Source organism: Flavobacterium sp. HJJ (genome assembly GCF_015351475.1).
Lineage (GTDB): Bacteria > Bacteroidota > Bacteroidia > Flavobacteriales > Flavobacteriaceae > Flavobacterium > Flavobacterium marginilacus.
In genome coordinates this window covers 57,672-115,342 of sequence record NZ_JADKPR010000005.1, presented here as the reverse complement: position 1 = coordinate 115,342, position 57,671 = coordinate 57,672, and the positions used below count along the sequence as shown (strand labels likewise).

The 57,671-nt window shown below is 34.0% G+C and carries 52 protein-coding genes, 1 tRNA gene and 1 other RNA gene (2 of these 54 cut by a window edge); 20 read left to right on the top strand and 34 right to left on the bottom strand.

Annotated elements, in window-relative coordinates; translation table 11 throughout:
• The 3 genes from IRZ80_RS05855 to IRZ80_RS05845 form a co-directional block, all read right to left on the bottom strand.
• Positions 1-73, bottom strand: partial view of a helix-turn-helix domain-containing protein gene (locus IRZ80_RS05855; RefSeq protein WP_194640625.1) — the beginning only. It extends 491 nt beyond the left edge of the window; the window shows 73 of its 564 coding nt (coding positions 1-73); it begins with the start codon at positions 71-73; its stop codon lies off the left edge, out of view.
• Between the two features lie 125 nt (positions 74-198).
• The gene (gene ygiD, locus IRZ80_RS05850) at positions 199-1,029 is read right to left on the bottom strand and encodes a 4,5-DOPA dioxygenase extradiol (RefSeq protein ID WP_194640624.1); all 831 of its coding nucleotides are present in this window, start codon (positions 1,027-1,029) and stop codon (positions 199-201) included.
• Positions 1,030-1,135: 106 nt separating this feature from the next.
• Positions 1,136-2,560, bottom strand: coding sequence for an ATP-dependent RecD-like DNA helicase (locus IRZ80_RS05845; RefSeq protein ID WP_194640623.1), 1,425 nt, complete (start codon positions 2,558-2,560; stop codon positions 1,136-1,138).
• Between the two features lie 581 nt (positions 2,561-3,141).
• On the opposite strand from IRZ80_RS05845, the gene IRZ80_RS05840 reads away from it, so the two are divergent.
• Entirely contained in the window at positions 3,142-3,954 is an 813-nt protein-coding gene (locus IRZ80_RS05840; RefSeq protein ID WP_194640622.1) for a DUF3822 family protein, read from the top strand.
• Positions 3,951-4,553 (top strand): RsmD family RNA methyltransferase, encoded by a 603-nt coding sequence (locus tag IRZ80_RS05835; RefSeq protein ID WP_194640621.1) that lies wholly within the window; start codon positions 3,951-3,953, stop codon positions 4,551-4,553. Before IRZ80_RS05840 ends, IRZ80_RS05835 begins: the two co-directional genes overlap by 4 nt.
• 38 nt (positions 4,554-4,591) lie before the next feature.
• Here the strand turns inward: IRZ80_RS05835 and IRZ80_RS05830 are convergent, their stop codons facing one another.
• The 3 genes from IRZ80_RS05830 to rnpB all read right to left on the bottom strand — a co-directional run bounded on the left by IRZ80_RS05830 (position 4,592) and on the right by rnpB (position 6,656).
• On the bottom strand, positions 4,592-5,275 hold the full coding sequence (locus IRZ80_RS05830) for a hypothetical protein (RefSeq protein WP_194640620.1): 684 nt from the start codon (positions 5,273-5,275) through the stop codon (positions 4,592-4,594).
• 6 nt (positions 5,276-5,281) lie between these two features.
• Positions 5,282-5,818, bottom strand: a complete 537-nt coding sequence (locus tag IRZ80_RS05825; RefSeq protein ID WP_194640619.1) for a hypothetical protein — start codon at positions 5,816-5,818, stop codon at positions 5,282-5,284.
• A 512-nt stretch (positions 5,819-6,330) separates the two neighbouring features.
• Positions 6,331-6,656: RNase P RNA component class A (gene rnpB / locus IRZ80_RS05820), an RNA gene on the bottom strand.
• A 186-nt stretch (positions 6,657-6,842) separates the two neighbouring features.
• Between rnpB and IRZ80_RS05815 the strand changes: the two genes are divergently transcribed.
• Positions 6,843-7,142 carry a hypothetical protein gene (locus tag IRZ80_RS05815; RefSeq protein ID WP_194640618.1) on the top strand — a complete coding sequence of 100 codons (300 nt, stop codon included), beginning with the start codon at positions 6,843-6,845 and terminating at the stop codon, positions 7,140-7,142.
• 102 nt (positions 7,143-7,244) lie between these two features.
• Positions 7,245-8,039, top strand: a complete 795-nt coding sequence (locus tag IRZ80_RS05810) for an RMD1 family protein (protein WP_194640617.1) — start codon at positions 7,245-7,247, stop codon at positions 8,037-8,039.
• A 159-nt stretch (positions 8,040-8,198) separates the two neighbouring features.
• Here the strand turns inward: IRZ80_RS05810 and IRZ80_RS05805 are convergent, their stop codons facing one another.
• The 6 genes from IRZ80_RS05805 to IRZ80_RS05780 form a co-directional block, all read right to left on the bottom strand.
• Positions 8,199-9,656, bottom strand: a complete 1,458-nt coding sequence (locus IRZ80_RS05805; protein WP_194640616.1) for an AAA family ATPase — start codon at positions 9,654-9,656, stop codon at positions 8,199-8,201.
• 45 nt (positions 9,657-9,701) lie between these two features.
• Positions 9,702-10,820 carry a vWA domain-containing protein gene (locus IRZ80_RS05800; protein WP_194640615.1) on the bottom strand — a complete coding sequence of 373 codons (1,119 nt, stop codon included), beginning with the start codon at positions 10,818-10,820 and terminating at the stop codon, positions 9,702-9,704.
• 84 nt (positions 10,821-10,904) lie between these two features.
• Positions 10,905-11,693 carry an META domain-containing protein gene (locus IRZ80_RS05795; protein WP_194640614.1) on the bottom strand — a complete coding sequence of 263 codons (789 nt, stop codon included), beginning with the start codon at positions 11,691-11,693 and terminating at the stop codon, positions 10,905-10,907.
• Positions 11,694-11,710: 17 nt separating this feature from the next.
• Positions 11,711-12,091: a YchJ family protein gene (locus IRZ80_RS05790; protein WP_194640613.1), complete on the bottom strand. Its 381-nt coding sequence runs from the start codon at positions 12,089-12,091 to the stop codon at positions 11,711-11,713.
• Between the two features lie 9 nt (positions 12,092-12,100).
• Positions 12,101-12,334 carry a hypothetical protein gene (locus tag IRZ80_RS05785; protein WP_194640612.1) on the bottom strand — a complete coding sequence of 78 codons (234 nt, stop codon included), beginning with the start codon at positions 12,332-12,334 and terminating at the stop codon, positions 12,101-12,103.
• Between the two features lie 6 nt (positions 12,335-12,340).
• On the bottom strand, positions 12,341-12,499 hold the full coding sequence (locus IRZ80_RS05780) for a hypothetical protein (protein ID WP_194640611.1): 159 nt from the start codon (positions 12,497-12,499) through the stop codon (positions 12,341-12,343).
• 320 nt (positions 12,500-12,819) lie between these two features.
• Between IRZ80_RS05780 and IRZ80_RS05775 the strand changes: the two genes are divergently transcribed.
• Together IRZ80_RS05775 and IRZ80_RS05770 are read left to right on the top strand one after the other, a co-directional pair.
• Positions 12,820-15,606, top strand: a complete 2,787-nt coding sequence (locus IRZ80_RS05775; RefSeq protein ID WP_194640610.1) for a PAS domain S-box protein — start codon at positions 12,820-12,822, stop codon at positions 15,604-15,606.
• Positions 15,603-15,998, top strand: coding sequence for a response regulator (locus tag IRZ80_RS05770; RefSeq protein ID WP_194640609.1), 396 nt, complete (start codon positions 15,603-15,605; stop codon positions 15,996-15,998). Before IRZ80_RS05775 ends, IRZ80_RS05770 begins: the two co-directional genes overlap by 4 nt.
• Here the strand turns inward: IRZ80_RS05770 and IRZ80_RS05765 are convergent.
• Positions 15,995-16,537 (bottom strand): hypothetical protein, encoded by a 543-nt coding sequence (locus IRZ80_RS05765; protein WP_194640608.1) that lies wholly within the window; start codon positions 16,535-16,537, stop codon positions 15,995-15,997. The genes IRZ80_RS05770 and IRZ80_RS05765 overlap by 4 nt on opposite strands.
• 286 nt (positions 16,538-16,823) lie before the next feature.
• Here IRZ80_RS05765 and IRZ80_RS05760 point away from each other — a divergent pair, with 286 nt between their 5' ends.
• The 7 genes from IRZ80_RS05760 (at position 16,824) to IRZ80_RS05730 (ending at position 20,762) form a co-directional block, all read left to right on the top strand.
• Positions 16,824-17,066: a hypothetical protein gene (locus IRZ80_RS05760; RefSeq protein WP_194640607.1), complete on the top strand. Its 243-nt coding sequence runs from the start codon at positions 16,824-16,826 to the stop codon at positions 17,064-17,066.
• Positions 17,067-17,235: 169 nt separating this feature from the next.
• Positions 17,236-17,676, top strand: a complete 441-nt coding sequence (locus IRZ80_RS05755) for a KTSC domain-containing protein (RefSeq protein ID WP_194640606.1) — start codon at positions 17,236-17,238, stop codon at positions 17,674-17,676.
• Between the two features lie 171 nt (positions 17,677-17,847).
• A complete protein-coding gene (locus IRZ80_RS05750; RefSeq protein WP_194640605.1) occupies positions 17,848-18,066 on the top strand; it encodes a hypothetical protein in 219 nt (72 codons plus the stop codon).
• Positions 18,067-18,442: 376 nt separating this feature from the next.
• Positions 18,443-19,198, top strand: coding sequence for a DUF4369 domain-containing protein (locus IRZ80_RS05745; protein ID WP_194640604.1), 756 nt, complete (start codon positions 18,443-18,445; stop codon positions 19,196-19,198).
• Positions 19,199-19,237: 39 nt separating this feature from the next.
• Entirely contained in the window at positions 19,238-19,603 is a 366-nt protein-coding gene (locus IRZ80_RS21245; RefSeq protein ID WP_194640711.1) for a TlpA disulfide reductase family protein, read from the top strand.
• 183 nt (positions 19,604-19,786) lie between these two features.
• Positions 19,787-19,867, top strand: a tRNA-Tyr gene (locus IRZ80_RS05735).
• A gap of 313 nt (positions 19,868-20,180) precedes the next feature.
• The gene (locus IRZ80_RS05730) at positions 20,181-20,762 is read left to right on the top strand and encodes a helix-turn-helix domain-containing protein (protein ID WP_194640603.1); all 582 of its coding nucleotides are present in this window, start codon (positions 20,181-20,183) and stop codon (positions 20,760-20,762) included.
• Positions 20,763-20,846: 84 nt separating this feature from the next.
• Here the strand turns inward: IRZ80_RS05730 and IRZ80_RS05725 are convergent, their stop codons facing one another.
• From IRZ80_RS05725 to IRZ80_RS05685, 9 genes are all read right to left on the bottom strand, one after another.
• Positions 20,847-21,530 carry a phosphonatase-like hydrolase gene (locus IRZ80_RS05725; protein WP_194640602.1) on the bottom strand — a complete coding sequence of 228 codons (684 nt, stop codon included), beginning with the start codon at positions 21,528-21,530 and terminating at the stop codon, positions 20,847-20,849.
• 97 nt (positions 21,531-21,627) lie between these two features.
• Positions 21,628-22,785 (bottom strand): TIGR03364 family FAD-dependent oxidoreductase, encoded by a 1,158-nt coding sequence (locus IRZ80_RS05720; RefSeq protein ID WP_194640601.1) that lies wholly within the window; start codon positions 22,783-22,785, stop codon positions 21,628-21,630.
• Complete coding sequence (locus IRZ80_RS05715; RefSeq protein ID WP_194640600.1) at positions 22,769-24,067, bottom strand: DUF5690 family protein; 1,299 nt, start codon at positions 24,065-24,067, stop codon at positions 22,769-22,771. Before IRZ80_RS05715 ends, IRZ80_RS05720 begins: the two co-directional genes overlap by 17 nt.
• Positions 24,068-24,072: 5 nt before the next feature.
• Complete coding sequence (locus IRZ80_RS05710; RefSeq protein ID WP_194640599.1) at positions 24,073-25,173, bottom strand: alkaline phosphatase family protein; 1,101 nt, start codon at positions 25,171-25,173, stop codon at positions 24,073-24,075.
• A 240-nt stretch (positions 25,174-25,413) separates the two neighbouring features.
• On the bottom strand, positions 25,414-26,757 hold the full coding sequence (locus IRZ80_RS05705; protein WP_194640598.1) for an aspartate aminotransferase family protein: 1,344 nt from the start codon (positions 26,755-26,757) through the stop codon (positions 25,414-25,416).
• Positions 26,758-28,407 carry an alkaline phosphatase family protein gene (locus IRZ80_RS05700; protein WP_194640597.1) on the bottom strand — a complete coding sequence of 550 codons (1,650 nt, stop codon included), beginning with the start codon at positions 28,405-28,407 and terminating at the stop codon, positions 26,758-26,760. It abuts the gene before it with no gap.
• 10 nt (positions 28,408-28,417) lie between these two features.
• The gene (locus IRZ80_RS05695) at positions 28,418-29,923 is read right to left on the bottom strand and encodes a SusD/RagB family nutrient-binding outer membrane lipoprotein (RefSeq protein ID WP_194640596.1); all 1,506 of its coding nucleotides are present in this window, start codon (positions 29,921-29,923) and stop codon (positions 28,418-28,420) included.
• A gap of 11 nt (positions 29,924-29,934) precedes the next feature.
• Positions 29,935-33,018, bottom strand: coding sequence for a SusC/RagA family TonB-linked outer membrane protein (locus IRZ80_RS05690; protein WP_194640595.1), 3,084 nt, complete (start codon positions 33,016-33,018; stop codon positions 29,935-29,937).
• A 414-nt stretch (positions 33,019-33,432) separates the two neighbouring features.
• Complete coding sequence (locus IRZ80_RS05685; RefSeq protein WP_194640594.1) at positions 33,433-35,817, bottom strand: outer membrane beta-barrel family protein; 2,385 nt, start codon at positions 35,815-35,817, stop codon at positions 33,433-33,435.
• A 181-nt stretch (positions 35,818-35,998) separates the two neighbouring features.
• Here IRZ80_RS05685 and IRZ80_RS21220 point away from each other — a divergent pair, with 181 nt between their 5' ends.
• Together IRZ80_RS21220 and IRZ80_RS05675 are read left to right on the top strand one after the other, a co-directional pair.
• Entirely contained in the window at positions 35,999-37,051 is a 1,053-nt protein-coding gene (locus IRZ80_RS21220) for a sensor histidine kinase (protein ID WP_194640593.1), read from the top strand.
• Entirely contained in the window at positions 37,048-37,773 is a 726-nt protein-coding gene (locus tag IRZ80_RS05675) for a LytR/AlgR family response regulator transcription factor (protein ID WP_194640592.1), read from the top strand. The genes IRZ80_RS21220 and IRZ80_RS05675 overlap by 4 nt, the downstream gene beginning before the upstream one ends.
• 156 nt (positions 37,774-37,929) lie before the next feature.
• On the opposite strand, the gene IRZ80_RS05670 is transcribed toward IRZ80_RS05675, so the two are convergent.
• The gene (locus tag IRZ80_RS05670) at positions 37,930-38,697 is read right to left on the bottom strand and encodes an XRE family transcriptional regulator (protein WP_194640591.1); all 768 of its coding nucleotides are present in this window, start codon (positions 38,695-38,697) and stop codon (positions 37,930-37,932) included.
• 127 nt (positions 38,698-38,824) lie between these two features.
• On the opposite strand from IRZ80_RS05670, the gene IRZ80_RS21215 reads away from it, so the two are divergent.
• The 4 genes from IRZ80_RS21215 to IRZ80_RS05660 are packed head-to-tail and all read left to right on the top strand — an operon-like array spanning position 38,825 to position 40,846.
• Positions 38,825-39,346, top strand: a complete 522-nt coding sequence (locus IRZ80_RS21215) for a 3'-5' exonuclease (protein ID WP_317174737.1) — start codon at positions 38,825-38,827, stop codon at positions 39,344-39,346.
• Positions 39,347-39,397: 51 nt separating this feature from the next.
• The gene (locus IRZ80_RS21210) at positions 39,398-39,961 is read left to right on the top strand and encodes a nucleotide excision repair endonuclease (RefSeq protein ID WP_317174736.1); all 564 of its coding nucleotides are present in this window, start codon (positions 39,398-39,400) and stop codon (positions 39,959-39,961) included.
• On the top strand, positions 39,955-40,194 hold the full coding sequence (locus IRZ80_RS21205) for a hypothetical protein (RefSeq protein WP_317174735.1): 240 nt from the start codon (positions 39,955-39,957) through the stop codon (positions 40,192-40,194). Before IRZ80_RS21210 ends, IRZ80_RS21205 begins: the two co-directional genes overlap by 7 nt.
• Complete coding sequence (locus tag IRZ80_RS05660; RefSeq protein ID WP_317174734.1) at positions 40,157-40,846, top strand: alpha-ketoglutarate-dependent dioxygenase AlkB family protein; 690 nt, start codon at positions 40,157-40,159, stop codon at positions 40,844-40,846. Before IRZ80_RS21205 ends, IRZ80_RS05660 begins: the two co-directional genes overlap by 38 nt.
• A gap of 69 nt (positions 40,847-40,915) precedes the next feature.
• Here IRZ80_RS05660 and IRZ80_RS05655 read toward each other — a convergent pair whose 3' ends face one another.
• The 11 genes from IRZ80_RS05655 to IRZ80_RS05605 form a co-directional block, all read right to left on the bottom strand.
• Complete coding sequence (locus tag IRZ80_RS05655) at positions 40,916-41,167, bottom strand: hypothetical protein (RefSeq protein ID WP_194640590.1); 252 nt, start codon at positions 41,165-41,167, stop codon at positions 40,916-40,918.
• A gap of 305 nt (positions 41,168-41,472) precedes the next feature.
• Positions 41,473-43,698 (bottom strand): multicopper oxidase family protein, encoded by a 2,226-nt coding sequence (locus tag IRZ80_RS05650; protein ID WP_194640589.1) that lies wholly within the window; start codon positions 43,696-43,698, stop codon positions 41,473-41,475.
• A gap of 14 nt (positions 43,699-43,712) precedes the next feature.
• Positions 43,713-44,534: a DUF3347 domain-containing protein gene (locus tag IRZ80_RS05645; RefSeq protein WP_194640588.1), complete on the bottom strand. Its 822-nt coding sequence runs from the start codon at positions 44,532-44,534 to the stop codon at positions 43,713-43,715.
• 148 nt (positions 44,535-44,682) lie between these two features.
• A complete protein-coding gene (locus tag IRZ80_RS05640) occupies positions 44,683-45,048 on the bottom strand; it encodes a hypothetical protein (protein ID WP_194640587.1) in 366 nt (121 codons plus the stop codon).
• A gap of 152 nt (positions 45,049-45,200) precedes the next feature.
• Positions 45,201-45,722: a DUF3347 domain-containing protein gene (locus IRZ80_RS05635; RefSeq protein WP_194640586.1), complete on the bottom strand. Its 522-nt coding sequence runs from the start codon at positions 45,720-45,722 to the stop codon at positions 45,201-45,203.
• Positions 45,719-48,157 (bottom strand): zinc-dependent metalloprotease, encoded by a 2,439-nt coding sequence (locus IRZ80_RS05630; protein WP_194640585.1) that lies wholly within the window; start codon positions 48,155-48,157, stop codon positions 45,719-45,721. The genes IRZ80_RS05635 and IRZ80_RS05630 overlap by 4 nt, the downstream gene beginning before the upstream one ends.
• Before the next feature lie 5 nt (positions 48,158-48,162).
• On the bottom strand, positions 48,163-49,587 hold the full coding sequence (locus IRZ80_RS05625; RefSeq protein ID WP_194640584.1) for a RagB/SusD family nutrient uptake outer membrane protein: 1,425 nt from the start codon (positions 49,585-49,587) through the stop codon (positions 48,163-48,165).
• 4 nt (positions 49,588-49,591) lie between these two features.
• On the bottom strand, positions 49,592-53,227 hold the full coding sequence (locus tag IRZ80_RS05620; protein WP_194640583.1) for a SusC/RagA family TonB-linked outer membrane protein: 3,636 nt from the start codon (positions 53,225-53,227) through the stop codon (positions 49,592-49,594).
• A gap of 134 nt (positions 53,228-53,361) precedes the next feature.
• Positions 53,362-54,501, bottom strand: a complete 1,140-nt coding sequence (locus IRZ80_RS05615; protein ID WP_194640582.1) for a FecR family protein — start codon at positions 54,499-54,501, stop codon at positions 53,362-53,364.
• Positions 54,502-54,694: 193 nt separating this feature from the next.
• On the bottom strand, positions 54,695-55,264 hold the full coding sequence (locus tag IRZ80_RS05610; RefSeq protein WP_194640581.1) for an RNA polymerase sigma factor: 570 nt from the start codon (positions 55,262-55,264) through the stop codon (positions 54,695-54,697).
• Between the two features lie 721 nt (positions 55,265-55,985).
• Positions 55,986-56,624 (bottom strand): rhomboid family intramembrane serine protease, encoded by a 639-nt coding sequence (locus tag IRZ80_RS05605; RefSeq protein ID WP_194640580.1) that lies wholly within the window; start codon positions 56,622-56,624, stop codon positions 55,986-55,988.
• A 196-nt stretch (positions 56,625-56,820) separates the two neighbouring features.
• Here IRZ80_RS05605 and IRZ80_RS05600 point away from each other — a divergent pair, with 196 nt between their 5' ends.
• On the top strand, positions 56,821-57,671 hold the 5' portion of the coding sequence (locus IRZ80_RS05600) for a lysophospholipid acyltransferase family protein (protein WP_194640579.1). Its footprint extends 19 nt past the window's final position; the window shows 851 of its 870 coding nt (coding positions 1-851); the start codon lies at positions 56,821-56,823; its stop codon lies beyond the right edge, outside the window.

Here is a 57,671-nt window from a genome sequence, read left to right as displayed (position 1 = left end):
ATTCTGCCAGTTCTTCCTGAGATAATCCTTTTTTCTTTCTTATTTCTTTAATTTTTTCTCCGATTTCGAGCATAAGTAATTTTGATTTATTGTTTCAGCAAAACTACTCATCAAACGTCTTATTTGGTAACGGTTTATTTGCGACATTTTAACGGCATTCTTGTCTGTCTATTGATTTTGTTCAGTTTCAAAACTGTATTACATAATTTTCACTGAAGTCATACTTAAAGAACCTCCTACCAATTTATCATTAAACAAACTCAATTCTTCCGATTTTCCTTTTAATCCCAAAGTATAAATTAAGGGCAAATAATGATCAGGTGTTGGGATGGAAAGTTGGAAAGCTTTGCTTTGTTTTTCAAAATCAATAAGCGGTTGGAAATCGCCATCGATTAAATGATTATTGATAACTTCCCTAGCTTCAAAAGCCCAATCGTAACCGTAATTGTCGGTATTTATGTTTCTGAAATCGACTAATCTTAAGTTGTGAATGATGTTTCCGCTGCCCACAATCAGAATACCTTTGGTGCGTAATTCACTTAATTTTTGCGCCAATTCAAAATGATACTGCCCCGATTTTGTATAATCGATACTCATCTGAATTACAGGAATATCAGCGTCGGGATATAAATGTTTAATTACACTCCAGGCTCCGTGATCCAATCCCCAATGATGATCTAATTCGACAGCTGTTGGAGATAATAATTCCTTAGTTGCGGTGGCCAGTTCGGGACTTCCTTTGGCGGGATATTGTACTTCAAATAATTCTTGCGGAAATCCTCCAAAATCGTGAATCGTGCGAGGCATTTCCATAGCGGTAACCTTTGTCCCGTTGGTAAACCAATGTGCCGAAATACACAAAATTGCGTTTGGTTTAGGCAAGGTTTTCGCCAAATTCCTAAAACCGGTCACAAATTGGTTTTCTTCGATGGCATTCATTGGACTTCCATGTCCCAAAAATAATACAGGCATTTTTTTGGTATTCGAAAATGATCCTGAAATTTTATGTAAATCGTTTAGCGTGTTCATGATAAAACCATTTATTATTTTTTTTAAACATTAAGAAATTAAGGCTATTAAGTTTTTATCATTGCAACTTAATGAATCCTTAATCTTAATGGTTAAATTTTTAAAATTATTCCACAAAACTATCGTCTTTAAATCCTATCAAATATAGCTTATTTTTGGCTCTTGTCATAGCGGTGTATAACCATCGGACATAATCCCTGTCGATGCCGTTTGGTAAATACGGTTGCTCAATAAAGACAGTATTCCACTGCCCTCCCTGGGATTTATGGCAGGTAATTGCATACGAGAATTTTACCTGTAAAGCATTAAAATATTCGTTTTCCTTTACTTTTTGGAACTTTTTATACTTTGTGGTTTCGCTTTCATAATCTTTCATTACTTCCTGATACAATCTGTTTGATTCTTCAAAAGTCAATGAAGGTGATTCACTTTTAATTGTATCCATTAAAAGTACGGTTTCAAAAGGCTTTTGGTCGGGATAATCAATCATTCGGATTTTAACTTTGGCAAATTTAAAACCATATAATTCTTTGATTCCAAACATTTCCAAAACTTCAATGATATCACCATTAGCAATAAATCCTGCTTCATCGGAGTCTTTTAGCCAAAAATAATTATTCTTCACCACCATCAGGAAATCGCCTGTGGACAATTCGCTCTCTTTATCAAGGATTTTTGACCGAATCTGCTCGTTGTATTGATTCGCCCTTTTATTGGAACGAACAATAAATGCAGTGTCTTCGATACTGTAATTACTGTAAGCAGAATGAATCGCATCCTGAATATCATAGCCATCAACCAAGCGCACAATATCTTTGAATTTCCTGATATTAAACTTGAATTCCGATATAAAACTATCCTTTAATAACTCTCTCAATTCGGTTGCGTTATGCAAAATGCCGGAGCTTTCTTCCTGACGCATTACTTCATCAAGTTCAATATGTTCTACTTCTTTATTGTAATGAATACTTAAGGTGCTAATATCCAAAGCTGGGCTTATGTCTAAATTTACAGGAGGCAACTGAGCTGTATCTCCCAAAAGGATCATTTTGCAATTCGTTCCCGAATATACATAGGAAATCAAATCATCAAGCAATGAGCCGTTTTCATATAATTTGGAATCCGAATTGGCGTCCGAAATCATCGAGGCTTCATCGACTATGAAAATCGTGTTTTTATGTTTATTGAGTTGTAAAGTAAAGGAAACTCCTCCGCCTGAATTTTTCTTTGGGAAATAGATTTTTTTATGGATTGTAAAAGCGGGTTTGTTCGAATAATTGGCAATTACCTTCGCCGCGCGTCCTGTTGGCGCCAACAAAACGGACTTTTGATTATTATCCAATAAGCTATTTACGATTGTCGAAATAACGGTAGTTTTTCCCGTTCCTGCATATCCTTTCAAGACAAAAATGGTGTCATTATAACTATCTGTCAGGAAAATGGCGATTTTCTGAAAAAAAATATCCTGATTATATGTCGGCTGAAAAGGAAATTTTTTCTGTAAATGGCTATAAAATGAGGAGGAATTCATCAGGAACATTTTATTGCAAAGTAAGGCTTTTTCAATGGCAATATCAATTGCAATGACAAAAATCAAATTCAATAGCAATATCAAAAGTAATAGCAATAGCAATGACAATGTCAAAATCAATTAAATGGCAATAGTAAAGTGTTTGAAAATTTAAGTCAAATAATATTCAATTGATTTTTACACAATCTTGTCATTCCGTAGGAATCGCACGTTTGTTATTTGCTTTGTGTAAAATTCCTTCGGAATGACAAACTTTACGGATAATTATGATATCTAATGACAAATCTTTATAGATATTTCTTTGTCGAAATCTCGTTATGAAAAACTAAACTTGTCGCTAGCCCAGATAGCAGTGGAAATCCTTGTATGCCGGGGTTCGGCATGCAAGATTGCAACGGATAGCTGGAGGATGCTTGAGAAAAAAACAAATGTTCTGCTCTAGAAAAAAATAAACATTAATTATTCTATAATCTTATTTAATTTTTGAATTTGTCATTGATATTGTGATTGTTATTGATTTTTGAAATTGCAATTGATATTGCCATTGAAATTCGTAAGTTTGCATTGTTGCTAAAAATACTATGAACATTAATATAACCGATAAAAAATACAAAAAGCTTTCCATTCAGGTTTCACTGACGGGACTTTCTTTTTGCTGTTTTGACACGCTTCATAACAGGATTACGTCGATAAACGAAATCCATTTTGATACTTTTCATAAATCGACCAAGATTGAGGAATTGTTTTCGAATGCTTTTCGGAATTATCCGGAATTGAATGACAGTTATGATGAAATTCTCGTGATTCATAATAACAATCTTTCAACCTTTGTTCCCACTGCCCTATTTGACGAAAATTTTATGGGAAGTTATCTGCAGTACAATACAAAGGTTTTTGAAACCGACTTTTTTGCATTTGATGAAATCACTAATTATCAAATGAATGCGGTTTATATTCCTTATGTAAATATCAATAATTTTTTCATAGACCAATTTGGTTCATTTGATTACAAGCATGCCAATACTATTTTGGTTTCCAGACTTTTGGATGCATCCAAAAACAATGATACCAAGAAAATGATTGTGCATTTTAATCCCGGTCATTTTGAAATTATTGTAATTCAGAATCAAAAACTGCTTTTGTTCAATTCATTCGAATACAAAACCCCTGAGGATTTTATTTATTATCTGCTTTTTAGCGCCGAACAATTGAATATGAACCCTGAGAGTTTTCATTTAGAATTATTAGGAGCTATTTCAGAAGAAGATGATTTTTATAAAATTGCTTTCAAATACATTCGAAACGTTTCTTTCTTTGATGTAACTAATTTGCAGAAGAGCAATACTTTTTCAAGAGCTCAAAACCAACAACATTTTATACTTTTTAACTCATGAGAATCATATCCGGAAAATACAAAGGAAGACGCATTTTTCCGCCAAAAGGCTTGCCCGTTCGACCTACAACCGATATGAGTAAAGAAGCATTATTTAATGTTTTGAATAATCATTTTAGTTTTGAAGGCCTTAAAGTATTGGATTTATTTGCCGGAACTGGTAATATCAGTTATGAGTTTGCTTCGAGGGGAAGTTTTCCAATTACTTCTGTCGATGCCGATTTTGGCTGTGTAAAATTCATCAAGCAAGTTTCTGCCGAATATGATTTTAGCATTGCAGCGACCAAAAGTGACGTTTTTGCTTTTATAGAAAAAAACAAAACGACTTACGATATTATTTTTGCTGATCCGCCTTATGGTCTGGATCAAAAGACTTTTGAAAGAATCGTTTTATCTATTTTCGAAAAAGGATTGTTGAACGAGGAAGGCATGATGATTATTGAACATTCAAAATATACCAAATTAGATCATTTGATTAATTTTTCTTTCCAGAAAAGTTATGGTGGTTCTATCTTTAGTTTCTTCGAATTGGACTCTGCCGAAGAGGAAGAGATTGATGATGAGTCTAATCGAAAAGACACTGAAGAAGACGAAGGTTAGTTTATAAAAATAATTTTTACCAAAAAAAAGAGCCCTTGTTATTTCAAGGGCTCTGGTATTTTAACAGGTTTTGGTCTTGTTTTCTTTTTAAAACTAAAATAATAGTTTAGACCAGCTCCCAGTGAATTTTTTATAAAAAATCTACTGCTTCCACTGTGATTTAATTCATTCAAAGCTGTACCTATATCAACATTTTGATAATAGATATTTAAACATAAAGAATCAGTATTATCAGTAGAAACACTAATATCAAGACCTAGACCAATTCCTAAAGAATGTTGCCAATCAACAATTGTTTCTTTGCTTGTCGTTTTTACATCATTATGATTTATTGTTGTAAATTCTCCGACAGCGGCAACCTTAGAAAAAGAATATTTTGGTAAAATAACTAGATAGGTATCATTTTGTCCGTTATTACCAAGACAAATCTTTGGACAAAAATTAAAATTCAAAGAATTAGCCGACCTCTTAAATATACTTATTGTATTTCCCTGATCGCTTCGAAGTTCTACGTCATCAATAGGAACATATAAAAAATTAAACTCAATTTCTGGTTTTATAAAACGTTTAATAGTAAATTCAGTACCACAGTTGACTCCTACAAAAATCGATCTGTCTAAAATCGAACCTAAATAAGCTGAAAAACCTCCAAAACCTCTAACCGTTTGAGCTTTTGTATTCATGGAAGCAACCAGCAGGATACATAGAATTATTTTTTTCATCATCAACTATTTCCCAATAACCCAGCCTATAGTAAAGTTGATTACTGGAACTATTTCATTATTGTATTTATCAATATTATACCCAACACCTCCATTTAAATTTAGATTAAAATTGTGTTTGTAGGTCCTTTGAAATCCCCAAACTGGGGCAACTGTGAAAGATGGACTTGATGATGAAAAATCAGAATTTGAATTAATGGATTCAAAATTATAAATAGCATTTAATCCATAAAAATTACCCGAATTTCCTAAAGTCCTCTTTCTTTTAACCGCTCTTTTTTCTAAGTTATAATAATGTCGAAATTGCTCATTAATAGTTGGATAAAATGACCAGGTTGAGCCCCAAAAACCACTTTTACTATAACCAATTCCAAAACTTAACTCAGAATAAAGTGTGTTCTTATCATTAAAGCCATGCTCGTAAACAACACCTGGTAATATTAAATTTATTTTGAATTGATTTTTTTCGACTCTTGGAGAGTCTTGTGAATATAAATTTAAAAAAGTAGTTAAACTTAGAAGAAGATACACATATTTTTTCATGTCATTTTAATTTGAAATTATTGTGTCAAAATACTTTAGTTTTATTTAATTTCATCTCTTATTAATCTACACCCTTTCCATTGTCCATTATGCAAAGCTGCACAGTATATATCTGCATGTATTCTTGAATATGGTGTTGAACCTTTTAAACCTGATAAATATTCGGGTACGGTTGTACTATTACTATTCCAAGTTATAAGATTTCTAAAGAACAAATGAAACTTGAAATCTTTGAATATATTGAAATTTGGTACAATCGAAAAGAAGACATTCGCTTTGAATTGTGTAACTATTGAAGAATTTAACAATCAAATTAATTACAAAAATGTAGCCTAACTAAACGTGCAGTTTTTGTTTGCATATCCATACTTTTATTTGTTAGAAATTGCATTTCGTTTTTATAAGAAATTTGCGCAAAAGTAGTAATTAATTTTTAAAGAATATTCTTATTTAAAAAATAATTTTACAAATTGTAAACTAAAAATAATTAATTCCTATTAATTAAAGAAGATAAAAAATGCAGACCTATAAGCCGGATTCTGTTCACGCTATCACTAACGATACCTTACCATTTATCTAGATCTTGAATTACTTCAAGACTCAAGCTATCTACCCTTCAGCAACGGACGAGAAGCCCTTAAATGCTGATATACTTGATATTTCACCACATAGAGTTTACCTGGTTTCACTACAGCATTACCTGTACATACTTTCTGTTGCACTTGTCCTAATCACGTTCTAAAACGTAACCGACGGGTGTTACCCGCTATGCTTCTCTATGGTGTCCGGACTTTCCTCCCTTCCGATGAATCGGAACGACGATAAGGCGGTCTGCGGTGCAAATCTACAACATAAATCAAGGTTTGTCAAGAATACCGCTTTTACTTTAACAAGTCCTTTACAACATATTAAAAATAAAATAGTTACCTTTATTAGATTCTAAATTTTTGAGCTTCTAAGTTTCAAAGCTTTTAAACCTATGAATCTTTTTTATTAGAAAATTAATAACTCAGAAACTAAAAAAATGAAACCAACCTATCATTATACAACAGTTTTGGAAGCCTTGAATGATTTGAAAGAAAAAGGATTTGATTATGATTTCAATCTTTATTTTGAAGGTATTAAATCAAATCCTCATGACTATACGGTAGAACATGTGTACCGATACGAAGGTGATACAGATCCAGACGAAGAATCTGTTGTTTATGGAATAATTTCAAGATCTGGTAAAAAAGGAGTTTTTGTGGCTGGTTTTTCGGCTAATTCTGATAATGAAGCACGTTTGATTTTGGAAAAATTATATATAGAAAGCTATAAAGAATAATAGAAACAGCGAAGCAAATCTTTTTGTTTAAAAAACAATCGAATTTGCATTTCAATCTATAAACCAAAATTTTTGGTTTATCTAGTATGAAAATATGTGTTTATGGAAAAAACTAATTTCATCAAAATTGAAGCCATTCAGATTGCAGAAGCTTTTAATATTAAAAAATTAAGGACTGAATTTGAGATTCAGCCTCATTCGAGTTCGCCATCTGAGATTTTTTACACTTACACAAATAAAAAGCGCTACCTCTATATTTTTGATTATGGCGTGGTAGTTTTTGCAAATTTTACAGCACCCAAGAAAAAGGAGTTTATTGATTTTGTCAAAAATTATGCTTCAATAAATGTTAATCTGGATTTATTTGAAGAATACCGCATAGAAATTGACGAAAACATTCCAAAAGCAGTTATCAAAAATGATTATGTTTCGGTTCCTCATGTTGATGCTTCGGTGATGAAGATCGTAATGCTCAATATTGCACAGTCAGTTGCTCTGGACTATTATGAAGCGCTTACAGATGATCTTATTACTTCGTCTAAAAAGTACATTCAGGAATTGGAACGCCGGGGAAAACTGAGTATTTCTAAAAAAAATCTGCTCAAATACATCGGGAAAGTTCTGAATGTAAAAAACAGTATAGTTGATAATCTATATATTCTTGATGACCCAAATTTGGTTTGGGACAACGAAGAACTGAATTTATTAAACCGGTATTTGAAAGCCAATTTTGATATTAATCCGCGTTTTAGGGATCTTGATTATAGATTGGGTATTGTAGAAGAAAATTTAAAACTTTTTACTGATGTTCTGAATGTTAATGAAAGTTCCCGATTGGAATGGATTGTGATTATATTGATTTTTATGGAGATCCTGATTGCGTTATTATTTCATTGATTTTATTGAAATATAAGTTTTAATTATTCTCGCAAAGACGCCAAGCCGCAAAGTTAAGGTTAGTTTTTCTTTGCGGCTTGGCGTCTTTGTGGGAATAATATTTTGAACAATATTTAGTGAGAAATTCGTCTAATTTGCTTACATTGATGTTCAAATTCCTTATAATCTGCTGATATAACTTCCAAAAATATCCCTGAACTGATATCCTACAGCAACACGGTCTTTACTTAGTTTTTTGTATTCTACTAATCCCCACAAAATAAATTCTTTCATGAAATTGCGGTCTTTTTTGTCCAGGTTTGGCAGGTATTTTTCGATTAATTTATCAAGAGGGGTTATACTGTCTAAAATTGATCTGTATTCTTCATCGGTACAGTCGTCCAGCAATTCAAAACCGCTTTCAGTGAAAAACCAATCCAAAATATCACTATAAGGTGTTTTTTCGCCTTGCTTTTCCAGTTTTTCTATTTTTGGGAAAAAGGAAGGAAATAAGGTATGAATGGCATCATTTATCAGGCGCTGTGCCACAAAAGATGCTCCCTCCTGCTCTCCTTCGTAAACCAATTCAACTTTACCGGTTATCGATGGAATTACTCCCATAAAATCAGATAAGCGTAAAGTGGTTTTATCTGTTCCTGAGAGTAAGGCACGGCGTTCCGCAGTACTTAATAGATTTTCATAAGCTGTAATGCTCAGTCGGGCACTTACACCGCTTTTGTTATCAATAAATTCGCTCTCCCGCGCTTCAAAACTGATTTGCTCCAATAAATCTTTAGCTAAAAAGGGAATATAAACTGATTCGCTTTGAGCGTCGTCAAGCTTAGCTTCCTGCGCCGTAATCGTTTTGGCAATCTGGATATCCTGCGGATAATGCGTTAGAATTTGCGAACCGATTCTGTCTTTCAAAGGTGTAACTATACTTCCTCTATTGGTATAATCTTCAGGATTTGCGGTAAAGACAAACTGCATATCAAGCGGCATTCTTAATTTGAATCCGCGAATCTGAATGTCGCCTTCCTGCAGTATATTAAATAAAGCTACTTGAATTCTTGCCTGAAGATCGGGTAATTCGTTAATAACAAAAATACAACGGTTAGCACGCGGAATCATTCCAAAATGAATTACACGGTCATCAGCATATGACAGCTTTAAATTAGCTGCTTTTATCGGATCGATATCTCCTATCAAATCGGCTACGGTTACATCTGGAGTAGCAAGTTTTTCGAAAAAGCGTTCGTTTCTGTGCTGCCACGAGATTGGGGTCTCGTCACCTTTTTCAGCAATTAAATCTTTGGCAAAACGAGACAATGGGTTAAAAGGATCGTCATTGATTTCGGAACCTGTCACATAAGGAATGTAATCATCCAGTAATTCAATCATTTTTCGGGCCAATCTAGTTTTGGCCTGTCCTCGTAGTCCCAATAAATTTATATTGTGGCGTGACAAAATAGCTCTTTCCAATTCTGGAATTACAGTATTCTCAAAACCATGAACGCCTTCAAAAGCAGGTTTTCCTGATTTTATTTTTTCTCTTAAATTATGGCGCAATTCATCTTTGATGCTTTTGCTTAAATACCCTGATTTCTTTAATTCTCCGAAAGTTTTTATATTGTCCATTAATTTTGATTTCGTTTAAATTTGTATTGCAATTGATATTGTAAACTATTTTATTCGTTTTTTTCTGTTGGTTTCATAATCCTCAAAAATCATTTCGCCCAAACCTTTTAGTCCGGTATAGAAGGCTTTTCCCTGATTGGCTTCGGTGAACTTATTCACAAATTTTTGCAGATAAGGATCGTTGGCAATCATAAAAGTGGTTATTGGGATATGAAGTTTTCGGGCTTGCTGCGCCTGTGTGTAGCATTTTTCAACGATATAATGATCCAAGCCGTTACTGTTCATATAATAAGAGCCGTCTTTTTCCCTCACACAGCTTGGCTTGCCGTCGGTAATCATAAAAATCTGTTTGTTGGTGTTTCTTTTTCGGCGCAATAAATCCATGGCCAATTGCAGACCGGCAACGGTATTGGTGTGATACGGTCCCACCTGAAGATAAGGCAGATCCCGGATTGAAATCCGCCAGGCATCGTCACCGAAAACCAAAATATCCAGTGTGTCTTTTGGGTAGCGGGTAGTGATTAATTCGGCCAAAGCCATTGCGACTTTTTTGGCCGGCGTTATGCGGTCTTCGCCATACAGAATCATACTGTGGCTGATGTCAATCATTAAAACGGTGCTCATTTGGGACTTGTAACGGGTTTCTTCGACAACCAGATCATTTTCGGTCAGCTTAAAATCTCCCACTCCATTATTGATTTGAGCATTCCGCAGGCTTTCGGTCAATGAAATGCGTTCGAGACCGTCACCAAAATGAAACTCCCGAAACTCACCCGTATGTTCATCACCATTGCCAACGTGTTTGGTTTTATGGTTACCGCTCCCTGATTTTTTTAGGTTGCCGAAAATGTTATCCAAAGCCTGCTGGCGAATAGCACGTTCGGTTTTGGCGGTAATTCCTGTACCAGTTGTTCCATCGTCCTTGAGTTCTTCTCGGATGTATCCTTTTTTCTTTAAATCCTCAATGAAATCATCGATGGTATATGATTCATCGGTTAGTTTGTATTCTTTGTCCAATTCGCGCATCCAGCTGATGGCTTCGTCAAAATCTCCCGAAGTGTGCGTGATAAGTTCCTTGAAAATTTCAAAAAGCTTATCAAACGGAGACTGAAACGGTGCTTCGTAAGTCTTAAAATAAAACCCTTTTTTTATTGTGTTCTCCATAATCATAAATTTAGATTATTTTTAAATGAACAAACAACAAACAATTTATAATTTTACGTTAAAACGATGTGTCTAAATAGTCAATCAATCTACTTTTTTAAAGATCAATTCATTTCCTAAAGAATTGGTGAGTATTAATCGTAAGTTTTCTACTTTATATTTGGCAGTACTTTGCAGCGTTTTGAGTAAAACAGCTTCATTATTATTATCAGCACAGACCATTTCGGTAGAATTAATATTTATAAAGCGCAACAATCCTCTTTCGAAAAAAATGTCGCCTCCAACCCTATTACAGCCAGCAGACCCCATAAATGTATTTGTTGTACTGTTTATTTCAAGATTGGGTATTTCTTTGGCATAATTTGCTGAAGTAACATTTTCACCGTTTATTTTTTCTAAAACCCAAATGTCATGCAGTCTAAAATCTGTAATGTAATTTCCGCAGCCATTAAAAAATTCAGATTTGTTATCTTTCACAATTTCTATTCGGACAGAATAAGATGATTTATCACCAGACATTGTATTTATGCATTCCTGTTGCATAATCTGAACAATCATTGTACCATCAGTAATTGGAACCCGATACATTTTGACATTGGCATCCATGGCCAGAAGCGGCTCTGTATGATGACCGCTCAAGGACTCATAACCTGATTTTAATGAAGTAAACTCAATGTTTTTCTCAGAAATTTTTAAGCTCCAGCGGGGTTCGTTTCCGCTTCCGCGAAAGTAAATTCCTTTTTCCAGATTTTCCATCTGCTGTTTATAAGCAAAAGAAGGTTCATTAGTTTCAATTGCTTTGGGAGTGGGAAGATTTGTTTTGCAAGAAGCACAAAGCAAAGCTATTATTAAAATTCCAAAGCCTTTTGCCATAATTATCTATTGTAATATTATTTGAATTTTCCATCAACATAGAACCAAGAATCATTTTCTTTTTTAAAAGTTGAAAATTCATAATGTACTTGGTTTTGATTGTTTTCATCAATGAAATATGCCTTAAACTCCACTGTATTTTCTGTTGAAGAAATGATTTCCAATTTCTGCCATGTATTGACTGTTGCCCAATGCAGAATATCCTCTTTCGAATAATATTTTCTTTCACTGATATGTGTGGTTGCCAATAAATAATCCGCCTGATGTGTGGCATAAGCTGAATATCGAGACTTCATCAGTGCTAAGGCTGTTGGGACTTTTATAGCACCGCTTATATAAAGATTACAGCACGATTCAAAAGATGTATCAGAACCGCAATAGCAATTTTCGTGAATCATAAACCTAAATTAGTTAAGCTGTGCCTTAAGCAGAACAATTTTTTGCTGCAGTTGGTTCAATAATACCTGATATTTACTGATTTCAATAAGTTCTTCATCTTCTTCGGCATAATCCAGTAACTCATCGAGTTCATCGCTCACTTCTGCCAATTTATTATTGGCATCCTTTGCATTCTTTACAGCAATCAAATCGATGATTTGCTGAACGCCGTTTTTTAATTCATCAAATTTATTTTTATTCATAATATGCTAATTTACAATATCATCCGAAGACTTACTTTCATTAAATTTTTTAGTGATCTGTTTCAGTTTTTCTTTGCGCTCCATTTCAGCCTGCTTTGCTTTTGCTTGGGCTTTGTGCAGTTTGTCGTTGTGTTTCTTGATGTTTTTTTCGTTGTTCCGGCTCATTGTATCTCTCTTTTTTTTATTTCATTTTTTTAAAATGAAGTTCTGTTTTTAAAATTGCTCCAATAAAAGAACGCATGCAAAGTTCGGATTTATTATTTAAATGACTGTTATTTTTATTTTGATAAACCATTATTTTGGATGACCTGTATTAAATAAAATGAGTATTTTTTTACTTCTGTAAATTAGAAATGGTATCTTTAGGATTTATAATTTCTTTTTTTATCCCAAAAAACACCTTTTTAGACCTTACAGTATAATATCCAATGATGTACGAAATTAAATGGCCCAATTATATTCGCTGGTTTATAACGAAACCAAAAATGACAGGATTTTTAATTTTTTTAATCCTAAGTTTTTGTGTTGGTCTTTCAATTTTTCTGCGTTTTCAGGTTATTAAAGTAAATGAGCGCCGTGAAATGGGGCAGACTCTTGAGAATCTGCACCAAAACATAGAACAGTGCCTTAAGGGCTGTTACACTACTACATTAACACTTGCATTAACGATTAATGACAGTGGCACTCCTGATAATTTTGAATCTATAAGTTCACAGCTTTTGGCTTCAAATAATTCTATTAGTGCAGTTCAGCTGGTACCAGATGGAGTTATCAAGTATATTTATCCATTAGAGGAAAATAAATCTGCTTTAAATCTTAATATTTTTAAGATTCCAAGTGTTAGAAATGAAGCATTTAAATCATTAGCAGATAAAAAAATGTATTTTGCCGGTCCTTTGGTCTTGAGGCAGGGCGGAATTGGCATTGTTGGCAGATTACCAGTTTACAAAAAAAACAAGTTTTGGGGATTTTCTGCAGTTGTAATTAAATTCAAAGATTTATTAAAAGTTTCCGGAATCAATTCAATTGACACCAATAAATATTATTTTCAGTTTTCAAAAATAAATCCCAATACTAAAAAAGAAGAATTTTTTCTTCCTGTCAAAAAAGATATTTATAAACAAGAACAAATTTTTAAAAAGATTCCTGACGGAAATTGGAAATTATATCTCAGTCAAAAAAAGCAGAAGTATCATTACTCTGTTCTTTTTCTGCCTTCAATTTTAGGATTTATTCTGGCACTGCTCATAGCCTCGCTTGTCACAGTTTTATTAAACAGACCGCGTCAATTACAGCACCTGGTCAACATTCAAGCCTCAAAACTATTGAACAGCGAAATTAAATTTAAAACTATTTTTGATCAGGCTCCGCTGGGAATTGCTCTTGTTGATGAAGAAACAGGTAAATTTCTAGAAATCAATAGTAAATTTTGTGAGTTATTAGGATATTCAGAACAAGAAATGAAAACCAAAAATTATCAGTCAATCACGCATCCAAAAGATTTACCGAAAAATGAGCTAAACGTATATGAACTTAAAGAAGAAAAAATTAAAAATTATACCACCAAAAAAAGATATATTACTAAATCCAATATAACCATATGGGTAAATTTAATTGTTTCGTCACTTTCGAAAACAAAAAAAGAAAGAAGAACCAATATTGCTATTGTTGAAGATATTACCTTGCAAAAGCAAATTTTGGAGGATCTTAAAAAAAGTGAAAAACAGTTTAGAAACCTCTTTGATAATTCACCTATCCCAATGTGGGAAATTGATTTGTCTTTAATTAAAAATTATCTGGCGGATTTAAATCTCGTTGGCAAAAAAGCATCCACAGCAGAAAACTATTTTAAAGAGAATCCAGAAACAGTATTAAAATGCTTTGCACTAATCAAAGTTATTGCTGTAAATGACCAATGCCTGCAGCTCCTTAATATAAAAACAAAAAATGAGTTAGATAACAATTTAGAGCAGGTACTGGATACTGAAACCATAAACGATTTTATAAAACAATTAGTCGCAATTACACAAAACAAAAGGCAATTTGCTTATGATACCAAAATAAAGAACAGCGACGGTGAATCAATAGATATTCACTTTCAATGGAATGCAATTCGCGGGTATGAAAAAACTATGGGACGAATGATTATTTCAACGGAGGATATTACTTTTCGAAAGAAAAACGAAAAACTGATCGTTAACTCGCAGCGAAAAGTCGAAGCCCTTATTAATACCATAGACGGAATTGTTTGGGAATGTGATATAAAAACATTTAGATTTACTTTTGTCAGCAAAAAAGTCGAACAGATTTTAGGTTTTACCTCAGAGGAATGGTTGAGCAACCCAAATTTTTGGAGCGAACACATTTATCCAGATGACAGAGATTGGGCACTGGAATATTGCACTAAAAAAACAAATCAGCTTTTAAATCATGATTTCGAATATAGAATGGTCTGTAAAAACGGAACGGTTATATGGCTTCGGGATATGGTAAATATTGTTTATGAAAATGGAGTGGCGACAAGTCTGCATGGTATAATGATTGACATAACAAAATCAAAAAACATCGAAGCTGATTTAAATAATTCATTCAATCTGGTATCCAGGCAAAACGAAAGACTGTTGAATTTTTCCTATATAATTTCACATAATCTAAGGTCTCACACCAGTAACATTGCTTCAATTGTTACTTTACTTCAGACTTCAGAAACTCCTGAGGAAAAAGAACAAATGTTAGGATTGTTAATTTCAGTTTCTGGTCTGCTTAATGAAACAATGCTGCATTTAAACGAGGTAATCAATATACGGACAAACGTCAGTTTAGTAGTTCAGCGATTGAATTTGAATGAGTATGTTGAAAATGTGATGAAAGTATTCTCCCAGCAGATTATTTCAAAAAAAATAACAATCTTCAATCATATTCCTGAAGATCTGATTATCAATTACAACCCTGCCTATTTAGAAAGCATTCTTTATAATTTAATTTCAAATGCAATCAGGTATAGTCATCCGGAACGAAAAATAATCATATATTTAAAGTGGATAACCGAAGATGATAAAAATTATCTGGAAATATCCGATAACGGTATTGGAATAGATTTAGTAAAAAACGGCAATAAAATTTTTGGCTTGTATAAGACTTTCAGCAGTGATCCATCTTCAAAAGGAGTTGGGTTATTCATCACAAAAAACCAAATAGAAGCAATGGGCGGTTCTATAACTGTAAGTAGCGAACCTAATGTGGGAACAACATTTAAAATTGATATCTTATGAGTCTAAAAACAATATGGGTAATAGACGATGACCCTATTTATCAGATTATAGTAAATAAAATTATAAAAAAATCAGAATTATTTTCAAGTGTTTCCAGTTTCAAAAACGGTAAGGACGCCATTGATGCATTAAAATGCACATTAAATAATAATGAAACAACACCTGATATAATTCTTTTGGATATTAATATGCCAGTTATGGACGGCTGGGAATTTATGAACGAAATGGTACTCTTAAAATCGCAGATAAAAGAACAGACAAACATATATATTGTAAGTTCGTCAATTGCATTGGAAGATAAAAGCAAAGCAAAAGAATATTCTGAAATCATTGCTTATTTATCAAAGCCAATCAGTCCAAATGATTTGATATTAATAGCTGCGAGCAACTAAATTTCTCTTTTAATTTCCTCCAAAGGTTTATCGGTAAAAATCAGTTCCTCTATAATTTTCCTGCGCAATTCATCAATATCATCATAATCAAAATACTTGGCCCATGAAGTCAGTTCAAATAAATTCCGGATCTGCTTAATTCTTTTTGCAGTGGCAAAACTTGTTCTTAATATTGCTTTGGAATCATAGTTCGGATTATTTCGATGCTGATAATTAACCGTTCTTTTTTCATAATCGGCTTCCAGATAATACAATTCTTCCTCTGCATTATCGGGATAAAACTCATCCCATCTCGCAAAACCAATTTTGAATTTAGAATCCGTCTCCGGTTCTATCGGTATCAGTCTCCATTTGCTATTGGCCAACCTCCCCCAATGGTTCGAAAGGCGGTACATCCCCTCTTTGGTGTAATAATATTTACTGCCCGACTGACTGTCATACTGCACCGGCATTCCGGTAATCCGATCAGGCAGTACCTCATGAAAAACGCAAAATGTATTTTTGAATGATCTCGGACTCGGGCGAAATATTTTTTCCATGAAACAAAGGTAGCCGCAAACAGCAGTAAGTACCAAATCTAAATTATTATGGGGTGTCCTCGTTGAAAAAAGGGGCTTAATCTGTAATGCGCTTATACAGCCCCTTTCTTCAACGAGGCCAGGCTATCCGCGTTACTTCGGTAACTTGCTTCTATCCCTCACCCAGTCCGCTATCCAGTTTAAGTGATGCCAGAAATTTTCATTTTCCCGAAAAAGCATTTTAAATTGCAATTCATTACCAATTTAATTGCCTAAATTTGCATCAGAATAATAATAAAAACTGATTATGACCAAGACAGGAGAACAAAAAATGCTGCAGAAAGGTGTTTTTACAGGAATAATGGAGCAGGACGAAAACAAGAATTATTTTTGCGGTGAATTTCTTTTGGACTTCAAAATGGCTCAAAAATATAATCTTGGCGATTTGATAACTATAAAAAGTGTCATCGAAAACCCAAGCGACATCAGTTATAATAAATATCCTAAGAAATCCAAAAACTTCGACAAAGCCAACATGAAGTCTGAATAGCAGTCTCTTAGCTTAATAAAATATTTTAAAAAATCAAAAAAGCAGTTTTTTTGATTTTTTTTTTGCTCAAAACTAAAAAGTTAAAAAAAAGTGTACCTTTGCAAAAAATTGTCAATTTTCAGCCTAAAAGATTCGGTTTGATAGTAAAAGACAAGTAGTTACCTTATTTATGAAAAAAATAGTTGAATACCGAAAACTACTTAACGTAGAAAAAACAGTTGAGCTTAAAGAATTGAAAACCATTTATCGTAACGCGATGAAAGATGCGCATCCTGATAAATTTCAAGGTGACGATGCTGGTTTAAAAGCTGCTGAAGAAAACAGTAAAAAAATAATTGAAGCTTATCATTTCTTGGTAAGTATCAATCCAGCGACAATCAAACAGCTTTTACCTGAATATACTGAAACTGTCGCTACAGCAACAATAACTGATTACAAATTTGTTGAAGGCAGATTAATTGTTAATTTTTCTAACGGAAGTATTTATGAATACATTAGTGTTCCTAAAGCTATTTATATAAAAATGGTTAATGCAGATTCTCCTGGGCGTTTTGCAAAAAGACATATTTTTAATGCCTATCCTTGGAGAAAAACAACAGCACAAGAATAAGTATATAAATTTTAATATTTAAAAGCACTCTTAACCGGAGTGTTTTTTTTTGGACAAAAGCGTAAAAAATTGACACTAAGGTGTTAAAATCTAAAATAGATACAAATTAACATTTTTTTAACAAGTTTATTAGTAAATTAGCATACCCGAATTAATAAACAACTTACTGATATGAAAGATCAATACACCTTGTATCAACGGCAATACAATAATGCCATGCGTACAATCGACAGACTTAGAAAAAAAGAAGCCGAAATTGATTTTAAGCTAAAATCGAATCCTATCTGTCCGCATTTGCACAAAGATTTAAGAACAGTGAATTTAGATATAACGATTACTCTAAATGAAATCGAACATCTGGAATCGCATCTTTTTGAATATAATTCATAAAAAAATTATATCTCTTTTTAAACAGCGTTAAAAAATAGTTTTTGCTATTTTAAAGAGAGTTCAATAGTTATTTTGCATAGTCAATCTCTGCCAGTGGTTGATTATAAATCTATGCGCCTGCTTAGTTCCTTATTCAGCGGGTAATAAACTATTTAAAAAACACCATTCAAGAAAAAGCCTCTGACTTCATAATGCTCTCTTTTCAGTAATGAATTATGCAGGTAATGGATAGTAAAAAATTAAAACAGAATCTTTTCTGATTTTTAAACATCTGAAAAAGGCTAAAAAATTATAACATAAATTTAGGGTCTAAAGTTATTGTTAATTTATAATTTTAAATACTTTTGTAAACTTTAAAAACAATTAACTAATAAAAATGAAAAAAATTATTTTATTTCTTACCGCTACAGCTTTACTTACTTCTTGTAGCAAAGACAAATACACAATCTCAGGAACTGCTAAAGGATTTGAAAACGGTAAAACCGTTATCATGGAAACCCAGGATGAGAAAGGAATGGGGTTAATAGCTGTAGATACAGTAAAAATAGAAAACGGAAAATTTGAAATGGAAGGAAAAGTAACTGAACCAGCTTTTCATACATTACAAATTGAAGGTGCACAAGGTAAAATTCCATTTATTTTAGAGAACGGTGATATTACAGTTGTAGTTAATAAAGATACTATCCAAAAATCTAAAATTTCAGGTACATATAATAATGATGAGTATGTGAAATTTAATGAAGACATCACTAAAATACAAAAGCCTTTAATGGACTTTCAAACAGCTAATATGCAAAAAATGCAAACGGCTCAGCGAACTAAAGATACAGCAACTATCAATGGTTTAATGAAAGAATATACTAAAATCCAAACTGAAATTGGAACTACATCAAAAGCTAAATATGTAGATTACGCTAACACGCATCCAAAAGCTTTTATTAGTGTATTAATTATTGAAGGTATGAGTAATGATCCATCAGTAGATTCTAAAAAAATTGAGTCTATGTTCAATAATTTAGAAGAGTCATTGAAAAACTCTAAACATGGTAAAGCTGTAAAAACAAAAATCGAAGCATTAAAACTTCCTTCAGTAGGTGCAGCAGCAGCTCCAGCGGCGCCGGCAGCTAAATGAAGAACAGATTTTTCCGCTCCTAACCCGCAAGGCAAAACAATCAGCCTTAAAGAAAGTTTAGGAAAAGTTACCATTGTTGATTTTTGGGCTTCATGGTGTGGTCCGTGCCGAAGAGAGAATCCAAATGTAGCAGCTATTTATAACGAACTGCATTCAAAAGGTCTTAATATAATTGGTGTTTCTTTAGATGAAGATCCGGTAAAATGGAAAGAAGCTATTGCAAAAGACAAATTAATCTGGACACAGGTTTCAAATCTTAAAGGCTGGGAAGATCCAATCGCTAAGCAATACAAAGTGGAATCAATTCCGGCGACTTTCATACTTGATAAGTCCGGAAATGTAGTTGCACAAGATTTGAGAGGTGCTGAACTTAAAGCAAAAATCATAGAATTACTTGGAAAATAATTTTTTTTACTAGTAAAGAATAAAAAATCTCCCTTGTGGAGATTTTTTATTTTATTCACTTCCAGTTTGTTAAAAATAAAGTGAAAATATTATAGAAATAAAGTGCAAAAAAAGTTTGCAGAACTAAAAACAGTACCTATATTTGCACCCGGATAACGCAATAAGCGTTACTAAATAAGGCTCGGGGAGATACTCAAGCGGCCAACGAGGGCAGACTGTAAATCTGCTGTGTGAACTTCGCAGGTTCGAATCCTGCTCTCCCCACAAAAAACGTTTCAAGTAATTGAAACGTTTTTTTTTGCTTTAGAATAAAAAAAAATCTCATGGAAGATTAGGATCAATCCTAAAAGTTACAGAATAAAAATAGCACACCGAAAGCCTAAACTGAAAATCTATAAACTGATGAGCCTTGTGATCTTGTTAACTTGATGATCTCGGCAGATGCAATATCTAAGTGCTATTTCTAACAGGCAGCAATTTTAAAACTCGAATCACGTTGCTTTACAACTTTAAATTCATAAATTTTTTAGATGTAACAGAACCGTTAAATTTGTATATTGAAAATAAATACAAAAAAATGGACGATTATTTAATTGGAATTGGTAAACGAATTAAAGACATTAGAAAAAGCTGTAAAAAAACCATCAGTACCATTGCTAATGCAGCGCAGGTAAGTAATGGCCTTATATCCAGGATTGAAAATGGAAGAACTATTCCCTCGCTTCCTGTTTTACTGAATATCATCAATGCATTGGAAATTGAAGTTTCTGTTTTTTTTGATGGAATGCCAAAATCTTCCAGACAGAATCATATTGTATCGAGAGCTGATGAAAATTCAATTATTGAAAAAGAAGATGATGCAAAGGGGTTTACATATAAATATATTTTCGGAAAACAGCTTTCATCTATCGGATTTGAAGCCGTATTATTAGAAGTAAAGCCGGACTCACAACGAGAAAAAGTTGAAACCGATGCTTATGAATACAAATACGTCCTTTCAGGTGAATGTGTTTATATTATCGGCGATGATGAAGTACTGATTAAAGAAGGAGATTCTATTTTTTTTGACGGAAGAATTCCTCACGTTCCCGTTAACCGCAGTTCAATGACTTGTAAAATGTTAGTATTATACTTCTTTTTTAATACTCAAAATGACTAAGCCAGATCAGCAGCTTTGATAAAAAAACTCTTCCTTTACACTGTATCAAAGGAAGAGTTAAAAAAAAATAAATAAACAAAAATATTATAACAATATTGCCCGTAATCCGTTTAAATTTTCCAAAATATAAGTAGGATTTGCTTCTTGAATCTGCTCACGAGTCTGTGCTCCTGTTAAAACTCCTGCAGTTATCCCACAATTGGCATTTTTTCCTTCTTCTATATCAATTGCCGAATCGCCTACTTTTAAAACTTTTTGAGCATCATTTACGGCGGTGATCTGCATAGCTTTCAAAATCATATCACCATCAGGCCGGCCATTTTCTACATCATCAGCTGTGACTAAAGCATCAATGGTTACACCTACTTTCCAGCCTAATTTGCTGAGTAATTTATTTGCAGTAACAGTATCATAACCTGTATTTAAAACTACTTTTATCTGATTCGCCCGCAAATCTTTGAATAAAGATTCTGTTCCTTCAAAAGTTTTTACATCTAAATCGTTATATGCTTTTTCTAAAGCTATTTTAAAGTTTGTAAATGCCTTATATGCAACTTTCTCTATTCCGTTTAAATCAGTACATTCTTTTAAAATAGCTGCAATGGCCTGATGCTTTTCCTTACCTGCTCCATGTTTTAAAACATCATTTAAAGACACATTAAATCCTTCATCATTGATTACTTTTTGTACTGTTTTATAAACTACATTTCCTTCATCTACAGTTGTTCCGGCCATATCAAATACCACCAATTCTATTCTTTGTTTCATATATGTTAAATTTATTTTTTATAGGTCATATATGTTATCACCTTTATTTGATAGGTATTTGTTTGCAGCAAACTCTTTGTTAATTGTGATTTCATTATTATATATTAAAAATTTTAGTAATATTCTCTTTTGAAAAACCTGCACTTCCTGTCATTCCTTTTCCGCCAATTCCTGTGATAATATGAATGTTTTCGCCGATTTTATGCTCAAAAACATCTTTGATCCTGCATTGTGAATAGGTTCCAAACCACCTGTTCTGAATTTCATAAGTTGGCAGATCTATAATTTTTTTGGCTTCTTCAATCATGAAATTATCAATATCCATATCTAGATTAAAGCCCAGATCGTCACTGTTTCTGGCATCGGCATATTGATGTGAATCACCCAAAATAACAGAACCATCCATAGCTTGCTTAAACAGAATATGAACTCCCCATTTTTTTTCTAAAGAATCTCTGCTTTCTTTAGCTTTAATCTCTTTAAACGATGGACATTCATGAAAAGCCTCATACCTCCTGATTGATAATCCTGTTAAAATAGAACCGTCTAATTTGTAATTGTTTTGCGGTTTTGTCTGAAGCATCTGTAATTTTGAAACTTCAAGATCACTGTTGAAAAACAACTCGGGATATAAAGTTTTGAATTCATTACCGTTACAGATTATTACTTTTTTTGATAAAAAAGTTTCCATAGCAGCGCTTTGAAGAGTTACCCCTTCATGCGTATTTTCGCAATTTGTTATCGCAGTATTAGTAATCAATTCCAACCCTAAATACTGCTGCATATATTGCTGAAGCCTGTAAATCATTGTTCTGGGTTCGACAGTAACTTCATCTGGAAAAAACAGCCCTGCTTTTACATAATCGGGACGCAGTCCCTGGTATTTATTCAGACATTCTTGCTTGGTCAAAAGTTCTGAATCGTAATTATTCGATTTATTTATTTGAGCCAGCTCTTCAATAAGCATCATTTCTTCGTCATTGGAAGCCAAATAAACGGATCCTTGCTGCCTGATAGAAATATCAAATTGACTTTGAATTTCTTTATAAATCAATAAACTTTCTCTTCCATAGGCCTGCCATTTTGAATTCATTCCTGATGGAACAACTTGTCCAAAATTTTTAACTGTAGCACTGATTGGCATTTTATCTTTTTCGATAACAGCCACTTTTAATCCTTTTTTTAAAGCGTGAAAGGCATGAAAAGTTCCTAAAACTCCACCTCCCACGACTATTAAATCATATACTGTTTTCATTCAAAACCAATTGATAATTTATAGTTTCTTTTTTACTCTTTTTCTTTTTTCTATTGAGATAGATAATGGATATTGAAGCCACCCCCACTCCCATAACCGCAACTATATAGGCTCCGTTTATAAAAAACAGCAGCCATGATGAAGCCGACTGTCCAAAATTTTTATATAGTAAGATTAACACGCTTCCTAAATAACCAAAAGCATCGCCTACATAAATCAAAAAGCCTGCATTTCCTTTTATCTTAAAAGCTGCAATGAAGCGGTCGAAAAAAAGGCAATTAAATGGTACATAACAAATGTATAATCCAAAGCCGGAAACTACCATCCATGAGTAAGGGCTAATATTCCCTGAGCGGAATAAAATAGTCGAAATTCCAATGGCCAACGAACCGATTATTAATAATACATGATAAAAAAACAAGGCTTTCATATTGTCTTTAAAGTAAAAGGCAGCTCCCAAAACCAATAATACAATCGCAGCTACATACATTTCTGAACTTGAAAAAACGGATATGTCACTTCTAAATCCAAGGCTGTCCCATAGTTCACGGGCAAAATTGTCGCGGAAGTCTCTAAATGCGGTCAAATAGGTATAAAACAGAATCCAGAGGGTGATCGGAAATGAAAATTTAAGCAATACTTTTTTACGGTCTTTACTATTCATTGGAATACGTTCTGAGCGCAGCTCAATATCTTCGGCTGTTGGTTTTGGAATCCTCTCCAGCATCCAAGTAAAAAATAATAAGGGCGGTACGAATAACAAACCTGTGATGGCAGGCATCGAAAATTGGGAAAAGCCCAGCGATTCCATCACAAAAAGGCCTGCTGATTTTACCACTCCGCTAGAAACGATAAAACTTGTACTCAGGGCAACTCCTAATATTTCGGTAAATTTTCTTCCTTCCAAATACGAGAAAACAATTCCCCAAATCATACCTAATGGTATGCCGTTAAAAAACATACAGATGATATTATACGGTTTTGGAATAATAGCAAACAATATCAAAGCTGTCTCTGCAATCCCGATTAATCCTAACAGATAAAAGGCACGCTGATGCGCTTTTAGCTCCGAAATAATTTTTATGCCAATAAATTTCGAAATCGCATAACCTGCTACCTGAGCAATAATCAGCAGAATTTTATAATCGATATGAAAAACTTCCAATCCCTCAAAAGTGGCAGCACTAAATGGTTTTCTAAAAGCATACATACAAAAGTAAGCTCCAAAAGCAGCCAATGAAGCAGAAAGCACAAAAGGCACATCTGACTTTTTATTACTCATCACTGCTATTTTTTAAGAATTGATAATGGTTTTCCTTTCATATCAGGATCGTTTGCTTTGGAATCCAAAAGCTGTAAAACAGTTGGTGCAATCTGATTGCTGTACAGCTGTTCTTTTGATTTTACCTCTCCTAAAACTTGAATTCCGTTTCCAAACACAACCAAATACACCTGATCGGCACCATTTATTTTTGACCCGTGGCTTCTCCACTGATCCAAAGGTTCAGTTCCGCGGCCATGATCTGTAGAAACAATAAAAATGGTATTGTTTTTATAAAATGTATCTTTCTGGGTAAAATTCCATAATTCTTTTATTAATCCATCTGCTGCATGAGCCGATTTCAAATAGGCCTGATAGTTTCCGTCGTGGGCAAAATCATCAGTTTCTCCATAAGAAATATAAATTAATTTGGGATGATTTTTCTTCATGTACTCCAAAGCATAATTAGATGTAAATGCATCAAATCGAACTGAATCCCAAGGAGATGGCACTTTGGATTGCAATTCATTTAAAAACGTTTCTCTGGGCGAAAGATCCGACCCCTTAGCTTCCTCAAAACCTGCGTTTACAGGTATTCCCGAACGCTCTTCGTTCACAATAAACGGAAACACATCCCAACTGCCAAAAGCAGCCACTTTGCCTTTATATGCAGCAGTATTATTAATTTTTTCTAAAACTGTTGTGTTTGGATTATTGAATTTATCGTTACTGTTTATTCTCTTATCATCGGCAGCGCCAGTCAGTATTTCATTGTATCCCGGATACGAAAACCACATTGTATTGGTCAGATTCACTTCACTCCCGAAGTTTCTGTTGCCATGAAATTGCCCCATTTTTGTAACTTCATTCCAGAAAAAAGGCATTAAGGCTGTTCTGCGTTCTTCGGGTGTTTTTCTCCAGAATTTTTCCTTTAAATCCGTAGTATCTTCTACATACTTTTTTTCTCTGATCAGCTTTTCATCTGCACCAGTAAATAATTCCTGCCAGCGGAATCCATCCAGAGTAATAAGCACAATTTTTGGATTTTTACTTATTTCTTTTTGTTGAGCGTTTACTCCCAAAAAACTTAAGAAAGCAAAACTTGAAATTATAAGTGACTTTTTCATTTTGATTTATTTTTTAAATATTTAAAAGATTATTTTTAATTTATTGGCTGTAATTATTTCTAACACATAGAAAAATTACTTTTGCAGACTTAAAAAAGATATTTCACTTTTAAAAAAACGCATAGCTATCTATATGAAAGAAATATTTCTTTTTTTGTATTCTATTATTAAGAAGAAATCTATTTTCTTCTGTGGCAAATAAAATTTTCATGATTATAACCAACAAATTGTTTTTTTAAACTATAATACTGAGAAACTTTCATCAAGGATATTCAATGCCGATTCTAACTCTTCCCGGCTGATAGTCAGCGCTGGTGACAATTGCAGAACATTACCGGAAGAGACTTTGAAACTCAATCCTTTTTTTAGGCACAGATACAGCATCTGCTCTGCTTCATCTACAGCTTTTTCTTTAGTCTGTTGGTCTTTTACCAATTCTATTGCCCATAAAAGTCCTATTCCTCTAATATCGCCAATAATTGTGTATTTATCTTTTAAATCCATCAGGGATTTTTCCATATAAACAGCATCATCGACTACTTTTTTCAATAGATTTTCTTTTTCGATAAAAGCTATAGTACTCAATCCCGCTACAGCACCCAAAGGGCTTTTTTCGTGAGTATAATGCCCCAGGGAAATATCACTGAAAACATTGTACTCGTCTCTTGTAACAATAGCTGCCTGAGGGAATATCCCCCCTCCCAACCCTTTTCCTAAACACAGAATATCGGGTTCAATTCCATAATGTTCAAATGCAAACATTTTGCCTGTCCTTCCTAATGCAATTGGAATTTCGTCTAATATTAATAGTACTCCATACTGCGTACAGAGTTTACGAACCTGTTTCCAAAAATTTTGAGATGGAAGCTGTACATCAGTATTTCGGATGGTTTCTGCGATAAATGCTCCGATATCATTTTCTTTAGAAAAAACATATTCTAAATATTCTAAACATTTATTTTCATTATTTTCAAAAATACCGCGATACGTTACTGGCGGAGGAATCCGCTCCACACCCGTTGGCATTGGTCCCATATAATCCCTAAAAACCGATTCGCCTCCAACACTGATAGCATCGAGAGACGCACCATGAAAAGAATCCCAAAATGAAACCACTTTGAACTTTTTAGTTACAGCTCTTGCCAATTTAAGAGCAATGCCCACTGCCGAACTTCCATTAGGCGTCAATAATATTCTGTTTAAATCAGATGGACATAAAGAAGCCAGTTTTTCTGCAAAATCAATTGCAGGTTTATTTGTAAAACGTCTGGGGGAAAATGGCAAAGCTTTCATTTGCTCGATTAGATTTTCAATAAGAAATGGATTCGCATAACCAATCTGATGCACATTATTTCCGTGAAAGTCTAAATAGCTTTTGCCTGAATTGTTTTTTATAGATGAACCAGCAGCAGTTTCCAGAACATCCAGGCAAGGCGTTGACATCGACTGATGCAAAAAATAACGGGCATCTTTTTCTAAAAGACGTTTCGTTTCTTCATTATTCATGGTCTCATTCCAAGCCGTTCTTGCTGGAGTTAAATTAATATCTCCTTCTGTTTTTTTATAGGTGTCGATGCTGTTCATTTAATTAAAACTCATTTTTTGAAAAAAAGCTGCAGGAATGATCTGTTTTGGTACCGAAGCAGTTTGATAATAAACATCCAGCCAGCCACTTCCGCCGCCATTAAACCAGATTACTTCCAAAGTATATGTTCCAGGCTTTAGTGTGATTGCACCGCCTTTCTCTTTTACACCGTGATCTCCATCATTATTAACAACGACTTCATTGCTGATTTTCAAAATGCTTCCATCATCCGATCTGGTGAAAAAACCATATTGCTCCTCCTTATCAATTTTTATGACAGTCTTGAATCTTACTGCGGTATTTTCCTTAATCTTCGAATCAATTTCATCAGAACCTATTTCGAAGCAGCTTCCTTTTTCGTCTGGCGTATATTTATCTAAAAACGGCACGCTGTTTAAATTAGATAAATAAAAAATTTCATAGGAAACTGGAGCTTTTGCAGTACTGGAAACCACTCTGAAAAAAGCTTCGCTTACTAAACTTGCGATGCTTTGGTTTTTGAAAATGGCACTTTTTACGACTGTATTTTGATATACTTTAAATGGCATTTTGTAGATTTCCGAATCTTTGGCAGGCATTGAACCATCCAGCGTATATCGAATTTCACCTTCTTTATCAGGGTTATCAATTACTACTTGGGCTGCCTCTCTAAACAAACCGCCAGCTTTTTTACTTAAATAAGCTTTTGGCTGAATTACAGGTTCTTTATACCTTTTAGTTAATGTATAACTATCAATTTCGTCATAGCCTTCAAAAGCATTTTTAACTGGCCTTCCAATACAGGCCATTGGCATTTTTATACCCAATGCAAATGCAACAGTCGCAGCATTATCATACTGATAAACCGGATAATTGAGTATGGTATTTTTCTTTACGGATTTGCCCCAAATAATAAACGGAATTTCCATTTCCTGTAATGATTCGCCACCATGTCCTTTGCCCAATCCGCCATGATCTGCACTTACTATGACTACAGTCTCATTACCCATTGGAGAGGATGTAATAGCCTGCATAACCTGAGCCAATAATGCATCTGCTTTTTCAACCGATTTATAATATTCTGTACTCCCATGACCAAATTCGTGTCCTGCGTGGTCCACGTGATCAAAATGAATAAAGGTAAAAGTGGGCTGTTTGGCTTTTATATAATCGCTGGCAATTACTGCTGTTTTATCTTCGGTTTCTGGATTTACATTATAATCGACAGCACTTTTTTCAAAGAGCCGGCCGAATCCTGACCAATGATAAACAGCTCCGATTTCGGCATTCTTTATTTGTGAATTTATTATCGAAAAAATGGTAGGAAACAAAAAATCATCGCCTTGCACTACTGATGGTAATACAAAATTGCTTTTCTCCCAATCATTAGATGTAATTCCGTGCTGTTCTGGTCCCGCTCCCATAATCATTGAAGCCCAATTGGTACTGGAGCTCGATGGTAAAACGGAACGGGCATGCATTGTCGAAGCTCCTTCCTTCATCAGTTTGTGAAAAGCAGGTGTGCTGGCATGTTCGATTCCGTCTGGACTCAATCCGTCAAAGCCAATTACAACGACATGTTTTACTTTTGAGAATTCATTATTTTGAGAAAAACACGACCATAGCGAGAACAGCGCTATGATCATGATTTTATTTTTTAGTATTTTCATGAATTTTTTTCTATTTAATAAGCCACATTACTGCATTGATATCATCTGTACCCCCGTATTGTCTGGTTAGCGCAGTATTTACATTCTGGGAGTTGGTTTCAAATTCGCTTTGAGGATATTTCCATCGCATCGGGATTTTGCCATTGTTTTTATTCGCTGGTCCAATGTTAAATTTTGGAAAACCTGTTCTTCTGAAATTAAAATAAGATTCTCTTTCGGAATTTTGGAAAAAAGCAACATATTTCTGTGTCAGTATCTGCTCTAGACCTGCAGTATTATTTCCTTTATAAACTATATTAGCATTGTTTAAAAAGGCAGTAACATCCGTATTAGATACATCATAAAAATCCATAGAGGCTTTAATTCCCTGCTTGTAAAAACTGGCAGCATCACCCATTATCCAGCCTCTGTTTATGGCTTCAGCAATTATGAATTGCTGTTCTGCATATCCAAATAAAATATATCCTTCGCCGACATAACTGCTGTAATATCTTTTTTCGTTAGGATAGGATAATTTTCCTTCATCTGAAGCCACTTGCATAGAACCCTGCTCGTCTCCTGTGTTTGCTGGGATGTAAGCATTTAAATTGAGAGGATCATTAGCCTTAAAATAAAAAGCGGCAGGATCGGCAACTTTATAAATTCGGGGATCATTATTTTGTTTCAGAATGTTTAAATAGGTTCCCGCCATGATATCTCTATTTCTATTACGCCCAAAATTACCTGGATTTAGGGCATAATTATTGCCATTTTCATCTGAAAAATAGCGGGTCATATTATCTTCAATCCCTCTCATTAGCGGGTATTTTGACGGATTACTTACTATTGCACTGAATTGGCTGGCAACATTAAGTTCGGCTGTTTTTTTACTTAAACTTATTAAAACTCTTAAATGGAAAGAATTAATTGCTCTCTGCCATTTATCCAGATCACCATTATATAAAAAATCGCCTTGAACTGCACCAGTTCCTACTTGGGCTCTTGCCATTGCAATTTGATCATTAGCGGCATCCAAAAGACTCAGAATCTCAACATAGACCTCTTTCTGAGTATCGTATTTTGGTTTTGTAATTGGAGTATCACTTTTGGCTTTTAAAGATTCAGACATTGGAATATCCCCCATTCTTTTAGACATATAATCTAAAAAGTAAGCCTGAAAAAATTTTGCCAAAGCGCCGTATTTATTTTTTGTGTCCAGTTTTTCTGCTTCTTTTACCATTGCCTGTACATTGGACAAAGTCGTGTAACGTAATGGGGCCGAACCCCAATTGTAATCCTGTTCTCCGTAATAGTCAAAAGATATTGCCCAAAACTGATTGTCCCTTTGTGCACTTGACCACGGACCTTCATCGTCTACATTGTTCATAACCCGTAAAACTTCTGTCAGCAGCATTGATGGCGGCACACTTGTAGCACGATTGGGATCATCGGCCAGATCTTCAAAATTGGTACAGGCCCCAATCATAAAAACCATTGCTATAATTAGGATGCTTTTATATAATTGTATTGTTTTCATTTTGCTCGTTTTTAAAATTTAATGTTTAAGTTAATACCATAACTTTTTACAGTTGGAGTTTGCAATGGCGAAGCACTTTCGTCTAAAAACTGATCTAAATCGATATTTTTATTTTTTGAGAAGTACAATAAATCTCTTCCAATCAATGAAATAGAAGCATTTGTCATAAAAGATTTTTTGATAAAAGAATCTGGGAAATTGTACGTAAGGCTTATTTCTCTTAATTTAAAAAACGTTTTTTCTATAATATTGGCAGCGTAGTTTCCGTGATATGCTTTTGCGTAATCCTGATAATACATTTTTGTTGTATTTGGTGCAAAAGTCCTGGTATCGGTAATCACATTTCCTTGACCATCAGTAATTAGCTCTCCGCTTGTAATAACCACACCATCTGTTACATATGATTTTATTCCTTTTACATCATTGGCTCTTTCTGGGGTATCGCTATCGGCATGGCGGCCACTTTGCCACATTTTTTGATTCACGTAGTTTTCGATTTTTCCTCCATAACGGCCATCAAAAGTGAAGTTTAACGCCAGGCTTTTATAACTCACTTTATTTGTAATACCCATTGACCAGTCTGGCGCCTTATAGCCTACTTTTGTTTTATAAGCATTGATAAGCGGTTTTCCGTCATTACCAACAATTAATCTGCCATCATTGGTTCTCATAAAATCATTTATATAAAAACCATCAACCCGGTCTCCAATTTTTATCAGTCCATTGTTTTCAATTCCCTCATAAACCTCTTTTAGATACTCTTTATAAGTTGACCAGTTTACACTGAAATCCCAATTAAAGTTTGTACTTTTTACAGCTTTCACAAAACCTGATAATTCAAAACCTTTTGTCTCAGTAGTAATACCATTCTGCTTACTGCCTTGATAACCTGAAGTTTCTGAATATTTTAAATCAAAAATCTGTGGACCATTCGTATTCTGATAGTAAGTAGCATCAAAACCAAACCTGTTTTTGAACATTCTTGTTTCTAAACCAATCTCTGCTGAGGAGTTAAATGCTGGTTTTAATTGATCGTTGGTCAAAATTTCTCCAACATAGGCCGCATTATATGTAATTCCGTCGATAGTAAATGGATCTCTTAATCGGTAAGTATCAAGGTTACTATAGATGTCCAATGAGCCTCCCACTTTTGCATAAGAAGTTCTTATTTTAAAGAAATCTACATAAGGAATCTTTACAAGTTCGCTGATAACAGTACTTAAACCAACAGATGGATAAAAAAATCTATTGTTTTTTTCCGGCAATCTGGAATCGGTGTCAGATCTTCCTGTGGCATTTAGAAATAAAAATGATTTGTATGATAAATCCAGCGAACCATACCAGCTATTCGTTTTATAATGGCTATTATAACTCGTTGGCTGCATTGGTGTTTGTGTATTACTCAAAGTGTACAAACCAGGTATAATCAAATAATTAGTTGAAGCATAGGAGTTTCTATATTTTTCAGTATTTATATTAGCTCCAAGAGTAGCTTTAATTTCAAAATCACCCATCGTTTTATTATAGTTCAGCATGAAATCAGAATAACTTTTGTATCTGTAATCATATTGCTCTTTGTAATCTCCTTCGGCTTTTTCCCTGTCATATGTAGTCATTGAGTAAGGAAATTTTTCATTTCTAAATAAATTGCTTACCGACATATTAGTTCTTATCAAGGCCGAGAAATCATTGCTAAACTGATGATTTAAACTTATCTGGCCTGAATAATCATTCTTATAATACCCTCTCAGCCATTCGTGAGCCATAAAATTGGGATTATTGTATCTTGTATATTCGAAATTCTTTTGCTGAAGACCTTCTTTTCCCTCTTGCCAATAATCTTTTAAATCTCTGATATCATAATCAGCTCCGCCCCAAATCAGCATATTATAGATATAACTATTTGGTCCGTATTGTACATTTGGATTATTTGGAGAAGTCTGGAAATTAAAATTTGAACTGGCATCCACCCAAGTTTTATCGCTCAGACTATATCTTCCGCTCAAATTGAAATTATAAATATCCAGTTTAGTATTTGGATTGATTCCGTCCTGATGAGTATTGGATAATGAAAAGCGGATGTTTCCTTTATCAAAATTTGAAGCTAATGATAAGTTGTTGGTCGACAATAGTCCGTCTTCCATGAAATTATTAAAGTTATTAGCTCCTCTTGCTGTCCACGGCGTTGGAATTAGTTTTCCGTTCGCATCCAGCGGGCTATCATATTGCGTAATTAACTGTCCCTCAAATTTTGGTCCCCATTGATCGTAATCGGCATCATTTATCCCGCCGCCTTTGCCATCAACAAAAGCATAATTTCCGTAAGAGCCAGGCCCATATGCATTCTGTGTTTTAGGAACCGCATTAAAACCAGCTTGAATCATCGAATTATGATTGAATTCAACTACATACCCTTTTTTATTGTTTGCTCCTCTTTTGGTGGTGATCTGGATTGCTCCGTTTCCTCCTACAGAGCCATACAATGCAGCAGCATTCGCTCCTTTTAAAACATTGACACTTTCGATGTCATCAGGACTGATATTCCAAGTATCTGTTCCCAATGGCACACCGTCTACAACGATTAGTGGTGCTTTACCCCTTAAATACATTTTTGGACTGCTAAAAAATTCAGGAGAAGCCGCAACAATCAGACCTGAAACTTTTCCCGAAAGAGAGTTCATTATATTAGCATCTCTTCCTTTGGTCAAGTCTCCTTCGACTTCCTGAACAGAATAACTTAATTTTTTCTTTTCTTTTTTTATGCCTAAAGCAGTTACCACCACTTCGTCCAACGTATGAGAATCGGGATTAAGCTTAAATATTCCCGAAGCCTTATTTGCTGTTTCAAAATTAGCAGTCACATATCCTAAAAATGAAATCTGCAATATTTCATTAGGTTTCAGTAATTGAATTTCAAAATTTCCATTGGAATCTGCATTTACAGCAATAGTTGTTCCTTTAACTAGTACTGATGCACTAGGCAAAGGCAAACCAAGTTCGTCAATCACTCTTCCTTTGAAAACAGTTGTTTGAGCAACAATTAATGATGTTGAGCACATCATCAATAAAATTATTAAGGTTCTTAAGTTTTTCATTGATTAATTAAATAATTACTATTAGTAAATTTTTTCAATGCAAATTTGAATTTATTTTCACTATTAGTTAACTTTTTGATTTTAAGAAATCCTTAACAAGGTTTTATACTATTGTCAATTTAATGTTATGCAGGAGTTTATCAGATTGCTGTTATCAATGAAATTTTATTGATTGACTGCTAATACTTGTCTAGCTAAGCAACATATTACAAAATCAATAATTTTTAGTTATTTTCTTAATAAAACAATATAAAGAAGAAAAGAAAGATTCTAATTCACAATTCCATTCGATTCCATAAACACAAACTTTTAAAAGCCGGACTTGTCGTCCACGGATTCGAATATATCCCAGTATCTTCATGCAAAAAAAAGCTGTCCTTTCGGACAGCCTCTTTGTATTTTTTAAAAACATACTTAATTTGTAATTCGTGCCTTTTCCTCTTCTGACACTGACGCTCTTTTTCTTGTTTCTTTAATTTCTTTATTTCCAAAATTGTAGCTAAGGTTGACCTTGAACTGACGGCTTTCATAACCTCCATTTCCGCGAATAAATAATTCTCCGTATTGCGTTTCACCCGACCAGTTGCCCGTATATAAAATATCTGAAACGGCAATTCTAACAGACAATCGATTATCAGCTAGTTGTTTTTGCACTGCTAAATCAAGAGATCCCATGCTGCTCGTTTGATAAGTACCTCCCCAAACATTTGGAGAATTAAACCAGCCAGAAATTTCTACTTTAAAACTTTTAGGCAGGGTGAATGTATTTTGTCCATAAAGGCTAAATGTATTTTTAGTTACTGGCGTAAATTTTTCGTTACTTGATTTATAACTGTTTCTGTAACCATTTGCGCTGGCATATAAATTCCACCATTCTTTAAATTTAAACGGATAACTCACTCCAAGATTTAATACCTGCACAGTTGCAATGTTTTGCGGTGATATAAAATTGCGGGTATCATCAACAACATCATTAATCTGAGCAATAAAATCTGTAATATAGCTATAACTTAATGAAGTATTCAAAGTATACTTGTAAGTGTGAGTTAACTTAATATTCTGCGTATATTGGGGCTGCAGCAAGGGATTTCCTTTAGTAGATGAAAGTTCGTTGGTAAAAACTTCAAACGGATTTAGCGATCGATAATTTGGACGTTCAACTCTGCGGCTGTACAATAAACCTAATTTATTATTCGTATTTGCGTTATAGGTAATACCTCCGCTTGGGAAAAAATCCAGATAATTACGTTTCACATTACTATCGGCTAAATCCTGTACGCTGCTCAAATCTCCTTCTGAATTAGTCTGTTCGGCTCTAATTCCCAACTGTAATGAGAACTTATCAAAAGTCTGGTTATAATTAATATAAGCCGCATTTATGTTTTCTTTATAATTAAAAATATTGCTTCGATTCTCGTTGAATTCTTCACTAGTATCACTTACATTATAAAAACGAAATGTATTGTCTGTTTTGACAAATGAACTTTTTAATCCGTAGGAAAGGTTTCCTTTGCCCAGTGGTCGTACAATATCTGCTTTTAGAGAATATAAATAGATGTTAACCGGTGTATCCATACGAAAACCAGACTGACTTATAACTTCTGTTTTATCAGCATTATAATACGTATTTGGCTGAAGGTCATTTCGTCCGGATGTATAATATCCCACATCACCATCTACATTAAATTCATGTCCATTGGAATCAGCAAAACGGTAATTGATATTACTGCTTAAATTTCGATTATTAACTGCAGCATCTCCAGTTGCCAAAAGTACCTGCTGTGTTTGGTTATCAGCAGCTCTGACGATTGGAGTTGTGGAAACTGTATTGATATCACTGTCGTTAAAACTCGCACTCATTACTACTCCAAAAGTTTTATTTTTGCTGATAAAATAATCGAGTCCCGCTCTTATATTATGGCTTTGGTCAGCACTGATATTTTTCGATCGGGAATCATATATATAATCAGACTGTACACGATATAAATTAATGAATCGGCGATTGTCTCCTAATAGATTACTATAGTTTCCGTAAATATTTGTTTTTTCTCCTCTGTTATTCAAACTGAGCGAAGAATTTGATTTAGCGTAAACTCCTTGTGCATAACCCGTTGCCACAGTACCATTTGTTCCAAAATTTTTGTTTTTCTTTAGTTTGAGATTAATGATACCGGCATTACCTGCAGCATCATACTTAGAAGAAGGCTGTGTAATAATTTCAACCGTTTCAATATCTGCGGACTGAAGCCCTTTTAAGTAATTCACCAAATCAGCACCACTTAATAAAGACTGCCGCCCATCGATATAAATACTAACACCACTTTTCCCTTCCACAATCACATTATCCTGATTGTCGATTAATACTCCCGGAGCTTTTCGTAATAATTCAAAACCGCTGGTTCCGGTTGCGCTTAAGCTATTCTGAACATTTAGAACGGTTTTATCTGCTTTTACTTCAATCATTGGTTTTGAACTTTTTACAGTTACTCCTTGAAGTTCTGTAGTGCTGGGAATCAAATTTATTAAGGCTAAATTCAGATCCTGATTTACTTTCATCCATTCAGAAGTATAACTTTTAAAACCTACTGAATGCGCAGTTAAGCGATAAAATCCCTTTTTATTGATGTTTATAGTAAATGATCCGTCAGTCTGCAAAACTGCCTGTTTTGTATCAGTTGAATCCAGTCTGCTCTTAAACAAAATGTTAGCATCAGGAACAGATATACGGCCTTTTACGGTAATATTTTGAGCTTGGATAATAAAGCTAAAAAACAAAAAAAGATAAGTTAGATTTTTCATAACGGGTGTATATATTTTTAGTAAAGCATGCAAAAGTATCCTTATGAAAGTTGTTTGAGAGAGTTAAACTGTTGAAGTTCTAAATAGACAGATAAATGAAAGTTTATGTAATCTAACGCCCCATTTCGCAGTTCAACGAAATTATATTGGATTATATGACTAGGATATATAACTTTGAAAGGTGAAAATTAAAAATCTACAGCGTCCGGTTCAAGCTAAAGAAGTTGCCTTTTTTGGTATGGCTTATTTTGGTTTTGTAATTTTAGATCATTTTACCTTATGGACATTTTTAGGATCAACAAACAATTGGTTTGATTTTAAAGATTTCCTTAATTTGGGTGGCATTGATCTCTTGCTTAAACTCTTACTTGGAATTCCGATTTGGTGGATAATTTTTCGAAAAATGTGGAATTTCCTATTGTATCAGCGTATTCTCGTACATGCAGTTACATTGCCTTTATTTATTTACAGCTGGCAAAAATTATACTATCTGATTATGGAGAATTTAAATTTGTACCATCATTCAGGGGCCAAAGAAGTATGGGATATTTACATTGCAACTCTTTTTTATCTGATGCAGTTCGGGATCTTACATGCTTATAGTTATTTTCGAGATAATCAGGAACATATAGAACGTCAGGCAGTATTGCAGCAGTCAGTACTTCGCAGTGAGTTATCAGCATTAAAAGCACAGCTTAATCCTCATTTTTTATATAATATTTTCAATACAATCAACGCTTCTATTCCAGTCGAACTGGAACAGACACGACAGATGATTGCCGAATTATCAGATTTGTTCCGATATCAGTTAAGGGCTTCTAATTTTGAAACTGTCACGCTTCGGGAAGAACTTGATTTTACCAGTAAATATCTCGATCTTGAGAAAGCACGTTTTGATGAACGTTTAACGGTAGAAATTTTTGCTGATGAAACTGTACTAAACGAACCCGTACCTCCGCTTATTTTGCAGCCAATTGTTGAAAATGCTGTAAAACATGGTATTTCACCTCAAATTGCAGGAGGAAAAATTACTATCAATGTTCATAAAGATGCGGCTGGTCTGCATTTTTTAATAAAAGATACCGGTGCTGGTATTAGTGATAAAAATCAGCTTTTAAATAAAGGTGTTGGTCTTACTAATACTGAGCTAAGACTCAATAAAATGTTTGGAACCTCCCTCCTGTTTACAGACAATGAACCGCAAGGTTTATGTGTACAATTTATTTTAAAATGAAAAAAGTAATTATTGTTGACGATGAGGCTTCAGGCCGTAAACTTATCCGGGAATATATGAGTGATTTTCCCGAGCTGGTCTTAATAGCAGAAGTAAATAATGGTGTAGATGCTGTAAAAACAATTAACGAATTTAAACCGAATCTTGTTTTTCTGGATGTTCAGATGCCGGGAATGAATGGCTTTGAAGTATTGGCCCATCTTGAAGAATTGCCACAAATTATCTTCTCTACAGCTTACGATCAATATGCATTAAAAGCCTTTGAAGTTCATGCATTAGATTATCTATTAAAACCTTATACACGCGAGCGTTTTCAACGAGCTTTGAAGCGTCTGAATACTGAAAACGATAATCATGTTTTGCCTTTGGCAGAAAACATTATGCATTCGCAGGCTAAATATCCCGAACGTATTATAGTACAGTCAGGAAAAAAGTATATTACAATTGCTACTAAAAGTATACAGCGGATTGAAGCTTGGGGAGATTATTCACGTCTGCATACTGGAGATCAGACCTATATCAGCAATTTTAGAATAAGCCAGCTGGAAGAAAAAATTAATCCTGATACTTTTTTGCGAATTCACAGATCATCAATAATCAATATTCACTCAATTAAAGAAATAAATAAACTTCCTGGCGGTTATGATGTTGTCTTGATAAATAAAGATATTGTCAATGTGAGTCGAAGTTATATTGAAAATCTTCGAAAATTAATGTTTTAATAATGACGTATTAAATAACAGTTTAATTGTTTAAAAAAATCTTACAGGTTTTTCTTGAAATTATAATTGATTTTTATAATTCAAGGTTCTGCACCTGCTTTTCCTAAGAAAAATATTTAAAGTAATTGAAACGGTTTTTTTGCATTACTCCTAAAATTATTGATTGTCTTTCTTAATCTGTATAACCTCTCTTTTTATTTCCAGAAGCAGTTCCCTGATGTTTTCTATTTCGTTTAGTTCCTGCTTTCTGTCAGTACGGCCAATATTGCATTGGTATTCCCAGATTTCGATAACATCCGAAAGCTTTACTTCATAATTAGGATAAAAACTATTGTCAGACTCTAAAACTAAAGAGTTCTTTTTATTTTTATTGAGGCGCTTGTATACCATGCCTTCATTTTTGGTAATCAGAATATAAGTTTTGCCATCCTGCACCTCTCCCAGCCTTTCTATATAACGGCCAACAATTATACTCCCATCTTCATGCGGAGGCATAGAATCGCCTTCTACAGGAAAGCCCCTGTGTTTGCCTGGTCCCAGAAACGGCAGTGAAATTTGATTCAGGCTTTCGATATATTCAGGGTCTGCATATCCATTTAAATAACCCGCCTTTACTTTTTGAGTTACTACCTCTATAAAATTTTCTCCTTCACGATCTACTTGTATAGGCAGGACTAATCTGTTATTTTCCAGTTTCAATAAATCATCGATATTTATTTTACGTATATCGGCCGAAAGGAGTAAATCAATACTGATATAGTAATACTGTGCAATTTTCTTTAAAATTTCATAAGGAGCTTCCGAAGTACCATCTTCATATTTGACGTACCTGCCTCTGGTGATTCCCAAATTCTCAGCGAGTTTTTCCTGAGAGATTTTTTGCTTTAGCCTTAATGTTTTTATATTATCAGAAAATAAAGACATAATAATTATGTTATAATTTATAACAACAAATATACTAAAAAATGTTACTATATAGACTAATTTTGTATATTGTATAGATTGAAAAGATTCAGCCTATTCAGAGATAAAAGTTACAGAAAAGGCACACATGAAGATGAAAAGACAAGAGTATGCTATAGTAGATATTGAAACTACAGGAGGAAATGCCAGTAGCAGCCGTATTACAGAAATAGCCATTATAATCAATGATGGGAAAAATATCATTGAGAGATGGGAAACACTTGTGAATCCGCAGAAGGATATACCCGCTTCAATATTTGCACTGATCGGCATTGATAATGAAATGGTAAAAAATGCTCCCATTTTCGATGATATTTCAGAAAAAGTACTCGAGATGCTTTCCGACCGTATTTTTGTGGCTCATAATGTCAATTTCGATTATTCTTTTGTACGTCATGAACTTGAAAAATCTGGATTTAAATGGACAGCCCGAAAATTATGCACCGTTCGTGACGCACGAAAAATCAGGCCGGGATTCAAATCATACAGTTTAGGAAAACTTTGCCGTACACTGGATATACCGTTAAAAAATCAGCACCGGGCGGGCGGTGATGCCTATGCTACTTTTATACCATTTTCACGGCTGCTGGAATGGATACTTTGGAAGTGATTCCAAAATGATTAAAACACAGCACAGGATCAGCACCTTCCTCCTAATCTGTTGTCTCCTGAGGATTTTGAGTTATTGCCGGAAAAAACAGGTGTATATTATTTTTATAACGAGCAAAAAAAAGTAATCTATATCGGGAAAGCGGTCAATTTGAAAAAAAGAATGACTTCTCATTTCACAGGTCATAAAATTACTCCGCAAAGACAAAATTTCCTTAGGGATATCTACTCCATTTCTTTTGAAGTTTGTGTCACTGAGCTCATGGCACTGTTATTAGAATGTGTTGAAATAAAGAAACTCTGGCCAATCTATAACAGGGCATTGAAACGGTTTGAGCCCAAATACGGACTTTATCAATATGAGACCCGTAACGGATATCGGTATCTGACGATTGGAAAAATCAGTAAAGCTCAAATTTGCATAGAAGTATTTAATAGTGAATATGAAGCAATAAATGTATTGCGAAGCCTTATGCAGCATTTCGAAATTGATTACAGATTCTGTAAATTTTCCAGATCTGTAGAAGGACAAATTTTTATAAATAAAGAGCTTTCTAATCTGCCTGAAGTGGAACTGCATAATGAACAAATAGAAAATGCCATTTTTTTTTGCTAAACAGCAGATCAAGTTTTGCAATTATAAATAAAGGAAGATCACCCGAAGAGCGAAGCTGTATATGGATTGAAAAAGGACAGTTCTACGGCATGGGATACATGGCTTCAGATGCTGGATTTACAAATCCTTCAGAGATAAGGGATTTTGTCCTCCGTTATCAAGACAATCATTATATGATGCAGTTAATTCTAAACTATGCAGAAAAATACCCTTCCAGGGTTTTCAAACAATAAAATTCACGGAGTAATTAAACAAAAATCGAATAAAATGATGACGCTCTTCAATGACACTGAAATTTTTGCATCGGGAACAGGCGGAAAAAAGATATTTGATGTTCCTGATGCCGATCTGCTATTAATTGACAATTTCTTTTCCAAAGAAGAATCGGATTACTATTACAATATATTTCTTAATCAAAGCCCATGGCATGAATATGATATGCCAATGTATGACAAAGTGATTACTGCACCCAGAATGGTCTGCTGGTACGGGGATTCGAACCGCAGTTCGCTGCAGTCAAACCCAGATTGGCCAGCAGAATTACTTACTATTCGGGAGCAGGTAGAAAATGAAACCCATATAAAATTCAATGCAGTATTACTTAATCTTTACAGAAACGGAAAAGACGGTGTGGGATGGCATAGTGATAAAACTTCCAGTATCAATAAAAACATGAATATCGCATCAGTAACATTTGGAGAAACTAGAATGTTCCGCCTGCGTCATAAATTTTCAAAGCATATTCCTAAAATAGAAATTCCGCTTCATCACGGTACTTTTTTACTGATGGGCGGAAATACAAACAGTTATTGGGAACATCAGGTGCCTAAAACATCTCGGGATGTATTACCAAGAATCAATTTAACTTTTCGGCAGATTATATAGAAGTTTTTATAAAAAAAATGATGGAGTAACACAGCTTTGGTTTTATTAACCGCATCATTTACAAAAATACTATGTACTTAAAAGCGTAATGGTATCGCTTAGATTATTATTGGAAATATAATTCAGTACAAAATTTTCTGCTTCTTTTTTATGATCTGGTGAAGTTGAAAATGAATTGAGGTAAAAATCTTCGTTTTCATCAGCAATGTGAATAATTTGAGTGAACCCCTTGGTTATTAAAGTACCTTTCAGTTTTAAAACTTTTAGCTGGTTACTATTGTCAATCTCCTTTTTCACCCGCATCCTTATAGTTTTATCCATTGTGTTGATTTTTAGTTAATTAAAATTAATAAAATATTTTAATTAAATCTTAAAGCAGTCTTAATTTTTTAATCTAATACTTATATAATTTAAGGGTACAATTTAAAAAGGATGAATATATCGAAATCTAGGCAGAGCAATATGAAGGAACCGAAAATATTCAGACCGTATTTAATCTACAAAAAAATCCCATCTCATTTTGTAACGAGATGGGTTTTAGTTATTAAATAAATAGCTGTCTTTCTGAAAAAAAATATTCTAATAAACTTTTAAAGTCATTTATTCTTTGTAATAAACGGCTGTATTTAATAATTCAGGTTAAAACCAAATCCTATTCCCATATCACTGTCGTAATGTGTCGTAAGTCCAAAATTCCTGCCTGCTATATATTTTAAAGCTCCCATATATTCTTTATCAGTGTTCCACATCAAACTCATTCTAAGCCTCTTAGAAAGCGGTATATCTTTGCGCTCAAACTGAAAACGGAAATTACCATCGGTAAAAACTTCTGCCTGTGCTGTAATAAGCATTGGCAGCGTATAATTAACTCCGGCACTAAATACTGATCTACTGTTTTTAGTACTGCTTTGTCCAAAAACATTTTCTTCGTTCTCTCCTGCCTCCATTTTGCGGTACCTCCAGTCAAATCCGATAAACGGCATCAGCCACTGCATTTTACCAATATATCTCCCTATATGAGTTTCTGTTTCATAACCGTGCATATCGTTATAGCCTAACCGCCATTCAGAACCTATACTCCATCGGGTATTTTGATACATTGCTTCTCCATCATTTCCATTAGTCGCAAAATCATTTTCTGCCATAAAATGAAACATCCTATCATCTGCAAACAGTTTTTTCTGTGCTGCTTTAGGCTCTGGAATTTCAGCATTGGATTTCTGGTCTTCATAACTAAAAATTCTTCCCATACCACTCATCATATGATACAGAATATGACAGTGAAAAAACCAGTCGCCTTCAGCATTCGCATTAAATTCTATTGTATCGGTTTCCATGGGCATAATATCGACGACATTTTTTAGCGGTGCATAATCTCCCTGACCGTTGAGCAGACGGAAATCATGCCCGTGCAGGTGCATGGGATGGCGCATCATAGAACCGTTATATAATACAATACGAACATTTTCTCCTTTTTTGATTAGGATTTTATCCGTTTCAGATACTACTTTATTGTCCAGACTCCACACATAGCGATTCATATTTCCACTAAGTTCAAACCGAAGTTCCTTTACTGGTGCATTCTGGAGAAGAGTTGTTTTTACCGTTGATTTAAGCATGCTGTAATTTAAGGTTACAATATCTGATAATGCATTACTGTTATACTGTGCTGCAGTATCTTCTGTGTGGTTTTTATGAGAAGAATTTTCTTTTTTTAAAGCTTCACCGGTTATTTCAGGATACATTACGACGTTCATATCCATCTGATTCAAAGACATACTCATGCCCATATCGTCCAGATCACCATTAAATTTCATCATGCTGTTCATCATCTTCATCCCTTCAAAATACTTCAATTTAGGAAGCGGTTCTGTGAGCTGCTTGATACCGGAGCCAATGTATAAAGACGCTGATTTAGTCCTGTCTTCTGGCGTAGCTAAGAACTCATAAGCTGTTTGGTCTTCTGGAATATCAATAACAAGATCATAGGTTTCGGACACGGCAATAAGCAGACGATCTACAGCTACAGGTTCTACATCATTACCGTCATTAGCAACTACAATAATTTTTCCGCCTGCATAGGTAAGCCAGAAATTACTTGAAGCTCCGCCATTGGAAACCCTTAAACGCACTTTATCTCCAGCTTTGAACTGAGAGAGCTGCCTTTCATTCTCCCCATTGATTAAAAAACGATCATAGTAAACATCACTTACGTCCATAGCGTTCATACGTTTCCATTCGTTAATCACTTTAGTAGAAAAGTGTCTCTGCTTTATGGCTTCACCATAACTTTGGGTTGTGCCTTTTTTTATAGCAAACCAATCGCTGGCATTATGCAGCAACCTGTGGATATTTTCGGGTTTCATATCGGTCCATTCGCTTAAAATAACAGGAACCGCTGGCAGATCATCTATTCCTTTTCTGAAATGAGGATCGTCAGCTTTTTTATTGATTATAAAAGATCCATACATTCCGATTTGCTCCTGAAGCCCGCTGTGACTGTGATACCAATGCGTACCATGCTGAATAATGGGAAAGGTATATTTATAAACCGTGTGTGGCTTTATAGGCATTTGAGTCAAATATGGAACTCCGTCTTCTTTGTTGGGCAAAAACAGACCGTGCCAATGGAGCGATGTTTCTTCATTCATTTCATTGTGTACATAAATTTCGGCAGTATCACCTTCTGTGAATGTAAGCGTTGGCATCGGAATCTGTCCATTTACAGCAATAGCTCTTTTTGGTATGCCGGTAAAGCTGACAAGGGTATCCCTGACGTAAAGATCGTACCTAACCACCTGCTGTGCACTTGCCGTTACGGCAAAAAGAAACAGTATATAGATTGATTTCATTTTTGGATATTGAATTATTTAATGATCTCTACCGTTTTACCGCAGGTTAACATCTGAGATCCATAGTAAGGATTTTTTACAGCACTTTCTTTACTCAGCCAATTAGCATCTGCCATAGGACAATATTGATAATAAACTGGATCTGCAATTTTGATATTTTTAATCAGTTCATAAAATGTTTTAGATAATTCTTTAAAAATTTCTCTTTGTTTTTCTATATTATTTGTCTTTGTAATCGCACTAGACTGAGTAATTAACGATGCATTTATCTTCATCCATATTTTTTGCTCCTGTGCTGATAAAGACTCTGTTTTTACCGAAGAAATAAGCGTCAGTAATGCTTTTGCGCCAGCAGAAACCGTTGTGCTGTTAGACTGTATGAAAGCATCCTTAAGGGTAAAATAAGCATCATAAACTTCTTGCAATGGATTCAATACTGTTTCATTGTGAGTATTATGAGCAGTAGTGTCTATTTCAGATTTAGATTCTGTTTTTTTTGCGTCTCGGCTGTACTTACAGCAGTCGGAAAGTTTGGCATAGGCCGATGCTGGTGCCAAAAAACTGCTGCTGTCGTATCCTGCCAAAGCAATACGTTTTAAAATCTGATCGGTATTAGTCTTCTTTGAATCGTAAGTAATGGAAGCTATTTTAGTATTTTTATCCCAATCGACAGCCACAATATTTTTTTGATTCCCTGCCTGCTCAATATTGTTTTTGCACATGCCGCAGCTGCCGTATATTTGGATATTTGCTTTAGTAGGATTTTTAATTTGAGTACTGCCTATGGCTGACAGCAATAGAAGCATTGCTATCATTATATTTTTAAATGAATACATTGTGTGTGTTTTAAAGTGAATAACTTATGATTTGATCAAATGAACTTTTTGCAAAGCATTAATCAAATTATAAAAAAGTCTGGAATAGATAGTTTTGAGCGTTAATATGCTCTGAAATTGACAGACCAATGGCTGTCAGGTTTCTTTTTTAGCTTATTTTAGGGATAAGCCAAAGCGATCCATAACCTGCAGAAAGAAATGTTGTGAAATTAGGAAATCTTTGCGGTACGATAGCATTTTCTAAAGCAACAGCATCAATATTTACTTCATTAAAGAAGAAGGATACCGAACAAAAAGAAGGACAGACACACTTGGAATGACTGCATTTTCCGCCGCAGTTATGATTGTTTTTTTTCGAATGGGAAGAACTGCAGCAAGAATGTTCTTTGGTATTTTTTGAGGATATTTCTTTATGCGGAGTACCTTTTAAAGATTCACTTTTACAGGCCATAACTGTGCTAGGTAGCAAAAGGAAACCCAAAACAAATACTAGCAAAAGGAATATCTTTTTCATTAATTAATAGTGTATTACAAAATTATAAAATTTGAATTTATCTTTGAGTAAAACCTTTTAACATTAATGTTTTTTTAGCAAAAAAGACAAATACGGCTCCTGTTTAAGAATACCGTATTTATCAGACAAACTAACTCAATTTAATTCAATTTTTATAAACTTGCTTTTACTTCACCGCAAGTCAGCATATTTTTAGGATAGTAAGGATTTTTGATTTCTTTGCTGTCGCTTGTCCAGACTGCTCCCGTCATTGGGCATACCTGAAGATATAATGCAGTATCTTCGGCCTTAAATTTTGGAGCTAAGTCCCAGAATTTAACTGAAAGTTCTTGAACAATTTTTCTTTGTTTATTGATGTTTTTAGTTGCTGTTACTTCAGTGGCCAGATCAATAATTTCTCTTCTTTTTGCAGTAGCCTCATTCATTTGTTCAAGCCTTAACTTTTTAAATTTGAAGTTTTTTAATGAAGTCTTTAATGCCTCAGCATTTTTGACAGCAGCAAGACTATCTGAAATTATAAGGCTGTTTTTTAAGGCCAGATAATTTTTTGTGATTTCCTTTTTTTGCGCTTCCCGTTTCTCTACCTGATCTGGAGTCACTTCATCTTTTGACTTCAATTGGGCGTGTCCCAGAGTACTTAAGCTCATGAATGCTATAGCTAATATTCTTTTCATATATCTGTTTTATTTAATTTTGAAATAATTTTGTCAATATCGATTAAAATACTTTCGAAATGTTCTTTGTTTAATCCTGTTGCTCCACTCATCAGCTTTGTAATATCTGCTCTTAATTTTAAAAGATGCTGTTTACCATATAACCTCACATCACTGCGCTGCGCGGCATTCAAAGCCTTGCCAGGTTCTGTTTCTTTAGGTAATAACAGCATGCCTAATTTATCAATATAGCTGCGCTGCAAAGATCTTCTGTAATAATCCTGTTTTGTGTCACCAGTAAATTTTACCCATACTGTCTGCTGTAAATCGTTTAAAAACTCAGGAACGGTATAAGCACCTTCAAACTGCATCGATTTAAGGTTGATATTGTAAAGTATCCCTGAACTTAGCAGTATGTTTAACACCTGATTCTGCTGATCTGAAATCTGATCCTCAGTTTTTAAAGAAATAAGCTGATCAATATTCTGCGGATACATCCAAAGAGGGGCTACAAACAATTGTCTGCCTACATAATCGATAGCTGCTTTCACTTTTTCTTTTGGCACTGGCTGGATTACGACACCTTTTTCGTCAACACTTCTTTTAGTGACATAGTTATTACCAATATATTTCAGCACATGATACAAGTACCTTGAATATTGTGTTACAACCGCTTTGTGCATATCTTCTAAATTGTTATAAGCATCGTTTGGTTCGTAAGTCCATTCTACAAGATTTGGTACAACACGTTTCAGATTTTTAATTCCGTAATCGCTCGCAAGTACTGCGTCATCACCTAGATCCTCTGACTGACTGCGCGGATCTTCTTCTTTTCCTTCGCCTCCAAACCATAATTTAGGATTAGCAGTTAAACTGTCTGTTGTTAATTTGGCAAGAATATTTTCCTCTTCAAACTCATCTTTAGCGTTTGGAAAATAGCTGTACCCCCATTTAACTGCCCATTTATCGTACATCCCGATACGTGGATAAATACCCTCTGGACCAATATTATCTTCCGGCTGAGCCACATAGTTAAAGCGGGCATAATCCATGATAGAAACGGTATGACCATTTGCTTCAACCCATTTTTTATCCCTTAATTTTTCTACAGTAGTTGCGCTGCTGGCTCCCATGTTGTGGCGTAAACCAATTGTATGCCCAATTTCATGAGAAGAAACAAAACGGATTAACTGTCCCATTAACTCATCATCCAAATGCATTTTTCTGGCTTTTGGATCCAAAGGCCCTACCTGAATCATATACCATCTTTGCACTAATTTCATCACATTATGATACCATCCTACGTGGCTCTCCATGATTTCCCCGCTTCTTGGATCACTAATTCTCGGACCGTAAGCATTTGGTGTTTCAGAGGCAAGATATCTTACTACCGAATACCTAGCGTCTTCCAGACTCATTGTTTTATCATCTTCCGGCCATTCTTTACCAACAATAGCATTTTTAAAACCTGCAGCCTCAAAAGCTTTCTGCCAGTCGTTGATACCTGCAATTAGATAAGGTCTCCATTTTTTTGGCGTTGCTGGGTCAATATAGTAAACAATTTGTTTTTTGGGTTCAACCAGTTCGCCTCTTAAGTATTTTTTGATGTCTTTATCTTTTGGTTCCAAACGGTAACGCTGAATAATGAATTTTTTTTCAGCCCGCTGCTTGTCATCATCAAACAAAACATACTTATTTGCAAAATAACCAACTCTTTCATCTTCAAAACGTTTTCGCATCGGCGTTTTTGGAAGTAACACAATAGAGACATTTAATCGCAGCGTTATGCTTCCGCTGTTAGATGAAGTACTTGTATATGTCTTGGTGGTCTTTACTTCAATATTAATCGGATAGCTGTCAATGGTTTCGATAAAAGTTTTATCATCAGCAAGCGTGGTTAGCTTTTTCTCTGTTTTTTCCTGGCTTGGCAAAGAAAACATCGGGTTATCTTTCTTGAAAACATCTGTTACATCAATAACAGCATTTCCGGTAGCAGGATTAATTGTTTTTATTGGAAAAGCGGCAACAATTGGATTTTCGTTACTGCCGGCTAATGCTTTTGCCAGCATCGAATCGGGATTGCGGACATCCTGTTTGTATTGCAATGATCTTAAGAAAACGGTATTATTAGCTCCTTTTTCAAAGTAAATAGTCTGCTCGTTGGCTTTTTCACCGCCAAAAAAACCCATGCCTTCAGGAGTAGAAAGATATCTGGTCACTACCAGCATATATCTGTTGTACAAACTGTCCGGAATTTGAAAGTAAAATTTATTAGCGACCTGATTAACAGTAAAAAGGCCTATTTTGGTTTTAGCACCTTCTTTAATTATCTTATCGTAGGCCTGTAAACCTTTCTGCTGGTTACTGATACTGTCTTCTTTTTTTTCTTGTGCCTGAGCAAAATCATGCTGGAGCAAAGCTGCCAGCATGATTGTTAATATAAATAATTTCTTCATTAGAATTAAAATGGAAGTTTTTCGTCAGTATTTAATGTAAGCTTTGGATTTTTTGTTAAAGCTGACAAAGGAAACGGAACAATGTATAATTTGGAATTAGGCTGTAAAGTATACGTTTTTTGCGGAACGGTCTTGTTAACGATTGGAAATACTCTTGTAATCGTTTTTGCGTATTCCGTTTCAGTGTTTAATCTTTTAAGATCAAAAAAACGATTAAAGCCTAACAGTAATTCTTTTCTGCGTTCGTTTATAACAAGTTCCATTGTTTCTTTTCTGGTAGCTGGAACAGATAAATTTACAGTACCTGATAAAATACGTTTTGCTCTTAGTTTATTTAAAATATCAACAGCTTCAGTAAATTTATTTTCTCTGGCATAACATTCGGCCAGCATTAAATAAACTTCAGTTGTTTTCATTCCAACAGTAGGGTAAAAAAACTTGGTATATACAGTTGCCCAATATGCTGTATTTGATCCCAGATCAAGATTTGTTGTGCTGGTAGTGTTAAAAAACAAATTAAAACGGGCATCATTAGTACCAAATAAAGTACGAAGCTCCGGGCTTATGATATACTGATAGGCAAAATTCATTTCATTATAACCTGTCATGTACATGTAGCTGAGCACTTCTATATTATTTGCTGCCGGTACTGAAACTACATTTGGTCCTCCCTGCTTGTTATAAGCTACCATATCAAATATTTGATTATTATAACTTAATGATTTTTCTGCAGCTGCTTGGGCGCTTGCGATTTCACGTTTAAATAAATGAACTTTGGCCTTAAATGCATAAGCAAATGCCAATGAAGGATGGTAAACATCAGCTGGTTTTTCCTGAAGATACGGCAGTGCATCTTCTATATCCTTTTGAATAAAATCATAAACCTGAGCTACAGTAGATTTTGATGGCTGTGCTTCTAAATCAAATTTGTCCATGATACAGATACCACCGTCAGTAGCCGCAGTCTGCGGGTCATAACCTTTTGCATAGTGGTTTACTAATAAAAAGTGATCGTATGCTCTATAGATTTTGGCTTCTGCTTTTGCTAATTGTTTTGTACTTTCATCTCCTTTGCTATTATCAACTAATGAAATAATAGTATTCCATCTGTTTATATAAGTGTAAGCCTGATTATAAAAGCTGGAACCAGTCATTAAAGAAACTCTGTCGGTAGTTTCATCAAAAGTAAAATTGATAATATCGATGTTTGGCGTTTTACCTATTACATTTGATTCTTTCATCCATTGATCGTCTACCAGATACTGAAAGTTATTGATTGGATAGCCTCTGCCCGGCAGAGATACCATTTCATAGAATTGTGAGGCTGTCTCAACAACTAAAGCCCCTTTAGGCGTAACATCAGTGTAATCTTCACAGGATGCTACAGTTAACATCATCAGCGATAGTACTATTATATGTATATGTTTCATTTTTTTAAAGTGTTAGATTAAACCCAAATAAATAAGTTTTAGGCAATGGTAAATTACGCGTGCCTATGTTCGCAGAATAAACTTCAGGATCAATACGGTTTCCAGCAGCGCTCCAATACCATATATTGTTTACCTGGAAAGTGAATTTTGCTGATTCCATTTTGATTTTATTTGCGAAAGATTTTGGCAGGCTGTAACCTAATGAAATATTTCTAAGTTTGATATAATCTCCATCTACAACATTTACATCAGAATTTCTCCATTGGCTGCTGATTGTTCCAGCATAACTTCTCACATTTTCTGCTAAATCTACATATAAACGTGTATTGCCGTTTGGCTGTGCATCTGTGTAACGATCTGTAATACCTGAAAGATTTACAGCATCAGTACTCATGTCGATAGTTTCTTTTCGCATTACGTTACCTCCTGAGAAAATAAACAACATATTTAAATCGAATTGTCTATAGGTGAATCGCTGTGACAGGGAACCTGTATAAGTTGGTGTTAAACTTCCCATTTTTACAAGCGCATTCGGATTGGTAACTGTTTTTATACTCGTTGACACAGGGTTTCCATTGGCATCAAAAGTGATTGATGGATTTCCGTTTTCATCCAGAACATAAGGATATCCATTAACTGTACCTCCGTATTTATAAGCATACAGCGTATTGTATATATCCCCTTGGAAAAAGTAATTCGATGGTGAGCTAACATAAACTGATGACGACGATTGTGCTCTGGTAACTTTATCAACAGTTGTATTGTTGAAACCAAAAACTACATTAGAATTAATACGGAAATTACCATTATTAAACCATTCAGAACCAACACTAAATTCAACTCCTCTGTTCAGTAAAGCTCCTGCATTGATTCTTCTGCTTGTTGCTCCAACAGTAGGATCTAAATCGGTTGTTGCCAATAAATCACTGCTGTATTTACGATATACATCAATACTTCCTGTAAGTTTATGTCTTAACACAGTATAATCTAAACCTAAGTTAGTGGTTTGTGTTTTTTCCCATCTCAGCATTGGATTAGGCTGTGCTGTAATATTTATATATTGTAAAGACTGGTATAAGTTATCATTTTTTCTTGTAGCTGTTACATACGGTGTTGTACTTTGATCGATATTTCCGCTAACACCATAAGTTGCTCTAAGCTTAAGCATGTCTACCCATTTTACCTCTTTCATGAAGTCCTCATTGCTAATATTCCATCCTAAACCTACAGACCACAATGGACGGTTTTTATATTTAGAATCTACTCCAAATAAATCAGCACGATCCACACGGTAACTTCCTGTTACGTTATATTTTGATAAATAAGTATAACCTGCTGTACCAAAAACAGAAAAATAACGATGTAAAACTTCTGTCTGTGTTCTTGATAAAGCTGCTAAAGTCGCGCTATTTCCATAAATATAACTAGAAACACCTGTCTGGCTAAGTGAAAGGTTATTTAATGTAGCAGAAGTAAGTGTAACTGGGTCATAACCGTATCGTATCTGTTCAATAGTTCTGGGAACAAAAGTTTCACGCATTTCAAAACCTGCTAAAGCATTAACAGAGTGTTTACCTTCACTAAAATCCTGATTAAAATCTAACTGGTTTCTAAAAGAATAATTACTCGCCTGACTGCTCAATTGTTTGTAACGTCCTCCTGTAGAAAAACCATCAACATACGTGTAGGCGTTTGTAGCTGCATTATATCCTGTTAGAGTATTAATAGCGAAACGCATTTTATAAGAATCTACAGCGTTATACTGTTCATTGTCGTTTTTTCTTAATTCGTACTGAAATTGTGTATTATAGCTTAAGCCTTTCCATATTTTAGCACGAATGTTTGCAAAAGTTCTCAAACTTAATGAGTTTTCTTGTGTAATACCTTCCTGTAGAGAATTCAATACATTAAATCTTACTGATTTAAAACCGCTTAAACTATTTATTTTTGAGGCCATAGCAGGATTAATAACACTGCTGCCAGTAAAACCATCTTTAATACCTACAAAAGATGACATCACTAAATCTCCATTATCATCAGTGATGCGCTCGTATCTTTTTTGGATATCATAATTTCTAAAATCAAAATCAGTAACATCTTCATTCGTATAAGTTGAGTTTAATCCAAAAGTGGCATTTAACCAGTTGTTTACCTGAAAACTGCTTTTTGCATAAAGATTAAATGCACGGCTGTTATTGAATTTGATTCGATTGTCTGCGGCGTCATAATTCAATGACACATACGTATTCTGCTTACTTGTGCTCCCTGAAAATGCTACATTGTAACGCTGTCTGAATTCATTTTGCCATACATTATCACTATAATCTTTTATATAATCGTTCTTTCTCCATTGGGCGATAGTGGTATCGTAATCTGCACTGCTGATTTTTTTATCCTCCAAATCTCTGTTGAGCTGGTATAAAGGGCTATAATACTTCGGGCTGGTGCTTCCAATATCACCATAACTGCTGAACATACTGGCTGTATTGGCAAATCTCGCTCGCTCTCTATTATACACAGCCTGTTCAAAATCAATCAGCTCACTGGTTGAAGCATAATTCATATCGTTAAGGTTTGGTTTGGCACCAACAAAGAAGTCAGAATTTACACTCACTTTTAGCTTACCATTTCCTTTCTTGGTAGTCAAAACAATAATACCATTCGCTGCTCTTGAACCATAAATAGATCCGGCTGCGGCATCTTTAAGAACGTTTACGCTTTCAATATCATAAGGATTAATCTCCTCAAGAGTCAATTCTGTTGGGAGACCATCTATAACTAAAAGCGGGCTATACCCAACTTCTAAAGAATAGGTGCCAATACCTCTTAATATAGGCGTATCAGCCGAAGCTCCTGTTGGATTTTTCTGGAACATCAAACCTGCCACACGTCCTTCAAGAGCAGTTTCAAGATTGGAATTAATATTTTCATTTAAAGTTTTTTCATCAACCTGAGCAAATGCCCCTGTAGAATGGCTTTTGGTTAGCGTTTGAAAACCTGTAACTACCACTTCTTTCATGGCAGATATTTTATCTTCAACAATAAGTGTCAATTCTAAACGCCCATTAATAGAAAAAGATTTTTTTTCAATAGTCAGTCCAGAACATTCAATGATACCATCTGATGATACATTATCAAAAGAAAAGCTCCCATCATAATCGGTTATAGTACGCTTGTTTGTCCCTGCAACATAAACATTTACTCCCGGAAAAGTCTCATTTTTGCTATTTAGTACTTTTCCGCGTATGTTTATTATTCCGTTTCCCCGATTCTCTTCTTTTAAATCAGTCACCACTATCGTTTGATTGGTAATTGTATACTTTAAACTTTGATTACTGAAAATTAAATTTAAAGCATCTCTTAAATTAGAATTTTTGACGTTGATTGTTACAGGATTTGAATTTTTTAGTAAATTCTGATTGTAAAAAACTTCGTAATTGGCCTGTTTTGCAGTTTCTTTGAGAACTGTTTCAAGCAGCGCATCTTTAAAATTAACGGTAACCTTTTGTGCCTTAGCTGTATGACTGCATATTAGCATAAACAGTGCACAAAGTACCCATACATGATTAGAAAAATTAAGACAGGGAATCTTTTTCCCGAATTTTTTGTAAGGCTTTTTCGTTTGTAAATTAAATTTCATACATTTACGATTAGTTATAGTTAAACAATTAGTAGACAACTTATACTGGCTATAAACTTTTTAACAACCAGAAGCATCGCAACTGCTTCTGGTTTTTTAGTTTATAGTCTCAATATAATCCGGTAAATTTAAAATCAGGGGTAAACAATAATCGTTTTTCCTTCAACCTTAAATTTTATATTACTAAGCTCAAGTACTTTTAATACCTCAGACAGATTTTTATTCATAAATGTGCCTCCGTTAAACCTGACATCCGAGACATCTCCGCGGTACTCTACTTTTATTCCGTACCAGCGCTCCAATTGTTTCATTACAGTTTTTAGATCGGCGTTATCAAATTTAAAACGGCCATTTTTCCAGGCAATAGCGGCTTCGGTATCAACTTTCCGAATAGCTATCTTATTAAAATTATCAGATACATTAGACTGTTCCCCTGGTTTTAAAACTGCTTTTTGATTTTTATAAGCAACAGCAACACTTCCTTCCAATAAAGTAGTTTTTGTAACCGCTTCATTATTATAAGCATGTACGTTAAAATGAGTTCCAAGTACTTCTATAGACTGATTACCGGATTTCACGATAAAAGGTTTGTTTTTATTTTTGGCTACTTCAAAATAAGCCTCTCCTTCTAACTCTACTATCCTTTTATCTCCATTAAACTGAGTTGGATACTTAATAGATGAAACCGTATTTAAGTATACTTTCGTTCCGTCTGCCAGAATAATATTGTATTGCCCTCCTGTTGGTGTTGAAAGTGTATTAAATGAATTAACATCATTTTTTGAAGTATCAGCATCAGGGTTTATAATATAAGTGATCACTCCATCGGCATTCATTTTAATTGTAACTTCCTGTTCTTCTCCTTCGCTGGCAATAGTATCTTTTGCTGAAATGTCAGCCAGAATAATCTGTTTTCCATTTGAAAGGGTCAAAATCCCTCTATTACCTCCTGGAGCAATTTCTTTCTGTTTTGCAGCAACCTGAATAACCTCCTGTTTAGATTTTGTGAAATAAAACATTCCTGTACCCAATAATAAGGCAATTGATGCAGCAACAGCGGCACGCGGCCATAGGCTGATTACTTTTCTTTCCTGATGAAGCGGTAATTTAGATTTCAAATATTCGTAACTGCTTTCTATTTCATTTTCACTAAGCTGTAAATCGCTATTTAAAGCTTTATTTAAATACCACGCATCTAGTTTATCTCTATCCTCGTTAGATAAAGTGCCATTTTGGTATTTTTGCAGCAATGCTAAGATTTCAGTTTTATCCATAATTACAATACGAAATTTTGTCTCCGTTTTAAGTAAGACAGTTAGAAATAACATTTGTCATAGGCAATATTAAAAAAACTTTGTAAAATTGTTAACAAATATCAATTTTCATTGTTTTTAATTAGGCAAATAAGGGGAATGTGAGTAATTTTCGTCAGATATGACAACAAAAAAAAAAGTAACAATGCGTTAATTACCAAACGAATACACCCAATAGAGATTTGAGTTTATGTCTCAGTATTTTAAGCGAATTATAAACTTGCTGTTTAGCAGTTTTATCAGTAATATTTAATTTAACTGCAATTTCTTCGTATGAAAGTTCTTCTACCTTTCTTAAAAGGAAAACTTCACGCATTTTTTCAGGAAGCAGAGTGATTTCTTTTTCGATAATAGCTTCTAATTCTTCTTCTCTAAGTTTAGAATCTGCCAAAACATAATCATTTTCAATAAAGTTTAAAATCGAATCAGCATAACGTGAAACTACTTTTTCATGGGCAATATGATTCAGAATTCTATTTTTTACTGCTTTGTATAAATAAGAAGAAAGAGAACCAGTAAGTATTATTTCATTTCTTTTGTTCCAAATGGCTAAAAAAACATCTTGAACAACATCATTTGCTTCATCCCTGCTGCCAAGCATTTTGTAAGCATGATTGACTAAGATTTTAGAATATCTTTCAAAAATTTCGGTATACGCCAATTGATCATCTTCCTTAAGAAGATTTAATAAATTTTGATCAGCATATTTATGATAAGCAGACATTAACTAAAAGGTGTGAAGATCCAAAAGCAATATTAAACATTTTTTATTTTAAAAACTAAAAAGATGATTTAGTTAGAAAAAATGTACCAATCTGGAGGTTTTCTCACTTACTTTATTAATGTCAATGTTTCATATATAGTATTTAAAATCAATAAATTAAAAAAATAGCAGTTTTGTAATTTTGTCTTTTATATTTTTGTTTGGATAATTTATTTTAAATACTACCGATTTTATAGGACAAAGATTAATTTAAAAAATTAACTCAAAAAATTCAATTGTTTTTTTACGAAAAAAATAAATTAATTGAGCCATTTTAATAATTACAAAAAATACGGCTATAAAATAATAATCGAATTTTACACGTTAGATTAGAATTGTGCACACTTCAAAAAAGTAAAAAAGCTGAAAAAAAATGCTTTTTATACCTCATTCATAAAAAAATCCCATCTCATTTTATAATGAAACAGGATTTTGAATTCTAATTATTTTTAAATTCAGTACAATTTAAAACTCACATTAATATTTAATTTTCATGACTGTCCGCAAAGCATACTAAATGTTTTTTTTGCCACTGATTACACAGACTCTCACAGATTTTATATGCATTTTTTAGAAATCTGTGTTAATCTTTATAATATGTGGCCAATTTTATCGATTTGGTATTAGTCACGGATAGTCATATTAAATTTTTCATACTTTTTAAATTTATAAAATCATTATTCTATAATTTACCCATTTTTGCCATTCCGAATAAAGCAACAATTGGTATTGCTAATAAAACGGTCATTAAAGTATGTTCCTGTATTAATTCAGGATTTCTTAAAAGCGTAATCAAATAACCGCCTACTGCGCCGCCAAAATGAGCTGTATGTCCAATATTATCATTTTTGGCTCTCATACCATAAATGGAATATAATAAATACAGAATTCCAAATAAATAAGCAGGAATAGGAATTATAAAATACAGCCCTAACATCATATCCGGCTGCAGTAAAATAGCCGAATACAGCACTCCTGTAACCGCACCCGAAGCCCCTACTGCTCTATAACCGTAATCATCTTTATGAAATGTCATAGTCAGCAGACTGCCGAATATTAAACTGCCAAAATAGACTAGAACAAATGAAAATGTTCCCAAAAAACTAAAAACAACTGGTGCAAAAAAATAAAGCGTCAGCATATTGAATAATAAATGCCCGATATCAGCATGCAGAAACCCGGATGAAATCATTCTGATTTGTTCTCCTGCACGAATGCTTCCGACATGAAATTCATATTTTCGAAAAAATGAAAAATCATTAAATCCTTTATAACTGATTAATACATTTGCAACAATAATTGCAATTAAAATGATATTCATAATATAGATACGTTTTTAAAATTTTACCGTAAAGCTAACTATTATTTAATTTACAAATACTACTGTCAGCAATGAATTAAAGGTAATTTCTTATTTTTTTCAAAAGATTAACATCCTGTTATTATTAAATGCTTAAATAAACCTTAAAGAACATTTAAACGCAGATTAATACGCTATATTTGATCAAACTATAAGAATGAAATACCTTGTTTATCTGATTGTTTACCCTTTTTTATGGTGTATTTCAATGCTCCCTTTTCCACTATTGTATCTTTTTTCAGATTATGTTTATATAATCCTCTACCGTATTATTGGTTACAGAAAAAAAACTGTACGGACAAATCTGGCATTGGCTTTACCTCATTTATCAAATAAAGAACGGTTAATTATTGAAAAGAAATTTTATCATCATTTATGTGATATGTTTCTGGAAATGATAAAAACAATGAATATTTCTAAAGAAGAAATCTGCAGGAGATATGTTTTTAAAAATTTTGAAATCTATGCCGATTTAGAGAAAAAAGGAAAAAGCATTGCCATAATGTGCGCTCATTATGCAAGTTATGAATGGGTTATTTCTATGAATTATTATACAGAATTTCAAAGTTTTGGCATTTATAAGCAGATAAAAAATCCGTATTTTGATAAATTGATTCATTCTATCCGATCTAAGTTTAATGCACACCTGATAACGACAAAAGAAACAATATCCACTATCGAAAATAACTGCAAAAACAAAACTTTGTCAGTTTATGGATTTGCAAGTGATCAGTCACCAAAAGAAAGCTGCGCTTATCATTGGACAAAATTCATGGGAATTGAGGTTCCTGTACATACTGGAGCAGAAATGCTGGCAAAAAAGTATGATATGAATGTTGTTTTTCTTAAAACAAAAAAAATAAAACGCGGTTATTACGAAGCTGTTATGGAAGTTCTTTCTGAAAATTCTAAAGAAGTTCCAAACTATGAAATTACAGACCAGTTTATCAAATTGGTTGAACAGCAGATTTATGAAACTCCAGAATACTATTTATGGACTCATAAAAG

Excerpts from the sequence above, each read along its gene's own strand:
- ygiD (WP_194640624.1), bottom strand. The coding sequence starts at position 1,029 with ATGAACACGCTAAACGATTTACATAAAATTTCAGGATCATTTTCGAAT.
- IRZ80_RS05845 (WP_194640623.1), bottom strand. The coding sequence starts at position 2,560 with ATGAATTCCTCCTCATTTTATAGCCATTTACAGAAAAAATTTCCTTTT.
- IRZ80_RS05840 (WP_194640622.1), top strand. The coding sequence starts at position 3,142 with ATGAACATTAATATAACCGATAAAAAATACAAAAAGCTTTCCATTCAG.
- IRZ80_RS05835 (WP_194640621.1), top strand. The coding sequence starts at position 3,951 with ATGAGAATCATATCCGGAAAATACAAAGGAAGACGCATTTTTCCGCCA.
- IRZ80_RS05830 (WP_194640620.1), bottom strand. The coding sequence starts at position 5,275 with ATGAAAAAAATAATTCTATGTATCCTGCTGGTTGCTTCCATGAATACA.
- IRZ80_RS05825 (WP_194640619.1), bottom strand. The coding sequence starts at position 5,818 with ATGAAAAAATATGTGTATCTTCTTCTAAGTTTAACTACTTTTTTAAAT.
- IRZ80_RS05815 (WP_194640618.1), top strand. The coding sequence starts at position 6,843 with ATGAAACCAACCTATCATTATACAACAGTTTTGGAAGCCTTGAATGAT.
- IRZ80_RS05810 (WP_194640617.1), top strand. The coding sequence starts at position 7,245 with ATGGAAAAAACTAATTTCATCAAAATTGAAGCCATTCAGATTGCAGAA.
- IRZ80_RS05805 (WP_194640616.1), bottom strand. The coding sequence starts at position 9,656 with ATGGACAATATAAAAACTTTCGGAGAATTAAAGAAATCAGGGTATTTA.
- IRZ80_RS05800 (WP_194640615.1), bottom strand. The coding sequence starts at position 10,820 with ATGGAGAACACAATAAAAAAAGGGTTTTATTTTAAGACTTACGAAGCA.
- IRZ80_RS05795 (WP_194640614.1), bottom strand. The coding sequence starts at position 11,693 with ATGGCAAAAGGCTTTGGAATTTTAATAATAGCTTTGCTTTGTGCTTCT.
- IRZ80_RS05790 (WP_194640613.1), bottom strand. The coding sequence starts at position 12,091 with ATGATTCACGAAAATTGCTATTGCGGTTCTGATACATCTTTTGAATCG.
- IRZ80_RS05785 (WP_194640612.1), bottom strand. The coding sequence starts at position 12,334 with ATGAATAAAAATAAATTTGATGAATTAAAAAACGGCGTTCAGCAAATC.
- IRZ80_RS05780 (WP_194640611.1), bottom strand. The coding sequence starts at position 12,499 with ATGAGCCGGAACAACGAAAAAAACATCAAGAAACACAACGACAAACTG.
- IRZ80_RS05775 (WP_194640610.1), top strand. The coding sequence starts at position 12,820 with ATGACAGGATTTTTAATTTTTTTAATCCTAAGTTTTTGTGTTGGTCTT.
- IRZ80_RS05770 (WP_194640609.1), top strand. The coding sequence starts at position 15,603 with ATGAGTCTAAAAACAATATGGGTAATAGACGATGACCCTATTTATCAG.
- IRZ80_RS05765 (WP_194640608.1), bottom strand. The coding sequence starts at position 16,537 with ATGGAAAAAATATTTCGCCCGAGTCCGAGATCATTCAAAAATACATTT.
- IRZ80_RS05760 (WP_194640607.1), top strand. The coding sequence starts at position 16,824 with ATGACCAAGACAGGAGAACAAAAAATGCTGCAGAAAGGTGTTTTTACA.
- IRZ80_RS05755 (WP_194640606.1), top strand. The coding sequence starts at position 17,236 with ATGAAAAAAATAGTTGAATACCGAAAACTACTTAACGTAGAAAAAACA.
- IRZ80_RS05750 (WP_194640605.1), top strand. The coding sequence starts at position 17,848 with ATGAAAGATCAATACACCTTGTATCAACGGCAATACAATAATGCCATG.
- IRZ80_RS05745 (WP_194640604.1), top strand. The coding sequence starts at position 18,443 with ATGAAAAAAATTATTTTATTTCTTACCGCTACAGCTTTACTTACTTCT.
- IRZ80_RS05730 (WP_194640603.1), top strand. The coding sequence starts at position 20,181 with ATGGACGATTATTTAATTGGAATTGGTAAACGAATTAAAGACATTAGA.
- IRZ80_RS05725 (WP_194640602.1), bottom strand. The coding sequence starts at position 21,530 with ATGAAACAAAGAATAGAATTGGTGGTATTTGATATGGCCGGAACAACT.
- IRZ80_RS05720 (WP_194640601.1), bottom strand. The coding sequence starts at position 22,785 with ATGAAAACAGTATATGATTTAATAGTCGTGGGAGGTGGAGTTTTAGGA.
- IRZ80_RS05715 (WP_194640600.1), bottom strand. The coding sequence starts at position 24,067 with ATGAGTAATAAAAAGTCAGATGTGCCTTTTGTGCTTTCTGCTTCATTG.
- IRZ80_RS05710 (WP_194640599.1), bottom strand. The coding sequence starts at position 25,173 with ATGAAAAAGTCACTTATAATTTCAAGTTTTGCTTTCTTAAGTTTTTTG.
- IRZ80_RS05705 (WP_194640598.1), bottom strand. The coding sequence starts at position 26,757 with ATGAACAGCATCGACACCTATAAAAAAACAGAAGGAGATATTAATTTA.
- IRZ80_RS05700 (WP_194640597.1), bottom strand. The coding sequence starts at position 28,407 with ATGAAAATACTAAAAAATAAAATCATGATCATAGCGCTGTTCTCGCTA.
- IRZ80_RS05695 (WP_194640596.1), bottom strand. The coding sequence starts at position 29,923 with ATGAAAACAATACAATTATATAAAAGCATCCTAATTATAGCAATGGTT.
- IRZ80_RS05690 (WP_194640595.1), bottom strand. The coding sequence starts at position 33,018 with ATGAAAAACTTAAGAACCTTAATAATTTTATTGATGATGTGCTCAACA.
- IRZ80_RS05685 (WP_194640594.1), bottom strand. The coding sequence starts at position 35,817 with ATGAAAAATCTAACTTATCTTTTTTTGTTTTTTAGCTTTATTATCCAA.
- IRZ80_RS05675 (WP_194640592.1), top strand. The coding sequence starts at position 37,048 with ATGAAAAAAGTAATTATTGTTGACGATGAGGCTTCAGGCCGTAAACTT.
- IRZ80_RS05670 (WP_194640591.1), bottom strand. The coding sequence starts at position 38,697 with ATGTCTTTATTTTCTGATAATATAAAAACATTAAGGCTAAAGCAAAAA.
- IRZ80_RS21215 (WP_317174737.1), top strand. The coding sequence starts at position 38,825 with ATGAAGATGAAAAGACAAGAGTATGCTATAGTAGATATTGAAACTACA.
- IRZ80_RS05660 (WP_317174734.1), top strand. The coding sequence starts at position 40,157 with ATGCAGAAAAATACCCTTCCAGGGTTTTCAAACAATAAAATTCACGGA.
- IRZ80_RS05655 (WP_194640590.1), bottom strand. The coding sequence starts at position 41,167 with ATGGATAAAACTATAAGGATGCGGGTGAAAAAGGAGATTGACAATAGT.
- IRZ80_RS05650 (WP_194640589.1), bottom strand. The coding sequence starts at position 43,698 with ATGAAATCAATCTATATACTGTTTCTTTTTGCCGTAACGGCAAGTGCA.
- IRZ80_RS05645 (WP_194640588.1), bottom strand. The coding sequence starts at position 44,534 with ATGTATTCATTTAAAAATATAATGATAGCAATGCTTCTATTGCTGTCA.
- IRZ80_RS05640 (WP_194640587.1), bottom strand. The coding sequence starts at position 45,048 with ATGAAAAAGATATTCCTTTTGCTAGTATTTGTTTTGGGTTTCCTTTTG.
- IRZ80_RS05635 (WP_194640586.1), bottom strand. The coding sequence starts at position 45,722 with ATGAAAAGAATATTAGCTATAGCATTCATGAGCTTAAGTACTCTGGGA.
- IRZ80_RS05630 (WP_194640585.1), bottom strand. The coding sequence starts at position 48,157 with ATGAAGAAATTATTTATATTAACAATCATGCTGGCAGCTTTGCTCCAG.
- IRZ80_RS05625 (WP_194640584.1), bottom strand. The coding sequence starts at position 49,587 with ATGAAACATATACATATAATAGTACTATCGCTGATGATGTTAACTGTA.
- IRZ80_RS05620 (WP_194640583.1), bottom strand. The coding sequence starts at position 53,227 with ATGAAATTTAATTTACAAACGAAAAAGCCTTACAAAAAATTCGGGAAA.
- IRZ80_RS05615 (WP_194640582.1), bottom strand. The coding sequence starts at position 54,501 with ATGGATAAAACTGAAATCTTAGCATTGCTGCAAAAATACCAAAATGGC.
- IRZ80_RS05610 (WP_194640581.1), bottom strand. The coding sequence starts at position 55,264 with ATGTCTGCTTATCATAAATATGCTGATCAAAATTTATTAAATCTTCTT.
- IRZ80_RS05605 (WP_194640580.1), bottom strand. The coding sequence starts at position 56,624 with ATGAATATCATTTTAATTGCAATTATTGTTGCAAATGTATTAATCAGT.